Origin of the sequence: Vibrio sp. 10N.247.310.98 (assembly GCF_041467395.1) — a bacterium.
GTDB classification, from domain to species: domain Bacteria; phylum Pseudomonadota; class Gammaproteobacteria; order Enterobacterales; family Vibrionaceae; genus Vibrio; species Vibrio crassostreae_C.
Genome location: NZ_JBFSUL010000015.1, coordinates 1 through 57,671, shown reverse-complemented (window position 1 = coordinate 57,671; position 57,671 = coordinate 1). Strand labels below are relative to the sequence as shown.

Below are 57,671 nucleotides of genomic sequence, written 5' to 3'. Positions count from 1 at the left end.
GAATTCCAAGATACCGATCCGCTGCAATACAGTATTTTTAGCCGAATCTATCTCGATAATCCGCAGTGCGGCTTGTTTATGATCGGTGACCCGAAGCAGGCTATTTATGGCTTTCGTGGCGCAGATATCTTTACCTATATCAAGGCGAGAAACCAAGTTAGTGCTCACTACACCTTAGGCACTAACTGGCGTTCAAGTGCCGATATGGTCAGCGCAGTAAACCAAGTTTTTATGAACTCGGATAGCCCGTTTATCTACGATCAAGACATTCCATTCTTGCCCGTTGCTGCCAGTCCATCGGCCGACAAACGCCAATGGGTAATGAACGGAGAAACTCAGCACGCACTCACCTTTTGGCTGCAAGAGGCTGAAGATAAGCCGTTACCAAAGGGCGAATATCACAAGGCAATGGCAGAGGCGACGGCGAGTCAAATTCAAACCATTCTGACCGCTTCTCAAAACCAGCAAGCCTATTTTGATAACGGCAAAAAACAACATGCCGTGAATGCGGGTGATATTGCTGTCTTGGTTCGAACCGGCAGTGAAGGTCGCCTGATCAAAAATGCGCTGTCTGAACAAGGCATTGCGAGTGTGTATTTGTCGAACCGAGACAGTGTGTTTACCAGCTTAGTCGCACAAGATATTCAACGCTTGCTACAAGCTGTGCTGACACCTGAAAACGATCGAGCATTACGCGCCAGTTTAGCGTCGGAGTTGTTTGCTCTGGATGCCGCATCATTGGATGAACTCAACAACGATGAAGTGGTGTGGGAAAACGTCGTTAACGAGTTTAGAGAATATCGTAAGTTGTGGCTTCAGCGCGGCGTGTTGCCAATGCTTCGCAGCGTGATCAGTAAACGACATCTCGCGGAACGCTTACTGGAAGAAGAAAATGGTGAGCGCTCACTCACTGATTTAATGCACATTGGCGAATTGTTGCAACAAGCAAGACAAGAACTCGACAGTGACTATGGCTTGTTGCGTTGGCTGGCTGAAGCAATCTCAGATGCACAAAATGGTTTAGGTGGCAGTGACGACGACATTCAACGTCTTGAATCAGAAAGAAACTTGGTTCAAATCGTTACCATTCATAAATCGAAAGGCTTGGAATATGACTTAGTATTTTTGCCGTTCGTTGCAAGCTATCGTGAAGCGAGTGAAGGTAAGTTCTACGACCATGATTCAGACACCACAGTACTCGATATTACTGGCAGCGACAGTGCCTTAGCGCAAGCCGATAAAGAACGACTAGCGGAAGATTTGCGCCTGGTTTATGTAGCGCTGACTCGTGCGGTTTATGGCTGTTTTATTGGTATAGCGCCACTGCGTAAAGGGCGTTCAACCAAAGAACCGACAGGCGTGCATTTGAGTGCGATGGGCTACTTGGTTCAAAACGGACAAGAGCAGGGTATTGCCGAATTGCATCAAGCTCTAACGGCAATTGAAGGCAAAAATTCAAGTGTGCTGTTAGCCGAAACACCAACCGCTCATGAACAGGTGTTTGTACAAACAGAGCAAGTGAGTGACGACTTACATGCTAATGAACTCAAGGCTTCAATTGACCGAGCTTGGCGTATCACCAGTTACTCGGGGCTTGTCAAACAGGGCAGTCACGGTGCGAGTCATGACGCGACCATTGAGGTGTCTGGTTTTGATATTGACTCGGCTGATGAGCAGGATGAGTCTGAGTTGATTGAGCCTGAACGCTCTATCTTTACGTTCCCTCGTGGTGCTCGCCCAGGTACTTTCTTACACACCTTGTTTGAGGAGGTTGAATTTACCGAGCCAGCAACCAGTGAACATAACACGCAAGTAATCACTCACTTATTAGAATCAGAGCAATATGAATTAGAGTGGCTACCTGTGCTTCAGCAACTGGTCGATACAGTGCTGAACACCGCATTAGACGGCAAGAACTTAAAGCTAAGCGAGAAAGACTCGACGCAACGTTTAGTTGAGATGGAATTCTTACTGCCGATCGAAGTATTGGCTGCATCTGAACTGAATCAAACCATTCAATATCACGATCCATTGTCAGCCAAAGCGGGCGATCTAGGTTTCCAAACCGTGCAAGGTATGTTGAAAGGCTTCATCGATTTGGTGTTTGAGCACCAAGGTAAATACTATGTACTCGACTGGAAATCGAATCACTTAGGAGATGATGTTGCTGTCTACCATGGCGAGGCATTGAAATCGGCGATGGCCGACCATCGCTATGATTTGCAATATCAAATCTATGCATTGGCGTTGCACCGTTTCTTACGCAGCCGCGTTGCCAATTACAGCTACGAACAACATTTTGGTGGCGTGTACTACTTGTTCTTACGAGGAATGGACGGCCAATCTCAGCAAGGTATTTTCTCGGCGAAACCAACACTGGTTTTACTTGATGAAATGGATCAATTGATTGACGGTAAAGTGATAGACAGACGTTCGGCACAATTGAATGACGATGAAACTGGACAGATGGGGCTTTTATAATGACAACAACGACCACTAATACCGGCATAGATACTGCGAACACAGCAAAGCCAGTTTCACTTATTCCTGAGCAACTGATGGATGTACTCCAGTTTCTTGCGGATAAGGGTTCTATTCGTCAGTTGGATTATCAATTTGCCCGTTTTCTTGCTCAGCAAGCCACGAGCTACCCTCAAGAGATCGGCTTTCTCGCGGGGGTAGTGAGCCATGAATTAGGCAAAGGACACATTTGTACTCAGCTTATACAGCAGCATACGACAGGCCCTGAACTAGCGGCAGATCTTGCTCAGTTACTTGGGTTATACGGTGAAACTGCACTGCAATTGAACCAAAAACTGTTGGGTATTGATTGGGTGGCTGTGCTTCAATCATCAAACTTAGTGGGAACGACCAACGATTGTGTTAAGCCTCTAATGTTCGATGGGCAGCGTGTCTATTTACAGCGTTATTGGAACTACGAAGTTGTGTTGGCTGAGACCTTAAACCGTTTAAGTAAGCCGGTAGAGTTCAATACTGAGCAGAAAAAAGCGCTGACTGAAACGCTCAATCTGCTTTTTGCACGTAGCTATCATTTTCTGTTTAACGCCTTAGCCAAGGCTGAAGCAAGCCAACAAACGTCTCAGGTATTACGTCAACAATTGGTGTGTGACCATCTTGATATTGTGAATGAGCAGGCTTTAGATTGGGGATCAATCGACCAAGCGATTGTACAAGCTAAGCAGGTAACGGACTTAGATGTGTTGGACGACTTGGTGCCGTTATCGGCATGTTTGAACTGGCAAAAAGTGGCAGCCGCGGTGGCGCTGAGTCGTCGCTTTGCGGTGATTTCCGGTGGGCCGGGTACCGGTAAAACGACCACAGTAACCAAATTACTGTCGGCGATGATCGAGCAATCGCTCAGCCAAGGTAAAACGCCAACGATTAAGCTAGTGGCACCAACGGGTAAAGCGGCGGCGCGTTTAACCGAGTCGATTGGTAAAGCGATTGAGCAGCTGCCATTAGCGCCTGAAGTGAAGGCCAACATACCAACTGAATCGAGCACGTTACATCGATTACTCGGCGCGATTCCTAACCGTGCTGAGTTTAGACATAACCGACGCAATCCACTCCACCTTGATATCTTGGTAGTGGATGAAGCTTCAATGGTTGATCTGTCGATGATGTATAAGCTGGTGGATGCACTTCCTGAGCACGCAAGGCTCATCTTATTGGGTGATAAAGACCAACTCGCTTCAGTAGAGGCAGGTGCTGTGCTCGGTGATATCTGTTCATTCAACTCTGCAGGGTACAGCACAGCGCAAGGCAATTTGATTGCAGAGATGACAGGTTTTGATGCGATAGCTAAACCAAGACAAGACAAAGCTGGAGCGGTGAATCCGCCTGCGATTGCGGATAGCTTGTGTATGCTGCAGAAGAGTTATCGTTTCGATGCGCGCTCCGGTATCGGTCAGCTGGCAAAAGCAATCAATAATGGTTCTGCGAATCAAGTAGACCAAGTGTTTGCCAAAGATTTTGGCGATATCGAAAACCACCCTCTGTCGAGTGACAGCTATAACCTGATGCTGCGTACTTTGGTTAACGAGTATGGTGCGTACCTCAATAGAATGAATGTGCCGTTGGAAGAGTTAGAAACTCAAGAAGCGAGAGCGAAATCGGTACTCGATTTGTTCAGCCAATGCCGACTGTTGTGTTCCATTCGTGAAGGGGATTTTGGTGTTAAAGGCCTCAACCACAGAATTGAAAGAGCACTGGCCGCAAGGCGTTTGGTGAGCCCTCATAATGATGAGCTGTGGTATCACGGACGTCCTGTTATGGTGACGCGAAATGATCATGGCTTGGGTTTGTACAATGGTGATATTGGTATCTGTATGCTTGAGGCGGGTTCTAGTCAACCTGACTTAACCCCTCGTTTGAAGGTCTATTTTGAGTTGCCCGATGGCAGCGTAAAAGCTGTGCTACCAAGCCGAGTGCCCGATCATGAAACGGCTTATGCAATGACAATACACAAATCTCAGGGTAGTGAATTTGATCTGACCTTAATGATCTTGCCGCCAGATTTCAGCCCTATTTTAACGCGGGAGCTTATCTATACAGGTATTACACGTGCGAAGAAACGACTGATGATGTTCAGCGATACAAATGTGTTGAAGCGTGGGATTAAGGTGAAAACAGAGCGAGTGAGTGGTTTAGGCAGTCGCTTAACGAATTAGTCGTTATGGACGGCTAGAGAAGGTTTTGAACTTAGGGCTAGATAAACACAAAGCAACCATCCTTGGTTGCTTTGAGCGTTATTAGGAATCAGAGCCTAAAAACGCTCGAGTAAACGATATGTGGTTTATCTTGTACTTTGCTTGGCAATTCAAAATAAACTCTTTTAGATTCTCGCTAACAGGGAACACGCAGTGTACGTCTAGCCCTTCTAAGAATTGGTTATCAGCCATATCCCAAAAACTTTGCAGCGAGTTACAAACAATGGTTCTCATATCAATATTGCTCTTTTTGCTGTTTATATTAACGAGCAGAGCTAATGTTAGCGTGCTGGCCGTCAACGGGTATAGCAATCCGTGCAGTGACCACCTCAATGAGTTCGACATGACTATCGAGATGGCAATTCCAATAAAAACATTTGTTAAGATTATTAAAGCGTCTAAATTCTATACAATTATACGTGTGAGTGAAAGTGCATAGTTAATAAATCTCATATAGAAAACGATTACATTTGCAATTATTTTTCTGTCGAAGTGAGATTGTGCTCCAAAACTTTATTTATACGTTGAGCGCCAAGATCTTTGAGTTTCTCTGATAGTTGTATAACCCTTGTTTTTCCATCGGTAATTCATCAACCGCTATCTCGTAAAAACCCTGTTCACGGAACCAGTGAAGGCTGTGCGTAGTAAGGACAAAAATCTGGTCGATATCACGAGATTTTGATTGGTGACGCATGTAATCCAGTAATATTTGCCCGCGGTTGCCATCACGATAATCAGGATGAATAGCCACGCACGCCATCTCCGCCATATGATCTTCCGGATACGCATATAGTGCAGCGCAACCAATAATCAGTCCGTCTTTTTCGATAATCGTAAAGCGGTGAATCTCTTGTTCCAATTGTTCTCTTGAGCGACGAACGAGAATGCCTTGTTCTTCCAAAGGACGAATAAGGTCAAATATGCCACCAATATCGTCAATCTGAGCTTGTCTTACTTGCTCGGCACTAGCCATGACCACTTGGGTTCCAATACCGTCAAAAGAGAACAACTCTTGGATTAATGCGCCATCTACCTTGTAGCTGATTAGATGACAACGAGGCACACCAGCTCGACAAGCGGAGATCGCTCCTTTCAAGAAGCGCAGTGTTCCTGTGCTCATGTCTTCGGCAGGATTTTGAGATTCCGTTAATCGTTCCAGAATTTGCTTGGCATCTTTAGGGAAGAGTTCGGCGAGCACGTTACCGCGTTCATCTGTTACCCCTTGTTCGGAGCAGAAGCCAATCAGCTTGTCGGCCTTTAGACGAATAGCAACTTGGGTAGCGACCTCTTCAGAAAGTAGGTTAAAGCTTTCGCCTGTCACGGAGCTGGCAATAGGGCCAAGCAGTACAATTGAACCTTGGTCAAGCGTGCGATTGATCCCTTCGATATCGATTCGACGAATACGCCCGCTGTGGCAATAATCCGTACCGTCATCCACGCCAAGCGGTTGAGCCGTAATGAAGTTGCCACTCATAACATTGAGTTGAGTGCCTGCCATCGGCGTGTTGTTTAAGCTCATTGAGAGGCGTGCGGTGATGGCAAGTTGAAGCTGTCCAGCAGCCTGCATAGCGACGCCCAAAGAATATTCATCAGTGACCCTAATATTCTTGTGATAAGGCGTATGGCAATCTTGCTTGGCAAGCAATTGGTTGATCTGCGGTCTTGCCCCGTGAACGAGAACAATCTTTACTCCAAGGCTGTGGAGCAAGGCTATATCACTAATAATGTTACCAAAGTTCCTGTCGGCAACGGCTTCGCCTCCCAGCATAATGACCATGGTTTTGCCACGGTGAGCATTTACGTAAGGGGTTGATTGTCTGAAACCTTTTACTAGCGCTGTACTTCTTAATTTCACAGAACAAGTCCATTTTGTTTATTTATTCGATAATTTAGCATTTAAATTCAAATGTAAACAACACCTTTTTGGAATAAAGCGCAAACTATTCTTATCTAGGCTTCAATATATAAACTGTCTCAGTGTAGAATGCGCATAGCATCCTTATGAGTAGTCACCGAATGCAACAAGCTCCAGCAACAAAGAACAAAATCGATGAGATAACCAAAGGTCTCTACAGCGAAGCTGATCAGCGCAATCAATCTAAGTTGAAGCGTAAGATCATTGAACGTTGTTTAATGGTTCTAGCCTTAGTGGGTTCGTTTGCGGTGGTTTCTTTGTTCGGCGATGTGCTTTCCCGAGTGCAAAATGCGGCGACGCCCGACAATCTGATATACGGCACTTGGATAGAGCAAGATGTTGCACATTATGCGACCGATGAGTTTGTTCTGAATGCTAATGGTGTGTCAGTTCGTGGGTCTGTTGTTTCGACGAGCTTTGACTTTGATGGAAACTACTTTGAATACAAGGCGGGTGATAAAACCTATCGCTTCCGCATGACCAATTCTGACAATACAGAAATGGTGCTCGATTCTGACAGTCACTACAATCCCATCTTCCGCCTTAAGGGCCATATCGATAACTCCGTCCGATAGGTTATCTTCTTGTAAACTCTTACAATCTAAGATTGTGTTATCTGACTGTTTTTGTCATCCTCGATGCATAGAATTTTTAGGATGACTCTTGTGATTAAAAAATGGCTTCCCCTTGTCGCTGCCTCTTTGTTATTTGGCTGTGCTCAACCCACTGATCTTGCTCAGCAACACCTTGATGACGAATTTCCTCGCACCTTGAATAAGGTCGATCAGGTTGAATCCAATAAACCAAGAGACTACACCGCATTTGCAGAACAAGCTGAGATGGTGGTTTCTAAATCCCCTTCGATGGCTAAAATCTATGAGCCGCTTTATCAACAACTCAATGAGTGGGCGATGTTGAGTGGAGATCCAAGCGAGCTAGCGAATTTTGGCGTTCAAACCGCTCAACTAGGTGGTGGTGATAAACAAGGCAATGTTTTGTTCACGGGCTACTTTTCTCCTGTGATGGAGCTGCGCCACGAAGCGAATGAAGAATATCGTTACCCTGTTTACGGGCTTCCTGAGTGTGGTAAAGAGTGTCCAACACGCCAAGAGATTTACAACGGCGCACTAGAAGGTCAGGGCCTTGAGTTAGGTTACTCAGCAAACCGTATCGACCCATTTATGATGGAAGTACAGGGCAGTGGATTTGTACACTTCGGTGATGATGACACGCTGCAGTATTTCGCCTACGCGGGTAAGAACAATAAAGCTTATGTGAGCATTGGCCGTGTTCTGATTGAACGAGGCTTAGTTCCACGCGAAAAAATGTCGCTAAAAGCAATCAAAGAGTGGGTATTGGCAAACGATCCTGAAGTGGTCAAAGAGCTGCTTGAGCAAAACCCATCTTTCGTGTTTTTTGAAGCGAGAGACGACCTATCTGTGATGGGTAGCGCGGGCATTCCTCTATTACCTATGGCGGCGGTTGCGGGCGATCGCTCTATCTTGCCTATGGGGACGCCGATTCTTGCTGAGGTTCCACTACTGAATGCTGATGGTACTTGGAGCGGCGCTCATCAACTAAGACTGCTATTGGTTTTGGATACGGGCGGCGCGGTTAAGCAAAACCATTTGGACCTTTACCACGGCATGGGCCCTCGAGCGGGTACAGAAGCGGGCCATTACAAGCATTTTGGTCGTGTGTGGAAGCTCGGTTTAGATGGCAGCGCAACTGAAGCGCCTTGGGCTTTGCCTCCTGAAAAGGTTGAGTAAGCTACAATAAAATAGGGCATTGAAAGCGAATCGCTAATCCCCTAGACTTTTTATTCAAGAGTGCGTATAAAACGCACTCTTTTCTTTTTCTCAGAAATAAATTGGCGGCAACAATGCGTGAACTGACCACTCCAGCTTCAGAAAACTATGACCAACGATTTGGTGGCACCCGTCGCCTATATGGCAATAGTGAAGTCGACATACTTAGAGCAGCACACGTGTGTGTGATCGGTATTGGCGGTGTAGGTTCATGGGCGGTTGAAGCGCTTGCTCGTACTGGTTTAGGTGAGCTGACTTTGATCGATATGGATGATGTGTGTGTGACCAACATCAACCGTCAGATCCACGCAATGTCGGGTAACGTTGGTAAAAGCAAAATTGAAGTGATGGCAGAGCGCGTTAAGCTGATTAACCCTGAGTGTAAAGTTAACTTGGTTGACGACTTCATCGGCCCAGACAATCAGGCTGAATACCTATCGAAAGAGTTCGACTTTGTGTTAGATGCGATTGATAGCATGAAAGCTAAGGCTTCACTGTTGGCATATTGTCGTAGCAACAAAATTAAGGTGATCACCACTGGTGGTGCGGGTGGTCAAATCGATCCGACTCAAATCAAAGTGGCTGATCTGACGAAGACGATTCAAGATCCGCTCGCGAAGAAGCTAAAAGATACCCTTCGTCGTCATCATAATTTCCCTAAGAATCCAGCACGTAAGTTTGGTATCGATTGTGTGTTCTCAACTGAACAGCTGAAATACCCTCAAGCTGACGGCAGTGTCTGTGCTGCGAAAGCGACAGCAGAAGGTCCAAAACGTATGGATTGTGCGACGGGTTTTGGTGCGGCAACAGTTGTAACGGCGACGTTTGGTTTTGTAGCTGTTTCGCGTATCGTTGAAAAGCTGATTCAAAAGCACGCTAAGTAACGTCTTTTACTCAATTAACAATCGACTGGATATTAAAATGACCACATTCCCAAGCTCTCCATTCGGCACTGAAATTACCAGTGATGATATCGTCGCGAAGATGCAGACATTCAGCGGCTGGGAAGACCGTTATCGCCAAGTGATTCAATGGGGTAAGAAACTGCCAACGATGCCTGATGAACTGAAAAGTGAGCAGGTGATTGTCTCTGGCTGTGAAAGCCAAGTGTGGTTGGTTTCTCAAAATATCGACGGTGTTTGGCACTTTTATGCTGATTCTGATGCTCGTATTGTGCGCGGTCTGATTGCATTAGTGATGGCTGCGTATGATGGAAAAACATCAGAGCAGGTTCAAGCGTTCGATATTGATGGTTACTTTGAACAAATCGGTCTAATTACCCACCTTAGCCCATCTCGCGGTAATGGATTAAAAGCGATTGTTGCTCAAATCCAAGAGCTAAGTGCTTAATATCTCCTTGATACACAGAAGCAAAAAGGGTTGACGTTAAACGCCAACCCTAAGTAATTTCGCTACTCCCTAAAGCATATCAACGGCTTTTTCTATTGCCGCGATGAGTTTTTCAACATCCTCCATGGTGTTGTAAATACCAAATGAAATTCGAACCGTTCCTTTCACATTAAGTGCATCCATTAATGGGTGAGCACAATGATGTCCTGCACGTACTGCGATACCTTGCTGATCCAGTAGAGTCGCTATATCTTGATGGTGAACACCATCCATCACAAAAGTAATCACACTTGCGTTAGGTTGATACCCTAAAATCTGAATGTCATCCAGTTTACTGAGCGCAAGATAAGTCTCGTGTTGTAGTTGGTGGATATGATTTTCGACATCTTGTTGTACAAAACCACTTAACCATTCTATTGCGGTGCTTAATGCTATGGCCCCTGCCACATTTGGCGTGCCCGCTTCGAATTTGCCAGGCAGTTCTGAAAAAGTAGTGCCAGAGAAAGAGACGCGCTCGACCATTTTGCCACCGCCATGCCAAGGTGGCATCGCTTTGAGCAATTCAAGCTTGCCGTAAAGCACACCGATACCCGCAGGGGCATAGAGCTTGTGACCTGAGAAAACGTAGAAATCTGCACCTAAAGCAGCAACATCAACTGACTCATGAACGATGCCTTGCGCACCATCGACCACAACAATCGCATTCATCTTGTGTGCTTTTTCTATGACGGCTTCAATCGGCTGACGAGAACCCGTCACGTTGGTTATCTGAGCTAATGCAACAATCTTGGTTCGTTCATTTAAAAGCGTATCAAACGCGACTAGGTCAAATTCACAATCCGATGTCATCGGTACTTTAACGACTTTAGCCCCGGTTTGTTCTGCCACAATTTGCCAAGGCACGATGTTGGCGTGATGCTCCATTTCGCTGACTAAGATCTCATCGCCGGGCTTAAGGGTGCTTCTGGCGTAGGTTTGAGCGATAAGATTAAGCGCTTCGGTAGCACCGCGAGTCCAGATGATCTCTTTTGAAGACGAAGCACCAATAAACTGGGCGACCTTGTCTCTAGCGGCTTCAAATTGACTGGTAGCATGGGCAGTTAAGCTATGGCTACCACGGTGCACATTGGCATTCTGCTTCGAGTAATATTGGCTAATGGCATCAATAACCACCTGAGGCTTCTGTGTCGTCGCCGCGCTGTCTAAGTAAATCAACGGTTGTTGATTGATGGTTTGGGATAGCGCAGGAAACTGCTCTCGGATGTGATTGATATCAAACATCTGTTCTTACCTAAATCTTGAAAGTGGGTGCTAGCATTATGCTGAGCGGTCTTGTTATTTTATCGCGACTTGTTAAGCGTTGCTGACGAATATTCATGATCCCAGCGCTTTTCTTGCTCTTTGACTTGAGCAAACAGCTTTTGGTTAACAGGAACTTCTATCTGATGTTTAAGCGCTGTTTTTATTAGGTGTCCAGTGATGAAGTCGATCTCTGTCTTGCGTTGGTAAAACATATCCTGCTTCATGGATGAGTTGTTCTGCGCTGTGGCTTGGATGACCTGCTTGACACTTGCTTCTAATCCGTCGAATGAACAAGCGATCTCTTCGGCCTGCATAACTTGTGTGAGCTCTTCAACGATAGAACTTAAAATACCCTCAAACCTTTGGTCTGCAAGTTCACCATTCTTGATTTGTTCCAACCCAGTAAGTGGATTGATAGCACAATTGATGGCGAGTTTAGCCCAAAGCGCGGTTTCTATTTGTGGGTTCCAACTCACAGTGGGGAGAGCATCATCCAATACATCAACCAAAAACGTGCACTGTTGACCCGTTTGGTTAAAAGCACCCAACTGGGTTTGTCCTATTCCTGTATGAGATACACTATTACGATCAGGTTTGAATGCTGCTTGGGTCGTGGTTGCCAATACTATCGGGTGAGCATTAATTTGAGTGGCAATGTTGTCGACCGCGCCCATTCCGTTATGCATGAACATGAGAATGGTGTCAGAGTCGAGATATTGAAGTAACGGAGTGGTGGCTTCTTCTACTTGCCAAGCCTTGACTGTGAAGATAACCAAATCACTCGTTGATAGCTTGTCGATATTGTTATTGCTGAAGGAAAGTGAAGTTTGCTCATCAAGTGTTAGGTCAATTGAGGTTTCAGGGGAGCGACTCAACAAAGAGACATTATGACCAGCTTGAAGTAGTTTTATCGCCCATAAAGAGCCGATAGCTCCAGGTCCAACAATAGTGATGTTCACAGCAATACCGAGATAAGAAAGTGATGCTGCAAGGATAGCTAGGCATTAAATGAAAGCAATAAAAAATGGCACCCTAGGGTGCCATTTTGGAAACTTTTCTTAGAAGTTCGATTAGAACTTGTAAGTTACTGCAACGTAGTGACCTACGCCAGAAGAATCAGCTTGTGAAGAAGCGTCCCATGGTAGGTCTGCACCATCTTTAAAGCCGTATACATCGCTGTATAGTTTCAGGCCGTAACCAACTGCAAAACGATCTGAGTGCCAGTAGATACCGTTGAACATTGCGCCGCCGTTGCTTACTTGAGCGTACTCATCTTTCATACCGAATTGGTAATCAATGTAACCTTGGTAAGAGATGAATGAACCGTTCTCGAAGAAGTAGAATGGCTTGAACCAGTTAGTCGAGATTTGGAAACCGTTCCAATCTTTTTGGTTTGAGTCGTATGTACCGTAAAGGTTTAGACCCATTTTACCGAACCATGGAACCATTACGTCAGAACCTAGACCAACTTTCTGAGTGTTAACACCACCGTTGTTACCATCCCACTCGAAAATAGTTGAAAGGTATAGTTCTTCAACTGGACCGAAAGAAAGGTCTTTACCAGTTAGGCCGTCAAGAGACATACGAGGAGCAAACTTCATGAAGATTTTGCCATCTTTGTCTGCTTTGTCGCTGCTTGAGTCTGATGTTAGGTTAAATACATCAACATAGCCGTAAAGGTCGAAGATTCCAGAGCGACCACCAAATTCCATCTCTAGGTAATCATGAGTAGATTCGTAAGGACCTTTCTCGTTGATTGCACCCATGATGTTGAACTGCATCCACTTGTAATCGTTTTTGTGGATGTCGCCGTCAGAATAATCTGCTGCCATTACTGGAGCAGAAGTCGCTGCAAGTAGGCCAAGAGTTAAAAGTGATTTACGCATAATGGAACTCTCTATGTTTAAAATAAGTAACCCGCTAATCCGTGCGTGTTTGTGTGTCCGAATGCCGAGCATCATAGCGATTTTGTTCTCAAATAAAAGTGAGACAGAGTGAAAATTGCAATTATTATTGTGAGGTTTATCACACTAATGATCTAAATGATGGAACTTTAACGCGGCAATGCATCTTGATGCACCTCTAATTCTATTGATTTTGTGAAATTGGATTATTTTGTAGATAAATTGGTGAATAACCGCTCTAAGCAAACGATTCTACTAAATAGAGTGATATGCATATCAAAATCAACAGTATTCTTTTCTAAGCGTTTTCTCTTAAAAAATGACTCATTCAAACCACCTCTTAATCTCGTCTTTGATCTATTTTTGACCAACAGCGTAGTGGAGTTGGAATCAATTGATGGACAACTCATGTGATGACTGCCTAGGGGTTTGAACCTAGCTACTTTTTGAATCACGGAGAATTAAAGACAGTTCACTGCACTAGATTTTGAAATACTTTTTAAAGATTAGTTATTGGACTAATCATTTGTGTGACGAACTGGTCTAACTTTTTTGGAGAGAAGACCGATGAAATATTCACCTATACTCGCTGTAGCGATATCAGCCCTTTTCATTGTTGGGTGTGATGATGACGATGAACCAACAACTCAACTACAAGCTGTACATGCATCGCCAGATGCGCCTTTAGCTAACGTTTTAGTCAATAGCCAGGCTCGTTGGAGCGGTGTCGATTATGCTCAGGCATCCGGATACGCCTCAGTAGATCAAGGACAGACAACTCTTCAAGTCGATGTTCAACTCCCAGGTGACGCTGTTGCTACTGTTATTTCTCCAAGCCAATTCGATTTAAGCGGTGAATTAGATTACACCGTGATGGTTGTAGGCGACGCCGATGGATTCAACAATCCTGTAGAGGCTTTGGTTGTTACTCGCCCTGCTGCAGGAACGGCAACAAGTTCAAGCCTAGATGTGCAAGTAGTACACGCGGCAACAGGTGTTGGCGATGTAAATCTGTATGTCACTGGTCCTAGTGATCCATTGGGCGCTCCGCTTGGTACTCTCGGTTATAAGGACTTTACTGACGTACTCAATATCCCAGAAGGGCAATACCGAGTGAGATTAGAAACCGTGAGCGGTAGTGCTATTGCTTTTGACTCTGGAGAAATCACTCTTTCTGGCGGTAGCGAGCTAACTATTGCAGCGGTACCAAGAGCTGACTCAAACAGTGTATCTCCGGTGAAGTTGATGGTGATGGACGGTAGTGGATCATCGTTAATATACGACATGGCAGAAACTGCCGAAGTAAGAGTCGGGCATTTGGTCGATGGCGCACCAGCTGTAGATGTATTTGTTAATTCTGCTAAGTTTGCTCCTCTTGATGGTTTAATGTTTAAAGAAATTCGCGGTTTCTTAGATTTAGCAGCAGACAGTTATGATATTGATATATACGAAACGGGAACGACGTCTCCGTCATTTATTGATGTTGATGGATTAGCTGTATTTGCTGGCATGGATTACAGCATCTATGCGGTAGGGACAGTAAGTCCACTGAATTTGGAACCTTTGGTTGTTCCTGAAAACCGTCGTCCGGTTGCGACCAGTGCGGTGTTAAACATTACCCACGCCGCTGCTAACCCAATTGCGGCATCGGTGGATATCTACTTAACAGAAAACGCGGGGATCTCTGGTAGCACTCCGGCGCTAAGTGATGTGAAATTCAGAGATTATGCGAATGGCATTTATGTTGCGGCGGGGTCTTACTTTGTGACGATTACTGTAGCGGGTCAGCCGTCAGTTGTGGCTATCGACTCTGCGCCCGCAACCTTAGCTGATGGTGTGGTGTATCAAGTCGTGGCGATTGATGATTCGATGGGTACGGGTTTTAACCTAATTGTCAGTGAAACAACAGACTAGATCTGAAGACAGAACGTAGAAGAGGGTAGATCAATGCTACCCTCTTCTTATTTGTTTTCTTTGACTCTATTCTTGGTTAGTTTTGGCTTTCTCTAATAAATCCGTGAAAAAGTGGCGTAACGAGTAGAGCATGATCAAACTTGGAATCACCATAAGTGCGGTCAGTATAAAGAAGGTTGACCAATCATTGAGGTAATCGACCAATTCACCACTAAATGAAGCCAGTGTTGTTCGACCGAAGTTACCCAAGGATGCGAGTAATGCATATTGGGTTGCAGAGAAGGCCTGCCCGGTTAATAGTGTTAAGAAAGAGACAAAAGCTACTGTTGAAAAGGCGGTAGTGAAGTTATCGACAATAATCGTTGCCAAGAACAGTGTTTCACTTGGGCCTGCTTGAGCGATCCATGCAAACATTAGATTACTGGCTGCCATGGCAACACCGCCAATCATCAGTCCGCGTACAATGCCGAATTTTACATTGAAGACGCTGCCTACCAAAGTGAAGAATATGGTTGCGCCCCAACCAATTAACTTCGAATAGTGGCCGATCTGTTCGTTACTGAAACCTATCTCTTTATAGAAGGTGATCGACATGCGACCTAGGAAGGCTTCACCTATCTTAAATAGGAATACGAACAGCAGTAGGGTGATGGCAACTTGAACTCCGTTTCGTTTGAAGAAGTCATAAAACGGTTCTAACACGGTAACACTGAACCAAGCCACGACTTTCGAACCGACAACCTTATTGTGGCGTTGCTGAGCCTGTTCTTGCAGGGCTTCGCGTTGTGTATTTGGCTCTCCGACAAAAAGAGTAAACAGCATTAGTACGACAACGACGCCTGCCATTCCGTAATACACGCCATTCCAACCGATTGAGTCTGCGTTAATAAAGGCAAGGTAGCCTGGTAGAGAATACCCCGTCCACCAACCAATTACGGCCATTGCAGAAGCTTGCGGCAGTTTTGATGCTTCGGATTTTGGGAAGGTATCAATACGAAATGCATCAATCGCGATGTCTTGCGTGGCTGAGGCAATGGCAATAGCGAGCGCCAACATTGAAGTAAACGCCAAGTTCTCTGCGGGATTGACGCCTGCGATGAATAAGGTACCGATTAAAACAATGGATTGGCAGAAAAAGATCCAACTGCGTCGCTGGCCGAGTATTGCGTGAAGCACCGGCAGTTTTACTCGGTCTACCAATGGTGCCCATAGAAAGTTAATCGCATACACGGCAAACACACTGCCAAAGTAGCCGATGGCAGCACGCGTTAAACCTGCATCTTTTAGCCAACCAGACATATTGGATCCAATAAGAACCCATGGGAAGCCACTCGAACAGCCGAGCATAAACACCCAAAGTAGGCGTTTATCTAGGTAGCTGCGGAAAGTCTGCATCCAAGAAAGAGAGGGAGTGCCTGATGACATAGGGCGTCCTTGTGTAGAAAAACGCCCTTAAGAAATAAGGGCGTTAGATTGGATTACTTAAGAAGGGTCACTTTAGTGATGACGATTGGGTCAACTGGTATGTCTGACATGCGGCCCATTCGCTTGGTTGGAATCGTTGCCATCTTTTGAACAACATCAAAACCTTCAGTTACTTTGCCGAATACAGCGTAGCCTGGGTTGCTACCTTTTGCGTTCAAGAAGTCATTATCAGAGAAGTTAATGAAGAACTGACGAGTTGCAGAATCTGGCGCATTAGTACGAGCCATCGCGATTGTTGCTGTATCGTTCTTCAAGCCATTGCTGCCTTCATTCTTGATAGGAGCGTAAGTTGCTTGTTGATTCATCTCTTGATCGAAGCCGCCACCTTGAGCCATAAAGCCAGGAATAACACGGTGGAAGATAGTGCCTTCGTAGCTGCCGTCAGCAACGTATTTTAGGAAGTTCTCCGCACTAACCGGTGCTTGTTCTTGGTTAAGCTCAATAGTGAAGTCGCCTAATGTTGTTTCCACGTTTACTTTAGGACCAGCCCAAACGCTCACGCTCACTAGCATTAATGCGATAGAAGATAAAATACGACCCATTAGAAACGTTCCTTCATGTAAGTTTGTAGCTCTTGGTCGTTAGCGATCTCAGTAAGAACCAAGTTGATCACGTCATTAAGAACCATAGAGATGTCGTCGTTAGATGCACTCAATGCACCAGTGCGTGTTGCAGTGCCGTTGAATGTTTTAACTAGTTTGCCTTCAGGCGTTTCAGCGGTAACTTCAAGCGTTACTTTACCGTCCATTTTGTTTTCCATAATGGTGTGCTCTACGGTAACGAGTGCTTCTTGAATCTCTAAAACAATCGAGTTTTCACTGTTTACGCTCGCACGAAAACCTTGAGACTCTAACTGCTGTGCAACAGCATTTTCTAGAGAAATACGCATGTTTTGCTTAGCGTGAATTGGCTGAATGTTTGAACGGCCACTATCAACCAATGCAACATATTGAGCGGCACGAACATCTTTACTGGTTAGTGTGTATGTTTTGCCTTGTACAAGGTTGCTTGAGCTTAGTGAAGCTTCTGGCATTACATTGATCTGTTCTTGCTGAGGGGCTGAACATGCTGTCAAAGCCATAATAGAAGCAGCCAAAATCAGTTTTTTCATTCCTTTATCCTTTCTAAATTCACACCAGAAGCTCGGTATCTTAAATTCTTGTGAAGTCGTTTCTGCTTATTTATTAAAATTCGCAGGTTCTCTTGTTGCTTGTAATATCTCAAATTTTTGGTTTAGTTCAAGCGTTTCAACGTTAGCTTCACCAAATAGTCTTGCTAGTTTGACATCGTATCCGAGGTGTCGGTTGCCAATAACAATTAATTTGCCTCCATTGCTTAGAACATGCTTTGCATCACAGAACATTTGCCACGCAATGTGATCCGTAATCGCTTGTTGCTGATGGAATGGAGGATTACACATCACTAAGTAGGTGCTGTTTTTCTTGAAGCCATCTAAACAGTTGTTGGCGATGAACTGGAAGTTGCCTTCTTCACCAAGGTTATCCTTGACGTTTTGGCGCGCCGACTCCACCGCCATAAAGCTTTCATCCACACAGGTGATACGAGCTTGTGGGTTCAATTGCCCTGCTTTTACACTCAATACACCGTTGCCACAGCCTAGATCGATGATATGACGTAGCTCAGGATCTTGTGGGATGTGCTCTAGCATATAGCGAGCGCCTTGATCGAGTGCTTCCCCTGAGTAAACATTTGGTAAATTTTTCAGACGGATATCTTCACCGTCCACATCCCATTCAACAAAAGGCTCTACTGTTTGAATAGGCTGGCAGTTTGGAGACGAGAATACTAAGCGGTGTTTTTTCTTCGCTAGTGATGTTTTGGTTTCGCCTAGGTACTTTTCGAACAGGTTAAGCGTAGAAGTGTGAATCTCTTTTACCTTGTTGACGCCAATCACTTGGCAGCCTACAGGCAATGCTTGGCGTAGCTGGCTCAGTTGCCAGATTAGGTGACGATTTGTTTTTGGCAGCTGCATGATCACAAGGTCGATACCGTGTGGGATATCATCCATCGTGTTCAAGAAGTTCACTCGATTACTTTGATTGCGCTGCAAGTTTTTCAGGGCGCCACGGTGAGAGATAAATGAGTCGCTCATCATAGTGACATCATGATCTTTCGAGAACCAAGTCGATAGGGCACCGAAGCTGTCGTTCATGATCAGGATGTGTTTACCAGGTTCAAGGTTCATCTCTTCAACATGGCTAATAATGTATTCGTCGCCCGCATCCCAAGCTTGAAGGGTTTCATTTGAACGTTTCGGGAAACGATGTAAGGTCAAAGTTCTGTCGTGAAGGGTAAGTTCGGTTTTCATTGCTTGAGATACTTATGTAAGAAATAACAAAGATATTGTCTCAAATGCAGGCTGAACAAGATAGAAAAAACTCAACCAAACCTATGCCATTCGCTATGAAATACTCAGACACTCGACCTGTTAGGGTTTATACTCAGCCCACGGATAATGCCAATACGTTATTAAGGAATCACAATGATCCAAGAAGTTATCGAAACAAAATTGCACAATGAGTTTTCACCAAGTCATTTAAACGTGGTCAATGAGAGCTATATGCACAATGTTCCGGCTGGTTCTGAGAGTCATTTCAAAGTGATTGTTGTCAGCGATGTGTTTGAAGGTTTGCGTCTTATTGCTCGTCATCGAGCGGTAAATAAGGCACTTTCAGAAGAGTTAGCCAATAATATCCACGCACTGTCTATTCACACTTATACAAAAGATGAATGGATGAAGCAGCTAGATAGCGTGCCAGACAGTCCAATGTGTATGGGTGGCGGAAAGTAAGAAGGCCTATATACAGAGAAAAGCGCCATGGCGCTTTTTTTGTCGTCAAACGTATGTATTTTTCGTTCTTATATCACCCAAACTGATGTCAAATTGAACGAGCTCAAATACCTACAATGAGTAATGTTTTTATTAACAGTGTTTCAACATAACTAGTAAAATATTAGTTTGTGACAGAGTATTAATCTCTTGTTTAAAACACGTTTCAAAAGCCATTTTATCTGTGCGGCTCGTCAAATTTATACATATTTGAGAGTCCATATGCTTCAAATCTCACCAAATAAAGGCCGTATTCAAGTTATTGGTCATGGCATCAAGTTGTCAAAAAATGCTAGAATACGGCACCTGATAAATCTCACATAATATTTGTGATGAGTTTATTAATGTAATGTTGCGATTTTGGTATCTCAAATTTACCAAAACCGGACACTGTAATGTCGTGTCTAAGGGCGATTTTAAAACGTCCCGAATTTACGCAATTAAAAGAATCTTTTTCCCGATAAAGTAGTGCAAGTGCGTATGATTACAATAAAGAAGGGTTTGGATCTTCCTATCGCAGGAACTCCATCCCAGGTGATTAATGATGGTAAGTCCATCACTAAAGTCGCCTTGCTTGGCGAAGAGTACGTTGGTATGCGTCCTACGATGCATGCTCGCGTTGGTGATGAAGTGAAGAAAGGCCAAGTTCTTTTTGCAGATAAAAAGAACCCAGGTGTTGTATTTACTTCTCCAGCAAGCGGTAAAGTTATTGAAGTGAACCGTGGTGCTAAGCGTGTTCTTCAATCAGTAGTGATTGAAGTAGCAGGCAATGAGCAAATCACGTTCAATAGCTATGAAGCTAACCAACTAGTAGGCCTTGACCGTGAAACGGTTAAAGCTCAATTAGTTGAGTCTGGCGCATGGACCGCTTTGCGAACTCGTCCGTTCAGCAAGGTTCCAGCAGTTGATTCTGAAACTCAGGCTATTTTTGTTACTGCTATGGATACTAATCCGCTAGCAGCTGAGCCAGAATTAATCATTAACGAGCAGTCTGATGCTTTCGTTGCTGGTTTAGATCTTCTTTCAACTCTGACTAACGGTAAAGTGTACGTTTGTAAAAAAGGTACTAGCTTACCTCGTTCAGCTCAGTCTAACGTTGAAGAACATGTTTTTGATGGCCCACACCCTGCAGGTCTTGCAGGCACGCATATGCATTACCTGTATCCGGTAAATGCACAAAATGTAGCGTGGAGCATTAACTACCAAGACGTGATCGCATTCGGTAAGCTTTTCCTTACTGGTGAGATTTACTCTGAGCGCGTTGTTTCTCTGGCTGGTCCAGTAGTTAACAACCCTCGTCTAGTTCGTACTCAAATTGGTGCTAGCCTTGAAGAGTTGACGGACAGCGAGTTGATGCCAGGTGAAGTTCGCCTGATCTCAGGTTCAGTGCTATCTGGTGTTCACGCTTCAGGTCCACATGCTTACCTTGGCCGTTACCATCAACAAGTTTCGGTTCTTCGTGAAGGTCGTGATAAAGAGCTATTCGGCTGGGCTATGCCTGGTAAGAACAAGTTCTCTGTTACTCGTTCATTCCTTGGTCACGTGTTTAAAGGTCAGTTGTTCAACATGACAACGACAACGAACGGTAGTGATCGCTCTATGGTTCCAATTGGTAACTACGAGAAAGTAATGCCATTAGATATGGAGCCTACTTTGCTGCTTCGCGATCTATGCGCTGGCGACGTTGATAGTGCACAAGCACTTGGTGCGCTAGAGCTAGATGAAGAAGATTTAGCACTGTGTACCTTTGTATGTCCTGGTAAGTACGAGTACGGTCAGTTACTTCGTGAATGCCTAGATACAATTGTGAAGGAAGGGTAATTTTCATGGGCCTTAAAAAGTTTATTGAAGACATCGAGCATCATTTTGAACCAGGTGGTAAACACGAAACGTGGTTTGCGCTTTACGAAGCAGCAGCAACACTTTTCTACACACCAGGTACTGTTACAAAGAAAAGCTCGCATGTCCGTGATAGCGTTGATTTAAAACGTATCATGATCATGGTTTGGCTTGCGGTATTCCCAGCAATGTTCTGGGGTATGTACAACGCAGGTGGTCAGGCTATCGCAGCACTAAACCACATGTATTCAGGTGCAGAACTAGTTTCTATCATTGATGGTAACTGGCATTACTGGCTAACCGAAATGCTTGGCGCCTCCTTAGGGGCCGATGCAGGTTGGGGCAGTAAGATGCTCTTGGGTGCGACTTACTTCTTACCTATCTACGCAACGGTATTTATCGTTGGTGGTTTCTGGGAAGTACTGTTCTGTATGGTGCGTAAGCACGAAGTCAACGAAGGTTTCTTTGTTACTTCTATTTTATTTGCGCTTATCGTTCCGCCAACGCTTCCTCTATGGCAAGCAGCACTAGGTATTACCTTTGGTGTTGTTGTTGCGAAAGAGATCTTCGGTGGTACGGGTCGTAACTTCTTGAACCCTGCTCTTGCTGGTCGTGCGTTCCTGTTCTTTGCATACCCTGCACAGATTTCAGGTGACGTAGTTTGGACTGCTGCAGATGGCTTCTCTGGTGCAACTGCTCTTAGCCAATGGGCTCAAGGCGGCGGTAGTGCACTAATGAACGTAACATCAGGTGAAGCAATCACTTGGATGGACGCATTCATTGGTAACATTCCAGGTTCTATCGGTGAAGTTTCAACGCTTGCACTTATGATTGGTGCAGCAATGATTGTTTACATGGGCATTGCTTCATGGCGCATCATTGCGGGTGTAATGATCGGTATGATTGCTGTGTCTACGCTGTTTAACGTGATCGGTTCTGATACTAACGCAATGTTCAGCATGCCTTGGCACTGGCACCTAGTTCTAGGTGGCTTCGCATTCGGTATGTTCTTCATGGCGACTGACCCAGTATCAGCTTCATTTACCAACAAAGGTAAGTGGTGGTACGGCATCCTAATCGGCGCAATGTGTGTAATGATTCGTGTAGTTAACCCTGCATACCCAGAAGGCATGATGCTTGCGATTCTATTCGCAAACCTATTTGCTCCTCTGTTTGACCACGTTGTAATCGAGAAGAACATTAAGCGGAGACTAGCGCGCTATGGCAAGTAATAACGATAGCATTAAAAAGACGCTGTTTGTTGTTATCGCATTGAGCCTAGTGTGCTCAATCATCGTTTCAACAGCTGCAGTTGTTCTTAAACCTAAGCAACAAGCTAACGCGGTTCTAGATCAGCAAACTAAGATCCTTGAAGTTGCGGGCATTGAACTTGCGGGTAATATCCCTGAACTGTACGCAGAGAACATTGAACCTCGTCTAGTTGATTTCGCTACTGGCGATTTCGTTGACGGCGATGCTGCTGCATACGACCAACGTAAAGCGGCAAAAGATCCAGCTCAGTCAATCAAGCTTTCAGCTGAAGATGACATCGCTAAGATCCTTCGTCGTGCTAACACGGGTACTGTATACCTTGTGAAAGATGGCGCTGAAACTTCTAAAGTTATCATCCCTGTTCACGGTAACGGTCTATGGTCAATGATGTACGCATTCGTTGCGGTAGAAACTGATGGCAACACAGTTTCTGGTATCACTTACTACGAGCAAGGTGAAACTCCTGGACTTGGTGGTGAAGTTGAGAACCCATCTTGGCGCGCTCAATTCGTTGGTAAGAAATTATTCGACGAAAACCACAAACCTGCTATTCAGGTTGTTAAAGGTGGCGCTCCTCAAGGTTCTGAGCACGGTGTAGATGGCCTTTCTGGTGCAACACTGACTAGCGTTGGTGTTCAACATACATTTGACTTCTGGTTAGGTGATATGGGCTTTGGTCCGTTCCTAGCAAAAGTTCGTGACGGAGGTCTGAACTAATGTCTAGTGCAAAAGAAATTAAAAAGAGCATCTTAGCGCCGGTGTTGGACAACAACCCAATCGCGCTACAGGTTCTTGGTGTGTGTTCTGCTCTTGCGGTAACCACTAAGCTAGAAACAGCATTTGTTATGACTATCGCGGTAATGTTCGTTACTGCTCTGTCTAACTTCTTCGTTTCTTTGATCCGTAACCACATTCCTAACAGTGTGCGTATCATCGTTCAGATGGCAATTATCGCATCACTAGTAATCGTGGTAGACCAAGTGCTTAAAGCATACCTATACGATATCTCTAAGCAGCTATCTGTATTCGTAGGCCTAATCATTACTAACTGTATTGTAATGGGTCGTGCTGAAGCATTCGCAATGAAGTCTGCGCCAATCCCATCTCTAATCGATGGTCTTGGTAACGGTCTTGGTTACGGTTTCGTTCTTATCACTGTTGGTTTCTTCCGTGAGCTTCTAGGCTCTGGCAAACTATTTGGTATGGAAGTACTACCTCTAGTGAGCAACGGTGGTTGGTATCAGCCAAACGGCTTGATGCTTCTAGCACCTTCTGCATTCTTCCTAATTGGTTTCTTGATTTGGGCAATTCGTGTGTTCAAACCAGAACAAGTAGAAGCGAAGGGGTAAGGTAGTCATGGAACATTATATTAGTCTGCTAGTTAAATCGATTTTCATCGAAAACATGGCGCTTTCTTTCTTCCTAGGTATGTGTACATTCCTAGCGGTATCTAAGAAAGTTAAAACTTCTTTTGGTCTTGGTGTTGCGGTAGTTGTAGTACTTACAATCGCTGTTCCTGTAAACAACCTTGTTTACACACACATCCTGAAAGAAAACGCGCTTGTTGAAGGTGTCGATTTAAGTTTCCTTAACTTCATCGCATTCATCGGTGTTATCGCGGCACTTGTACAAATCCTAGAGATGGTTCTAGACCGTTTCTTCCCACCTTTGTACAACGCACTAGGTATCTTCCTTCCACTGATCACAGTTAACTGTGCAATCTTTGGTGGTGTATCTTTCATGGTAACTCGTGACTACAACTTTGCTGAATCTGTTGTTTACGGCTTCGGTTCTGGTGTGGGTTGGATGTTAGCTATCGTTGCTCTTGCGGGTATCCGTGAGAAGATGAAGTACTCTGACGTACCTCCAGGTCTACGTGGCCTTGGTATCACGTTCATTACTGTTGGTCTGATGGCGTTAGGCTTTATGTCTTTCTCTGGTGTTCAACTGTAGGGTAAGCACCCAGTAATAAGGAATAACAAATGCAAAGCATTATTCTTGGCGTAGCGATGTTTACCATTATTGTATTGGCTCTAGTACTAGTGATTCTTTTCGCTAAGTCTAAGCTGGTACCATCAGGTGACATCACTATTTCAGTAAACGGCGACCCTGAAAAGGCGATCGTTACTCAACCTGGTAGCAAGCTACTTGGCGCCCTAGCTGGCGCTGGTATTTTCGTATCTTCTGCTTGTGGTGGCGGTGGCTCTTGTGGTCAGTGTCGTGTAAAAGTTAAGTCTGGTGGTGGCGACATCCTTCCAACTGAACTTGATCACATCACAAAAGGTGAAGCTCGCGAAGGCGAACGTCTTGCATGTCAAGTTGCTATGAAAACTGACATGGAGATTGAACTAGACGAAGATATCTTTGGTGTTAAAAAGTGGGAATGTACTGTTATCTCGAATAACAATGAAGCTACTTTCATCAAAGAACTTGCGCTAGCAATCCCTGAAGGTGAAGAAGTACCGTTCCGCGCGGGTGGTTACATTCAGATTGAAGCTGAACCACATCACGTGAAATACGCAGATTACGATATTCCTGAGGAATACCGTGGTGACTGGGATAAGTTCAACCTATTCCGTTACGAGTCTATCGTTAAAGAACATTCAATCCGTGCTTACTCAATGGCTTCATACCCAGAAGAGAAAGGTATCATCAAGTTGAACGTTCGTATCGCGACTCCGCCGCCAAACAACCCTGATGTTGCTCCTGGTGTGATGTCTTCATACATCTGGTCTCTTAAAGAAGGCGACAAGTGTACTATTTCTGGTCCATTTGGTGAGTTCTTTGCTAAAGACACAGACAATGAAATGGTATTCATCGGTGGTGGTGCAGGTATGGCGCCTATGCGTTCTCATATCTTCGACCAACTTAAGCGTCTTAAGTCTACTCGTAAGATGTCTTACTGGTATGGCGCACGTTCTAAGCGTGAGATGTTCTACATTGAAGATTTCGATGGCCTAGCGGCTGCAAACGAAAACTTCGTGTGGCACTGTGCACTGTCTGATCCTCAACCAGAGGACAACTGGGACGGTTACACTGGTTTCATCCACAATGTACTGTACGAAAACTACCTGAAGGATCACGAAGCTCCTGAAGATTGTGAGTACTACATGTGTGGTCCACCGATGATGAACGCTGCTGTTATCGGCATGCTGAAAGATCTTGGTGTAGAAGATGAAAACATCCTACTAGATGACTTCGGTGGTTAATCCACTTAAGTGATTGATATTATGGCTGACTCCTACGAGTCAGCCATTTGTTTTTCTAAGACAGCTTTTGACAACATACTGGCTTATATAAGAAAGAGTAAGGCATTCAAAATACCTATTTTTTACTCTTATTTTTCCTTATATGAATCCTCAACATTAGACAGGAGTAAGCAAGTGAGAATTTGGCTTGTTGCATTAACTTCTTTGATTTTTCTTGCGGGCTGTGAGCAGTCAAGAGAGCAAGTGCATTTGAGTGGCCCAACGATGGGCACGAGTTACAATATTAAATACATCAATGGTGATGAATTTCCTGAGTCTAATGAAGTTCATACAGAGATCGATCGTCTACTTGAAGAAGTAAACGACCAGATGTCGACTTACCGTGAAGATTCCGAATTAAGCCGTTTCAACCAGCATAAAGGTGCGGATGCGTTCGAAGTATCTGAGCAAACAGCGACGGTTGTGAAAGAAGCGATTCGTTTGAACGGTCTTACTGAAGGAGCTCTGGATGTAACGGTTGGTCCGTTAGTTAACTTATGGGGTTTTGGTCCTGAAGCTCGTCCTGAAGTTGTGCCATCAGATGAAGAGCTGGCGGCTCGCAAGGCTAAGATTGGTATCCATCATCTTAGTGTTGAAGGCAACATGTTGAAGAAAGACCTACCTAACCTGTATGTCGATCTATCCACGATTGCAAAAGGTTGGGGTGTTGACGTCGTCGCTGACTACCTTGATTCTATCGGTATTCACAACTACATGGTTGAAGTCGGTGGCGAAATTCGTCTGAAAGGTTTAAACCGTGAGAACGTGGGCTGGCGTATCGCGATTGAGAAACCAAGCGTTGATGAGCGTAATATCCAAGAGATCATCGAGCCGGGTGATATGGCTATCGCAACCTCTGGTGATTACCGTAACTATTTTGAACGTGATGGTGTTCGTTACTCACACATCATCAACCCTGAAACAGGAAAGCCTCTTCACCATAAAGTGGTTTCTGTGACTGTTTTAAACCCGTCTTCAATGACTGCAGACGGCTTATCTACGGGCCTTATGGTCTTAGGTGAGGAAAAAGGAATGGAAGTCGCAAACCAACATAACATCCCAGTGTTCATGGTGGTAAAAACAGCAGATGGCTTTAAAGAAATTGCTTCTGAAGCATTTAAGCCATACTTAGGTAAATAAGGTAAGCGAGATAATTATGAATACATTTCTGATTACATTTGGTGTTTTTCTTGCAGTAATCGCAGCGATGTCAATTGGCTACATTATCCAAAAGAAAGTTGTGAAAGGTAGCTGTGGCGGTTTGGGTGCTGTTGGTATTGATAAAGTATGTAACTGCCCTGAACCTTGTGACGCGCGTAAGAAGCGTGAAGCACGTGAAGCTTACCGTGAAGAGAAGCTGGCTGAGCGTCAACAAAAAGAAGCGGCTTGGAGTAAAGACCGTATCGCTTAATTGGTGACAGTCATAGGGGATAGAGTTATCTATGCCCTCAAATTGAAAAGCTCAAGATTATCGTCTTGAGCTTTTTTAGTTTTGAGGTCTAGCAATTAATCTTGGTATACCAAAAATGGAAACAGAGGCGAATGACTATTGTTCGATTTGCATGCTGTTACGCGCAAACACTAGTTGGTTTCTACCTTGCTCTTTTGCCGTATAAAGAAGCTCATCAGCGGCTTTGATCTGCTCATCTAGCTTCGCGTCTAAATCGGTTACGCCGATACTGATACTGACCTTGATTCTTTGAGAGTCATGCTCAACAACATGGCTTTCAATGGCTTCTCTCATGGACTCTAAGTTGTCAACAAAGCTCTCAAACGAACCACACGACTGAATACAAAATTCTTCGCCACCGAAGCGTACAGCAACATCATCTTTAAAATGGTCTTTGATGATCTTGCCGACTTCCACGAGGACTGCATCACCACCATCGTGACCGTAGGTGTCGTTCACTTTCTTGAAGAAGTCGATATCCATCATGGCTATACTGCGCTGCTCACAACCTTTACATGTTTGATTGAACAGGTAACGACGGTTCCATAAGCCAGTAAGAGCATCCTCGTTGGCATGTCGAAATAGCTCGTTGGCCGCTTCTTTCATATCAAGCAGTTGATGGATACGGCAAAAAAATTCTTCTTGGTTAAAAGGCTTGTAAAGGAAGTCGTTAGCCCCCGCTTTAAGGAATCGAGCTGTCATGGTGCGATCATCGCTGCCTGATAACCCTAGAATAGCCAACTGGTTTCTGTCGTGATCGCGTCGTATCTCACGGATCATCGCTATACCGTCTTTCTTCGGCATATCATGGTCTGTAACAACGAACGTAATATCGGGATCGTTATGAAGGAGCTTTAATGCTTGTTCGCCATCTTCGGCTTGGATAGTTTGGATATATTGGTGTTCTAGAAGTTGAGCTATGTAACGGCGAACGACCGCTGAATCATCGACAACCAATGCTTTGTGATGGCGATTATTCGAAATTCTTTGAACCAGGGGAAGTAGGTAGCTTACTGATGACATACTGTCTTTAAGTATGTAATCGATAACGCCTTTGGCTAGGACTTGCTCTCGCAGTTGATTGTCGAACATCCCGGTCAGGACAATGATTTTCTGTTGATAGCCTAAGACGAGATCAATGATCTCGCCGTCTTGGCCGTCAGGTAAACAGTAGTCGAGGACTGCACACAAGAAATCCGTTTCTTGCTCTAAGATCGCTTTGGCTTCTTCTACAGATTCCGCCAACGCAACTTCATAGCCATCGTTCTTAAATTGTTGGTAAAGATAGTTTCTGAATGCGCGACTATCCTCTACCACTAGTATTTTTTCACTCAAAAGCTATCCCTACTTATAGACTAAATACTCGTTAACAATAGTATCAGAAGAGCTCATGGCTATTGAAGAGAAACCTCTTTAGCTGGACTCGAGATCGTTTTAAATCTGATAATAATTGGATTATACTGTTTATAGATACAGTTGTAAGGTCGAGTGATTCCTAGATGTGTAGTGCGGGTGAAGAGAAAGTAAGAAAAATAATTCATGTTGATATGGATTGTTTTTACGCTGCTGTAGAAATGCGTGATAACCCTGCTTACCGAAATCGCCCGTTAGCTGTTGGTGGGCATGAAAAGCAACGTGGTGTTTTGAGTACCTGTAATTACGAAGCCCGCAAGTTTGGTGTTCGCTCTGCAATGCCGACCGGAAAAGCCCTGCAGCTTTGTCCTAATCTATTGGTTGTGCCGGGAAGAATGTCGGTCTATGTCGAGATATCTAAAAAGATCCGTGAAATCTTCTCTCGATACACATCAATCATTGAACCACTTTCCTTGGATGAAGCTTTCCTTGATGTCACCGATTCTAAGCGGTGTCACGGTTCAGCAACACTTATTGCCGAGTCTATTCGCCGTGATATTTGGAACGAACTGAACCTGACAGCTTCTGCAGGAATTGCACCGATTAAATTCTTGGCGAAAGTGGCCTCAGATCTGAATAAGCCCAATGGTCAGTTTGTTATCCCTCCACAAGACGTGCAATCAGTGATCGATGAGCTACCACTTGAAAAGATTCCCGGTGTCGGCAAAGTGAGCATAGAAAAGCTGCACCAAGCGGGTTTCTTTACTTGTAAGGATATCAAAGAGTCTGACTATCGAGACCTGCTACTCAAGTTTGGCCGTCAAGGTGCATCACTCTGGAAGCGCAGTCATGGCATTGATGATCGAGAAGTTATCATCGAGCGCGAGCGAAAATCGGTAGGTGTAGAGCGCACCTTTACCCAAAACATTTCAAGCTACGCAGAATGTTGGCAGGTAATCGAAGATAAGCTATTTCCTGAACTCGAGACTCGCTTAGAAAAGGCTAGCCCAAGCAAAGCGATCATCAAGCAGGGCATTAAGCTCAAGTTCGCCGACTTTCAACAAACCACGATTGAACACATCCATGCCTCTCTCGATCGTGAACACTTCAAAGAGCTGCTTAGTGAAATACTGAAAAGACAACAGGGGCGAGAAATACGCCTGCTTGGTTTAAGCGTAATGCTGCAACCTAAAGACCAAATGCGTCAGTTGAGCTTCTTTTAAAGATAATGAGTGAGATGAATACCGACTACGCTTCATAGCCTAGTCGGTTTTTTATAAGTAAGAATTACCTAGGAAGTTGTTTTACTCGCGCTAAGGTATCACTGAACGGTTGCTGCTCTAGCTTGCCGTAACCGACCATTTTACTGGCTTTGAGTTTGGTTGAAAGCGGGGTGGCGATTCCACATAAGAAGCGAGTAATTGCCTCGTCGGTAATCAGTTGTTGGCTAGCCGAAATAAACTCATGTATCCATGTCATCACCGTCTCATCATCGATAGGTTCAACATCAACGGTTGGTAAGATTGCCACTTCTCCTCGACATACAGAGCAGTGACCGCAGTTTGTTGGTGCTTTATCATCGGCAAAATAACTCGCAAGGCGTGAGCTTAGGCAAGTATCCGCCTCAAAGAAATTCAGCATTTGGTTAAGGCGGTTTATCTCGCTGTTTTCTTTTGCTTTAAACAACTCAGTTAGACGCTCTGACAGTTGCATCATATCTTCAGAAGTATTGTGGATCGCGTAGACATCGGTGATCTGCTTGCTTTCTAGTTCAATCCAACCTTGTTCATTGAAGTAGTCGATAGCCGCAATCACACGCTGACGATCGGCTTGGAAGTGTGTCCAAAGCGCATCGAAGTCGACTTGGCACCACACTCTTGCTTGAGGAGAGCATTGGAAAATCGCTTCGACAAATTGACGGCGTTCACTTTGAAATTGCTCTGTGATCTGCTGTTTCGGACGAATGAACTTAAATTTGTAGTCTGCGAAGTAGCTGTACTTGGGCTCAATCACACCTTCAATTTCGAGATACACCAGTAGTGTTTTTAGCGGTAACTGACGAATGTTGGATTCACGTGATAGTTGATTAAGCATGATCTCCCATTGATTCGAGCCAGAAGCGCCAATGTTTTGATTTTCGTAGATCTCTTTTAATACCGCTTGGATCGATATGTTGTCTGGCGTATCACCAAAAACGAAGTTCTCGAGTGTGCTTAAACCGTGTTTGTTAGCCAGTAAAATACATTCAGACGCTTGCCCATCTCGACCAGCTCTGCCGATCTCTTGTGAGTAGTTTTCGATCGATTTTGGTAAGTCAAAGTGAATCACTCGGCGAATGTTGGACTTATCCACGCCCATACCAAACGCGATAGTTGCGACGATACAGCTCACGTCATCATTCATGAATTGGTGTTGAATAGCATCTCTATTTTCAGGCTTAAGACCCGCATGGTAAGCCACTGCATTAACGCCAGCATTGCGAAGCTGCTGAGCCACCATCTCTGCCGTTTGTTGAAGGGTGACATAAACAATAGTCGGAGCGAGAGAAGCTTGGTTAACCACATTGCACAAGGTTTCTAGCTTACTGGTTTGTTCACAAGGTTGAATCGACAGATCGAGATTTTGACGATAGAAACCCGTAACCACAACGCGCTCCTCATCAATTTCAAACTTTGACTTCATATCTTGGATAACCGCTGTAGTCGCAGTGGCTGTCAGTAGTAGAACCTGAGGAATATTGAGCTGTTTTTGGTATTGAGGAAGCTTCAGGTAGTCGGGTCTGAAGTTGTGTCCCCATTCTGAAATACAGTGCGCTTCATCGACCACAAGCAGTGAGATCGACACTTGGGAGATAAACTGACGAAAGCGTTCGTTCTTCAAGCGCTCGACGGAGATCATGAGGATCTTGGTGTCACCGTTACGCACTGACTGCATAACCTGTTGTGTGGTTTGTCGGTCTTGGCTTGATTCGATTGCCGCTGCGCTAATGCCTTTACTGTGCAGGAAAGCGAGTTGGTCTTTCATCAAGGCTAACAGTGGCGATATCACCAAGGTTAAGTGCGGTAACTCTAATGCTGGTAATTGATAGCACAGCGATTTACCTGAGCCTGTCGGGAATATCGCGGCAGTCGAGTGACCAGATAGAACGTTATCAATGACTTGCTTTTGCCCATTGCGCAGTGAGTCGAATCCGAATACTTGTTTTAGCTTCTGCTCAATCATTTATGTTCTACCTGAGTTATTAAGTGTCGTATTGATGCTAAAGCGGGCGCCTATTCATGATAGCGTCGCTTGATGAATCAAATGTCTTGCACCTGATTGTACCTAATTCTATTCTGTAGCTCCTATAGAAAAGCACCCCAATAGTATGAATAAGTCTGAGCTTCGCCAAATAATCATAGAGCAACTTGAATCCCGATTACGTATCGCACAATCTGCGACTCAGCGTGCGATTGATGCTGCGACCGATGAAGAGACTGTGCCTGAACATAAGTACGATACATTGGCATTAGAAGCTTCGTATCTCGCCCATGGTCAAGCGGTGAGGGTACAAGAGTGTGAAGACGATATTCAGTGTTATCGTAACTTAGTGTTGCGTGATAGTGAGAAGGTTACGGTGAGCAGTTACGTTGTGGTCATTGACGAGCATGATCAATATAAACATTTCTTTATGGGGCCGAGAGTCGGCGGACTTTCTGTCACGTGGAATGAGAATGAGATTGCCATCGTGACGGCAAATGCACCTTTTGGCCAGGCTCTAATGGGTAAAGAAGTTGGTGATGAGATTGAGTTTAAGGTCGCAGATAAACAGTTTTGCTACGAAGTTATCTCTATCGACTAACTAACTGACTAATAGATATAAAACGTTTCTCTGACAAAGGAGCATATACCAAGGGTATAGTAATCTGTCAGATTGATGAGAGGATGTTATGAAAAGCAATGTATTTATGAAAAACAGTGTATTAATTGCATCGTTAACAGCGGCGATCTCTGTTGTGAGCTTGCCAACGTTTGCTGCTCAGTGTCGAGTTGATTTGAAGAATGAACTACGAATTGATGACCAAAAAGTCGAAATCCATCAAGTGAATGGTGATACGGCCGTTTTTGATGATAACAACGACCTCTATATTCATGGTGAGAAGGTTGAGCTTGATGCCGACCAACAAGCGGCGATTGAGAAATATCGCGAAAACATGAGTGAGTACTTACCTCGAGCGAAACAAATGGCCAACGATAGCTTAGCGTTAGCCAATGACGTGATTGATGATATCGCGGCTAGCCTGGATTCACCTGAGTCATTTGATAATGTAAAAGAATCAATGAAAACCTACTTTGCAGAACTGGAAGCGCGTTATTACAAAGATGGCGAATTAGTGTTGCCTGCAGAAAGCTTTGATTCGATGGCCAATGGCTGGTCTGAAGATTTCGAGAAGGCGAAAGAAATCTTTAACCAAGAATTTATCTCTAGCGCTTTTAATGCGATGTCAGAAAAAATGAAACAAGACGGTGGCCTAAACCTGACTGAACTGGCTGACAGTATGGCTGAATTAAAGCTGAAAGTTGAAGAGCGAATGAAAGAACACTCTCAACAAGTACAAGAAGAAGCGAATGAGTTCTGTGATTCACTTGATGAGATGGCAGAACAAGAGCAAGAACTGCATGAAATCATTCCGAACTTAAAAGATTACCAAGTCTTCACAATTTAATTCGAGTCTAGTGATGAATAGTAAGAGCACCGGTCTGTGCTCTTTTTGTTTGTATAAATGGAACCACACGGCGAGTATTTATCTCAATTCAATCCATTTCCTTCTTAAGCCTACTGCTTCGCTTTGTTGCTTATAATTGAACGATAAGACTGGTTTTTTGTTAATTTTGTTGTTCTAAATAGCGCATTGATTGTAAAAATCAGAGAATTGTTCATTTATTGGTTGTGCCTATCATTGCTTTTTATTACTGTACTTCTCAACTAGTTCACTGATTTTTAATGCGGGCGATATGGACCAACAATCTTCCTCTTCAAGAGAGCACTTTAGCTCTCGTTTAGGTTTTATTTTAGCAGCGGCTGGTGCAGCGGTTGGCTTGGGTAATATTTGGGGTTTCCCGACTCAAGTTGCTAGCAACGGTGGTGGCGCTTTCCTTTTAGTCTATTTGATCATGATCTTCGTGGTTGCTTTCCCTATGTTGGTGGTTGAGATGGCTATAGGCCGTCACGGCCAAGCAAACCCAGTTGATAGCATGCGATCTTTGACGACAAACCCTTTGGGTAAGAAAGTCGGTGAGTTTGTCGGTTGGGTTGGACTGAGTGTACCAAGCGCAGTGTTGGCGTTTTACAGTATTGTTGGTGGCTGGTTGATCTGTTTCCTAATTGGTGCGGTCGCGGATCTTATCGGCCTAGAAGCGATTGCTGATTGGTTTAAGGGCTTCAGTGTTGAGCGCAACGTATTTGGTACCGTCGCGTTCTATGTACTGACTATCTTGATTGTGCAGGGCGGTGTTAAGCAAGGCATCGAGAAATGGTCGACTCGTTTGATGCCTGCGCTGTTTGTTTTATTTGGCTTATTGTTTGTTTACATCATGACGCAATCTGGCGCGATGGAAGGCCTAAAACATTACCTTATTCCAGACTTTGAGAAAGTGTGGGATAGAAAACTGATTCTGGCGGCAATGGGACAGGGGTTCTTCTCGCTCACCATTGGTGGTTGTTCAATGTTGGTTTATGGCTCTTACTTAAGCAAGAAAGAGAATTTACCAAAAATGGCAATGAACGTTACTTTAGTTGATACAGCTGTTGCTTTTATTGCGGGTTTAGTTGTGATGCCAGCAATGTTTGTTGCGATGCAAAAAGGTGTTCAAATCTACGCTGAAGATGGCTCATTATTAAGCTCTGATACGCTAGTATTCACGGTTCTGCCTTTGATGTTTGACAGTTTAGGCGTACTTGGTCAGATCTTCGCGATTGTCTTCTTTTTGTTGCTAACGATTGCCGCGCTGACTTCATCGATTTCGATGCTGGAAGGGCCTGTAGCGCTAGTGAGTGAGCGTTTCAATACCAGACGAACACCAACGAGTTGGGTGATTGGTGGTGTTATTGCACTGTTCAGTGTGGTGATTGTTTACAACTTTGCCGCGATGTTTGGAATGGTTGCGATGATAGCGACTCAGTACCTTCAACCGGTTGCTGCACTGATGTTTTGCCTATTTGGTGGTTGGGTATGGAGCCGAGCTTCAAAAGTGAAAGAGCTTGAGCAAGGTTGCCCTGACTTCCAATTGGGTTGGTTTGGTAAGGTTTGGCCAATGTATGTGAAGTTCGTGTGCCCAATCTTAGTGGCGACGGTTATCTGGGCTTCATTTGGTTAACGCAGAGCTCATCTGAACCTAAACACTCAGAACTTGAAATGTTAAGCACAAAGCCACTCATAGGGAGTGGCTTTGTTGTTTCGATATGAAGGTATAGCTGAATTTGCAAGATAGAAAAAAGGCGCTGAACATAATAGTCAGCGCCTTTGTATTTTTAGTTAAGTAATCGTGACTACTTAATTTCCATACCTTGTGCTTGTAAGTCTGCATGGTAAGAAGAACGTACAAACGGGCCACAAGCTGCGTGAGTGAAGCCTAGTTCTAGAGCAATTTCTTTCAGCTCATCGAACTCAGAAGGCGGCACGTAGCGTTCTACTGGTAAGTGGTGACGGCTTGGTGCTAGGTATTGACCTAGTGTCAGCATAGTCACACCATGTTCGCGAAGGTCTTTCAGTACTTGAACGATCTCTTCTTTTGTCTCGCCAAGACCCATCATCACACCTGATTTTGTTGGGATATCAGGGTGCTGCTCTTTGAATTTCTTCAGTAGATCAAGAGACCACTTGTAGTTCGCACCTGGACGCGCTTTACGGTATAGACGTGGCGCTGTCTCTAGGTTGTGGTTGAAAACATCTGGCGGGTTGTCTTTCATTAGGTCAAGCGCAACGTCCATACGACCGCGGAAGTCTGGAACCAGTGTTTCGATACGAATATTTGGGTTGAGTTCGCGAATCTCACGGTTACAGTCAGCAAAGTGCTGAGCACCGCCGTCACGCAAGTCATCACGGTCAACTGAAGTGATTACAACGTACTTCAGTTTCATGTCTTGAATTGTTTTAGCCAGTTTCTTCGGCTCTTCAGCTTCAGGAGCAACAGGACGACCATGGGCAACATCACAGAACGGGCAGCGACGAGTACAGATAGCGCCAAGAATCATAAACGTTGCCGTACCGTGGTTGAAACACTCGGCTAGGTTAGGGCAAGACGCTTCTTCACAAACTGAGTGCAGGTTGTTTTTACGCATTGCTGATTTGATTTCTTGAATACGATGGCTGTCTGAAGGAAGTTTAATCTTCATCCATTCAGGCTTACGTAGAACTTCTTTCTGTTCAGCAGGCATATTCTTTACGGGAATTAATGCCATTTTGTCAGCGTCACGATATTTAACGCCTTTTTCCATTTGGATTGGTTTGCTCATGATTTTATGCTTCTGCTGTAATGTTACTGGTGGCTTGAATGTCTACTTGGTCATAGCCGAGTAGCTCTACGAGCTCTTGTATTAACTGTTGCTCAACGTTTTCTAGTTCACTTGGTCCGCCGAGTTGGCTTACCTGCGCCATTTCCATACCTTGGTAACCACATGGGTTAATACGTAGGAATGGAGACAGGTCCATATCGACGTTGAGTGCTAACCCGTGGAACGAGCAGCCACGTCGAATACGTAATCCAAGTGAACAGATTTTCTTGCCATCGACATAAACACCAGGAGCGTCAGGTCGGGCAGCTGAATCTATATTGTAAGCTTTCAGAGTATTGATTACGAGGTTCTCGATATGAGTAACCAAATCACGTACTCCGAATTTCTTGCGGCGGATGTTAATCAGAAAGTAAGCCACTAATTGGCCTGGGCCGTGATAAGTCACTTGGCCACCGCGATCGCTTTGTATTACAGGGATATCACCAGCATTTAATACATGCTCAGCTTTGCCTGCTTGTCCTTGAGTGAAGACAGGGTTGTGTTCAACCAACCAAACTTGGTCTACGTCTTCTTCCGTGCGTTCGTCTGTGAACTTATGCATGGCTTTCCATACAGGTTCGTAATCCTGACGGCCTAATTTTTTTACGATTAGCTTATTTTGCAAAGCTGCACTCCCTCAAGGATTAATAAAGTGAACGCATTATAAACGCGAAACATGATTCTAACTACAGACGGACTGCAAGGTTTTTCAACTTTCTTTGTATTTATTGAAAATTAAGTTGAATGAATTTGAGCTAGATAGGGTGCTTTAAACAAAAACAGCGGCAATAAGCCGCTGTTTTTCATGTGTAATCGGAGATTACAGAACCATACGAACGATTTCGATCTCGCCCAGTTCTTTATAAAGAGTTTCTACTTGTTCAATTGAAGTCGCAGTAATATTGATAGAAACAGAGTGGTAGTTGCCTTTCGCACTCGGTTTTAGCGTTGGGCTGTAGTCACCAGGAGCATGACGCTGGATCACTTCTAGTACTAGCTCAGTCAGTTCTGGCTTAGCGTGGCCCATTACTTTGTAAGTGAATGAACAAGGGAACTCTAAGAGGTCTTTTAGTTTTGCATCAGAATTGATGTTCATGATTAGCTCCAAAAGGCTAGACTCTCGCAAATTGGCGAAATGTCGATAAAAAGCGTGTTCGGTCAACAGACACGAGTAATAAGGCGGAATATTACGTGTAAATATCACCGAACTCAAGATCAACAAAAGCCGCACATGGCGGCTTTTGGTTCGCTAATGAGTAAATCATGAACTTACTCATTAGGTTAGCTATACAACAAGCTTGGGTTTTACCTAGAACAAACCTTTTGCTTGTTTAGAATAAACCCTTGAACAGAAGAACTAGGTAGTCCCATAGACGGCTGAATAGGCTGCCTTGGTCTACATCTTCAAGTGCTAGTAGTGGGTATTCAGCAACGTCTTCACCGTCTACTTGGTAGAATAGTTTACCAACTACATCGCCTTTGCTGATTGGCGCTTCTAGCTCTTTCTCAAGAACGAAGCTTGCCTTCAGGTTCTTAGCTTGACCACGAGGTAGCGTTACGAAAGTATCTTCGTCGACACCCAGTGCAACTGTGTCCTTGCTACCCATCCAGATCTTCTCTTCTACGAAGGTTTCACCGGCTGTGTGTGGTGCCACTGTTTCAAAGAAGCGGAAGCCGTAGCTAAGCAGTTTTTTGCTTTCTGTTTTACGAGCATTCGCATTCTTGGTGCCCATAACTACAGCCACTAGGCGCATTTTGCCTTCTGTCGCTGAGCTTACTAGGCTGTAACCTGCATTGCTTGTGTGGCCCGTTTTGATGCCATCAACGTTCATGCTCTTATCCCATAACAGACCGTTACGGTTGTATTGGGTGATGCCGTTGTATGTGAATTTCTTCTCTGAGTAGATACGGTACTCGTCTGGTACGTCGCGAATCAGCGCCTGACCAAGTAGCGCCATATCGTAAGGCGTTGAGTATAGGTTCGGGTTGTCTAGACCGTGCACGTTAGCAAAGTGCGTGTCTTTCATGCCGATAGAGCTTGCCCAAGCGTTCATTAGGTCAACGAATGCATCTTCAGAGCCAGCGATGTGTTCAGCCATAGCAACACATGCGTCGTTACCTGATTGAATGATGATACCGCGGTTTAATTCTTCAACTTTAACCGTAGTGCCCACTTCAACGAACATCTTAGATGAATCTGGGAAGTTTTTAGCCCAAGCATTTTCACTGATTACAACATCGTCGTTTAGGTTGATGTTGCCACGGTCGAGCTCTTGGCCGATCACGTAGCTCGTCATCATCTTGGTTAAACTTGCTGGAGAAAGCTGAGTATTCATCTCTTTCTCTGCTAGTACTTTGCCTGAATGGTAATCCATCAGAACAAAACCTTTAGCGGCGATTTGAGGTGCATCAGGAACAACAATAGGAGCGGCGAATGACGATGTAGCTATCGTTGCAGAAAGAGCAACAGAAGTAGCAAAAATCGATTTAACAAGTTTATTAGATTTAATCATTTTGAATGCAATTATTTGGTGAACTATTCATATATTAACAGAATCACTCTGTCACACCAGAGCGCTGATTACCAGAAGTAACTGTTAGATTAATTAGCGAGTTAGGGTGTGTTTTTTTATATAAGCTGACGGGTGACCCATCAGCTTAACTTGTTCTAATTTCTCTTGAGTCAGAGCATAGTCATGAAATGGCCCAATCATCAGACGGTAGTTGTCATCATTTGGCTGCAAGAACGTTGCTACTTCTAGCTTTTCGGCTAGATCTTTTGCTAACTTCTCTGTTCTATCTTCATGCGGAGATGTCGCGACTTGAATAATAAATTGCGGTAAAGCAGCCTTTTTATTTGCGTCGGTTGGCATAGCTACAGTAATGACTTCAATCTCAACATTTGCCGTGCCGGTTCTTAACACATCGAGCTTGTAAGCTGCCGCATAACTAAGGTCAATGATTCGGCCTTCATGGAATGGGCCGCGGTCATTGATACGAACAATCGTCGTTTTGTTATTGTCGGTATTCGTCACTTTTACATAGCTTGGAATTGGCAATGTTTTGTGCGCCGCAGACATCGAATACATGTCGTAGATCTCGCCATTAGACGTTAAGTGACCATGAAACTTCTTACCGTACCAAGAGGCTTTGCCTTTCTCAGTAAAACCTTCGGTTTTCTTTACGATCTTGTAGTCTTCGCCACGCAAAGTGTAATCCGTATTACCACCTAAACTATAAGGTTCATACTGAGGGTGAGCATCCTCGAGATGCTCTACTGAGATCGGTGCGTCTGGTGCAATATCTGAATCAATATCGTAGCGCCCTGTTGGCTGCTTTGAAGAACAACCATTGATTAAAATCGCTAGCCCCAAGATAGAGACTATTTTTTTGATTGGCAGCTCTTCAACCAAGGATGCTTTGTTTTGAAACGTTGTAATAGACATCGATTAGGTCGCCTTTGAGAATGCTTTTCTGTGTGTATGTATCGACATTAAAATACCAAAACCAGCCATGAGGGTAACCATTGAAGTACCGCCATAACTGACTAGAGGAAGAGGAACACCAACCACAGGTAGAATGCCACTTACCATGCCAATGTTTACAAAAATATAAACGAAGAAGCTCAGTACAATACTGCCGCCCATCATTCGACCGAATGCGGTTTGAGCTTGGCTCGCAAGCACTAAGCCACGTCCAATAATGAACAAGTAGATAGCAAGCAAGAACAATATACCAATCATGCCCCACTCTTCGGCAATGACCGCAAAAATGAAGTCGGTATGACGCTCTGGAATAAACTCTAGTTGAGATTGAGTGCCTTGCAGCCAACCTTTTCCTGAAATACCACCAGAGCCTATCGCAATCTTACTTTGAATGATGTGGTAACCCGCACCTAATGGATCTGATTCAGGATCAAAGAGGGTTCTAACACGCACTTTTTGATATTCACGCATCAAGAAGAACCATAGGATTGGGATAAATGCCCCTAATGCGATTGCCGCGCTAGCAATGATTTTCCAACTGATACCAGCCAGGAATATCACGAAGATACCAGATGCGGCGATAAGGATAGATGTACCTAGGTCAGGCTGCTTTGCGATTAGAATCGTCGGTACAAACACCATCACTAGCGAGATCGCTAATGTTTGGAATGTTGGTGGAAGTGAGCGCTTACCGATAAATCGTGCCAGCATCAAAGGCACCGCGAGCTTTAATAGCTCTGACGGTTGGAATCGAACAAAGCCGAAGTTTAACCAACGCTGGGCGCCTTTAGAGGCTTCACCAAAGAACAACACGCCCAATAGCAAGATGACACCACCTACAAATAGCAGTGGTGCCAAGGTTTCATAAGTACGAGGTGAGATTTGCGCTAGGAAGATCATCACACCTAAAGACAGAGCCATGCGCATCGCCTGGCGGTCCATCATCGCAAGGCTTTGTCCGCTTGCGCTGTACATGATCAGCAGGGCAAAGCCCATTAAAACCAGAATGCCAAGCAAAAGCGGCAGGTCGATATGCAGCCTTTCGAATAGGGCTCTATTTCGTCCAGTTGAAGGATCAAGTTTCATTATTTAATTGGCTCACTTTGATAATCTTCTGCAAGGATAATATGGTCTAAAATCCTTCTTACTACTGGGCCGCCGTTAGAAGAACCGCCACCTGCGTTCTCTAGAACGATAGTCACGACGGCTTCAGGATCTTCAAAAGGCGCGTAACCCGTAAAGAGGGCGTGATCGCGTAAGTGCTCTGCGATTTCATCCGCGTTGTACTCTTCATCTTCTTTTAAGCCGAATACCTGTGCGGTACCCGATTTACCAGCGGTTTGGTAAGACATCTTCTGGAATGAACGTCTTGCCGTACCTTTCTTACCGTGGTTAGCCAGCCTCATACCTTCCTGAGCGATATCCCAATACTTCTTCTTAACCCCGGTTAGCGGTGGGTAAGTTTCAATGTCCGACATGATTTGTTCATCGAATGGACGACCGTTATCAATGGTTGAACGAAGTAGGTGAGGTGCGGTTACTTCACCTTCATTGACCAAAACTGATGTGGCTTTTGCAATCTGCATGGGTGTTGCAGTCCAGTAGCCTTGGCCAATACCAACTGGGATGGTGTCACCTTGGTACCAAGGCACACGGTGTCTTGCCATCTTCCAATCACGAGTTGGCATATTGGCTTTGCTTTCTTCATAAATATCGATGCCAGTATAATCACCAAAGCCGAACATCATCATCCATTTGGATATGCGATCAATGCCGAGATCATAAGCAATTTGGTAAAAGAAGGTATCCACCGACTCTTCAATCGCTTTTTCTATATCCACGACACCGTGTCCCCAACGCAACCAGTCACGGAATGGTCTCGTTTTTGAGTTTGGTATCTTCCAATAGCCTGGGTCATTGCGCGTAGTGTTTGGTGTAATAACACCTTCTTGCAGAGCAGCAACAGCAATGAAGGGTTTGATCGTCGATGCTGGTGGGTAAATCCCTAGCGTGGCACGGTTAACCAAAGGGCGGTTTTTGTCTTGAAGTAGCGCGTTATAGCCTTTAGACGAGATACCATGCACGAATGCGTTTGGGTCGTAGCTTGGGCTCGATACCATGGCTAACACGCCATTGTCTTTCGGATCGAGAACGATAGCTGAACCACGGCGGCCATCAAGTAACTTATGTACGTATAGCTGTAGCTTGATATCTAAGTTAAGTACGATATCTTTGCCTGGAACCGAAGGGACAAATTTGAGGGTACGAATCACTCGTCCACGACTGTTAACTTCGACTTCTTGGTAGCCAGCTGTACCGTGCAACATATCTTCGTAATAACGCTCAATACCCAACTTACCGATATCACGTGTAGCTTGGTAATTGGCGTCTTTTTCTTCTCGCATCAAGCGCTGCATATCACGGTCATTGATGCGCGATACATAGCCTATTACGTGAGTGAGCACATCACCGTAAGGGTAGAAACGCTTCAAAGTTCCCGTAACTTCAACACCTGGGAATTTGTGTTGGTTTACAGAGAAGACGGCAACTTGTTCTTCAGACAGTTGATTAAGAATAGGTACTGATTTAAAGCGTCGTGAATTACGACGATCACGATTAAAGCGCTCGATACGCTCTGGCGGGATCTCAATTAATGCTTGCAGACGAGCAAGCGTGTCATCCATATCTTTAATTTTTTCGGGTATGATTTCTAGATTGAAAACAGGACGGTTTTCGGCAAGAAGTATACCGTTGCGATCGTAAATCAAACCACGGTTAGGGGCGATCGGAACGACCTTGATACGGTTGTCGTTAGAACGAGTTTTATAGTCTTGGTATTGATTGACCTGAATGTTGTACAGGTTAACAACCAACATCGACATCATGACTATGATCCCCGCAAACGCAACAAAAGCACGGCTAGTAAATAGTCGTGCTTCTGCTTTGTAATCGCGGATTTGGCTACGTTTACGTAACATTAACGCTTATTCTCGATGATAAGGGTGGTTAGCAGTGATGCTCCAAGCTCGATACAAGCTTTCAGCCATGATAACGCGTACTAATGGGTGAGGGAGAGTAAGCGCAGACAGAGACCAACTTTGGTCTGCGGCCGCTTTACATGCAGGTGCTAATCCTTCAGGCCCGCCAATTAGGATAGATACGTCACGTCCATCCAGCTTCCAACTTTCTAATTGCTCAGCAAGTTGAGGTGTATCCCACTTTCTACCTGGGATATCGAGCGTGACAATACGGTTGCCTTTTGGAACTGCAGCCAGCATCGCTTCACCTTCTTTTTGAAGAATGCGTGCAATATCTGCATTTTTACCGCGCTTTCCTGCAGTAATTTCAATGAGCTCTAATGGCATATCGTGAGGGAAGCGGCGTTTGTATTCTTGAAACCCTTCTTCAACCCACTTTGGCATTTTTGTGCCAACTGCGATTAACTGGATCTTCAAAGCTTAGCCCCAAAGTTTTTCTAGTTGGTACAGCTCACGATGCTCTTCTTGCATAACGTGAAGCATGCTTGTGCCCATATCTAGAACAACCCATTCACCTTCTTGCTGGCCGTCCATACCTAGAGGTTGCATACCCGCTTTACGCACTTCATCAGCAACATGCTGTGCAATAGAGGCAACATGGCGTTTAGAGGTGCCAGTACAAACAATCATGTAATCAGTAACGCTTGATTTGCCTTCTACATCGATAGTTACAATCGATTCTGCTTTCATGTCGTCGGCTTTGTCTGCAAGAAAATCTTTTAGTTCTTCACGTAACACTGGGTGTTCCTTTAATCTGAATTTAGCTTTGTTTAGGGCTTGTTGACCCTAGAATATAACACGCTTTTATGCGTGGAATGGTATTGAAGCTGAAGGGATACAAAACTCTACGCTTAACTGATGAATTAGTGGCCAAGGCGACTGCTCATATTGAGTTTTTGTCATCAATTCAGCTTGAGTGAGCAACGCGAACAAAGAGTGTAATTGAGAAATCGAAACTCTTGTTAGCGCGGCGTTATAAAGAGGCTTTTTAGATTGCCAGATACGGTGTTTTTCGAAGACCTGACCAATCGGCATCTGTTTCATTTGTTGCTGCATTTGTAATAGCAGAGCAAGCTCTCGTTGTATGCTACGTAATAAAATGACGGGTTCGACACCTTCAGCTTCTAGCTGACGCAGGATTCGTTGTGCTCGGTTACCTTTGCCTGCCAATAACGCATCACTCCAATGGAATGGAGTAAAATGGTTGTGTCGACTCAGCGATTCTTCTAAGCGTACTAACGTGAGTTTTCCATCTGGGTATTGGAGAGCCAGTTTTTCTAGGCTTTGGGTGAGAGCAAATAGATTACCCTCATGCCATTGCGCCAGCATTTGAATCGCTTCAGGGTCTGGCGTTAAACCGATTTGACGGCAACGCGCTTGGACAAACTGAGGTAACCGACTGACATCTGGCGTTAGGCAACTGACCCAGTGACCCTGATTCGAAAGAGCCTTAAACCACTTAGCGCTTTCTTGAGCTTTGGTGAGCTTAGTGCCCACCAAGATTAACAAGATATCACTGTGGATATGCTCGGAGATTGCGAGTAGCTCTTTCGCTATTGCGGCATTGACGCCTGACTCTGGCAGCTCAAGCTCGATGACCTGACGGCTAGAGAATAGGCTCAGTGCTTGAGTGCAGTCGTAGACTTGATTCCAGTCGAGACTGCTATCAATCGCAAAGCGGTGACGTTCTTCAAAGCCTTGCTGTTTTGCAGCCTTTTGAATCGCTTCTCGGCTCTCTTGCAACAGTAGCGGTTCGTTACCAAAAATTAGGTAAACATTACTCAACTGTTTAATAAGTTGCTCTGATAAGCGGTCAGCAAAAATACGCATCAAATAAACCTATTACTCAGCCGAATCGCTAAGTGTTGGTTGTTCTTCTGAAGCTGGTACGATCTCAACGTCGTCAATTTCAACATTCTTGATGTTGTATTGCTTTTCAAGCTCTTTCACTTGAACGTGTTCTAGTGCATCTAGATCCATGCTATCAGCTGCAATGTTCGCTTTTAGTCGAGCCATCTGACGAAGGATTTGGCTTGTTGCCAACTTACGCATCTCATCTTCGATCATGTCTCGCTCAACCGACTTCGCAAGTGCAGTTAGCGGGTTATCTAGATAACTACGGGTAACGCTGGTTGAGAATGTCTTTGAGCCTAGATCCGGGACAGTAACTCGATATCTTGCTCGGAATGTCAGTTCTTTCTCTGCTGCACGAGTGTTTTGGTATAGAGACAGAGTTCGCTCACCTACGCTCTCACTAATAATATGCAGGTTAGGTGTATTCTCAGCCGGTGGCACAATTTCTACATCATTCATACGCAGTTGACCTTTCATCATACGTGTAAACGTACTGTATTGGTCGTAACTGGTTACGGAGATCTTGTTGAGTTCTTCTGGTACGGAGTAATCACCACGTAGGTGGAAACCACACGCACTTAATAGGCTGACGGTTAAAACAACAACAGTAACTTTCAATGAAGATAGTGAAATCAGGCGCATTATTTGATGGCTCTCATGAAGGTAGAATACTTATTTAAAGGCTTTAGTTCGTTTGAGTGGTTAGGCTCAAGTCTAAAGCGCTTAAATAAGTAGACAGGGCAATTAGCTACCCTGTCTACAGACTGCTTTTGATGAATTAAGTTCGTTAATTCTTTAGCAATTGCATTGTGCTAACGAAATTAGTTAGCAACGATGTTTAGAAGCTTACCTGGTACGAAGATAACTTTACGGATAGTTAAGCCATCTAGGAACTTCTTAGCGTTCTCATCGTTTAGACCAAGCTCACGAACTTGCTCTTCTGTTGCATCAGCAGCAACGGTTAGTTTCGCACGTAGCTTACCGTTGATCATAACAACGATAGTTTTCTCGTCTTCAACTAGCGCTTTCTCATCGAAAGTTGGCCATGTTGCTGAGTCTACGTTTGATTCACCAAGTGCAATCCACATTTCGTAAGAGATGTGTGGAGTCATTGGGTAAAGCATGCGTACTACCGCTTTTAGCGCTTCGTCAAGGATTGCACGGTCTTGTGCAGATTCTTGAGGTGCTTTCGCCAGCTTGTTCATCAGTTCCATGATTGCAGCGATTGCCGTGTTGAACGTTTGGCGACGGCCAATATCGTCCGTTACTTTCGCGATAGTTTTATGGATATCACGACGAAGTGCTTTTTGGTCGCCAGATAGCGCAGAAGCATCAACAGATTCAGCAGCACCCTTAGAAGAGTGAGCGTGAACCAATTTCCAAACACGTTTAAGGAAGCGGTTAGCCCCTTCAACGCCAGACTCTTGCCACTCAAGCGTCATGTCTGCAGGTGATGCAAACATCATGAATAGACGTACTGTATCAGCGCCGTACTTGTCTACCATCTCTTGTGGGTCGATACCGTTGTTCTTAGACTTAGACATTTTGATCATGCCTGAGTGTTCAACTTCACGACCTTGATCGTCGACTGCTTTTTCGATGCGACCTTTACCGTCACGTTCAACCGTTACGTCAGTCGGTGCAATCCACTCTTTGGTGCCTTTTTCGTTTTCGTGATAGAACGCGTCAGCCAGAACCATGCCTTGACATAGTAGTTGCTTGAACGGTTCATCAGACGTCACGTAGCCAGCATCACGTAGAAGCTTATGGAAGAAACGAGAGTAAAGCAGGTGCATACAAGCGTGCTCGATACCACCAACGTATTGGTCAACTGGTAGCCAGTAGTTTGCTTTCTCTGGATCTAGAATGTCGTCTGCTTGCGGTGAACAGTAACGTGCGTAGTACCAAGAAGACTCCATAAACGTATCGAACGTGTCAGTCTCACGTAGAGCGGGTTCGCCGTTGAATGTTGTTTCAGCCCAAGACTTGTCAGCCTTGATTGGGCTCGTTACGCCATCCATTACTACATCTTCAGGAAGAATGACTGGCAGTTGGTCTGCTGGTACTGGGTGAACTTCACCGTCTTCAGTGGTTACCATTGGGATTGGAGCGCCCCAGTAACGTTGACGAGATACACCCCAGTCACGTAGACGGAAGTTTACTGTCTTCTTACCTTTGCCTTCAGCTTCAAGCTTCGAAGCAATTGCATCGAATGCTTCTTGGAAAGCAAGACCATCGAATTCACCAGAATCGAACAATACACCTTTCTCTGTGTAAGCCGCTTCAGAAACGTCTAGCTCAGAACCGTCTTCAGGCTTGATTACTGGGATGATGTCGATGCCGTACTTAGTTGCGAATTCGTAGTCACGTTGATCGTGAGCAGGAACCGCCATTACCGCACCTGTGCCATAATCCATAAGAACGAAGTTTGCTACATATACAGGAACAACACGACCGTTAAGAGGGTGGATAGCCGTTAGACCAGTATCCATGCCTTTCTTTTCCATCGTTGCTAGTTCAGCTTCAGCAACTTTAGTGTTGCGACACTCTTCAACGAATGCTGCAAGCTCAGGGTTGTTTTGAGATGCTTTCTCTGCAAGTGGGTGACCTGCAGCGATACCAACGTAAGAAACACCCATTAGTGTGTCTGGACGAGTTGTGTACACTTCCAGTGGCGCTTCTTCACCGTTAACAGCGAAAGATAGCTCAACACCTTCAGAGCGGCCGATCCAGTTGCGCTGCATGGTCTTAACCATTTCAGGCCAACCTTCAAGGTTGTCTAAATCGTCTAGTAGCTCTTGAGCGTACTCAGTGATCTTAATGAACCACTGTGGGATTTTCTTTTGTTCTACTGGAGTATCACAACGCCAGCAGCAGCCATCTTCTACTTGCTCGTTTGCAAGTACAGTTTGGTCGTTCGGACACCAGTTCACTGAAGATGTCTTCTTGTAAACCAGGCCTTTTTCGTAAAGCTTAGTGAAGAACTCTTGTTCCCAACGGTAGTACTCTGGAGTACACGTTGCGAATTCACGGTTCCAGTCGTAACCAAAGCCTAGAAGCTTAAGCTGGTTCTTCATGTACTCAATGTTTTCGTAAGTCCATGGTGCAGGTGCTGTATTGTTTTTAACAGCGGCGTTTTCTGCAGGTAGGCCGAATGCATCCCAACCAATTGGCTGCATTACGTTTTTGCCTTGTAGACGTTGGAAACGAGATACCACATCACCGATGGTGTAGTTACGCACGTGACCCATGTGCAGTCGGCCACTTGGGTAAGGGAACATAGAAAGACAGTAGAATTTTTCTTTGTTTGGGTCTTCACTTACAACGAAAGTTTCGCTGTTATCCCAGTGTTGTTGAACCTTTTGTTCAATCTCTTGCGGGTTATATTGTTCTTGCATCGATGGTATCCGGTTATCTTGGAATTTGTGAGTTCGGTTAGAACAGAATCTTACAGATCGTCATAGAATACCTAAAGGAGCTGAGTACAACAATAGTTATACCCTTCATACTTGCAGTTGCCGCTTAGTAGATTGTGTAATTTTCACTGAATTTCGCAGGGCAACTATACTTAAGAGTATGAATTGATTTGTTTGTAAGCGGGAGTGCATTGCAGCGCATCCGTTTGCTCACTAAAAGGTTGGTTATCTTAAGGAGGTTGTTATGCCGAAGAAAAAAGCGCTCTATGAAGAAGTCGTCGAAGAGGTGATTGAAACGCTGAAGCATAGCCCTGAAGAGCTCAACAACAAAATCGAAACGTCGGGCAAGTTTGCGAAAGCAGCTAATGATATGACTAAAGATGAGCTTTCATTGATCTCTGCCTACGTGAAGTCGGACTTAAAAGAGTTTTCCGAAAGCTATGAAGAGAGTAAAAGCGGTCCATTCTATTTGATGATTGCGGACTCTATTTGGCAAGGGCTGTTGGATATTACTGATCGTACTAAGGTGGAATGGGTTGAACTGTTCCAAGACTTAGAACACCAAGGCTTGTATCAAGCGGGTGAAGTCATTGGCTTGGGAACCTTAGTATGTGACGAGTGTGGTCACCAAACCGAATATAACCACCCAACCAATATCATTCCATGCATTAAATGTGGTTCTAAAGGGTTTAGTCGTAAAGCCCTTAAACCGTAAGCTTCTGAACCATAGCGTATCAACGCAAAACCACAGCAATGAAAAAGGGTTGACCCGATCAGTCAACCCTCAAATCACTTTTCGTCGAATCTAGCTTTTTGGCTTTCTAATTACCCAACCAATCACCAAGCTGAGCATCGCCCAGATATACAGTGGCCAAGTACCTACTGTGTGATAAGGCGTTTGACCATCTGTTGAAATGAGTTCAGCTTTTAACACTGCCGTTTCAAACTGAGGCACTTGCTTGATTATATTGCCTTTGTAATCAGTAACTGCCGTCACACCGTTGTTGGTCGAGCGAATAACCGGCTTACCAAGCTCCAGAGCACGCATCTGTGCAATTTCCATATGTTGCAGAGGGCCAATCGAACGACCAAACCACGCATCGTTAGAGAGCGTTAAAATAAAGTCAGTCTCGTCGGTTACGTTCTGTCTAACTTGATCATTAAAGATGATCTCATAACACAGTGCCGGCGCTAAGTGACGACCATTTGCCACTATGTTTGGTTGAACAAAGTCGCCACGGCTAAATGATGACATTGGCAAGTTAAAGAAAGGTGCTAATGGACGCAAGATATCTTCAAACGGCACAAACTCACCAAATGGTAACAGGTGGTGTTTATGGTAGCGTTCGTCTGGATCGTAGCTGTACTCACCGTATGGATTCACACCGAGAGAAAGAACACTGTTGTAGTATTTCTTATCTTCAGACTGATTCAGCACACCGGTAATGATCGAACTGTTGTTCATCTTCGCTGCGCTATCCAAGTTACGTAGGAAAGATGGGATCTCAACTTCGAATGCTGGAATAGCCGCTTCAGGCCAGATGATGATATCCGCTCCCCAGTTTTCTCTGCTTAGGTCGGTGTACTTCATCATGGTTGGCCAGCGATGACTCGGTAGCCATTTACTGTCTTGATCGACGTTGCCTTGTATCAAGACGACTGACGTGGTTTTTTCAGGGTTCGGCGTGACCCAGTCGATGTTGCGAATACCAAAGCCTGCACTAAATACGACGGCGGGAATGAGAGCGATGCTCCAAGCCCGGTTAACAATCGCATAAGTGAATGCAGAGGCTGAAACAATGATCGCTAAAGTTACTAGCTCTACGCCGCCAATCGGTGCAAATGAACCCAATGGCGAATCGATTTGGCTGTAGCCTAACCAAAGCCAAGGGAAGCCCGTCATTACCCAGCCACGCAGCCAATCACAGACTAGCCAGAATGCAGGAGCTGCAAGGAAAAAGCGGCTTAGGTTATTGGCAGGGAAGAATTTATTCAAACCCCAGGTAAATAGCCCTGAATAAACGGCTAGGTAGCCAACAAGCAATGCCATCAAAAATAGGTTGGCTGCCAGTGGCATGCCGCCAAAACCATCAATGCTGACGTATACCCAGCTGATACCTGTGGTGAATTGACCTAAACCCCATGCGTAGCCAATCCAAAGCGCACTTTTAGGAGAGCGGTTGTGGATCAGTAACAGCAACAAAGCTGGGCTGAGAATAGCAAGAGGCCATATAGAGTATGGAGCGAATGAAAGGGTGGTTATAGCGCCAACAAAAACGGCCGCAAGCGGCCGTAATAGGCGATGAATAAAGGTATTAGTCATCTAATTTCTGTCATCTCTTTAGAGAGAAGTTGTTATTCTTCGATAGTCGGAAGAGGCTGTTCGTCAGGAATGGTTACCTGTAGCTGAATCACACGACGGTTATCTGCTGATGTTATTTTGAAATGGTAGTTTTCGATTTCTACAATTTCGCCACGAACCGGCAGGTGGCCGAGTGCTGTCATAACCATGCCGCCTACCGTATCCACTTCGTCGTCACTAAAGGCAGTGTTAAACGTATCGTTGAACTCTTCAATAGTGGTTAAAGCTTTTACAGAGAAGGTATGCTTACTCAGCTTACGAATATCTAGCTCTTCTTCATCGTCGAACTCGTCTTCAATTTCACCAACGATTTCTTCGAGGATATCTTCAATGGTTACCAGGCCAGAAACTCCACCAAACTCATCGACAACGATAGACATGTGGTAACGCTCTTCTTGGAACTCCTTAAGCAGGCGATCAACTCGCTTACTTTCAGGAACAACCACGACAGGGCGAATCACTTGTTCGATATCAAATGGAGCACTTTCTGAACCCAAATACTTAAGTAGGTCCTTCGCTAATAGAATGCCTTCAACATGGTCTTTATCTTCACTGATCACTGGGTAGCGAGAGTGTTGAGCATCAGTAATGAGCGCAATCAATGTATCTAGATCATCTGTGCGTTCAACTGTAACCATTTGAGAGCGAGGCAGCATGATATCGCGTACTCGCATCTCTGAAATTTCCATAACACCCTCGAGCATGTCGCGTGTGTCGTGGTCAATTAGGTCATTAATTTCTGAGTCGCGGATTACATCTACGAGCTCTTGGCGATCTTTTACTTCACCTTGAAATAGTTGGCCTAGGCGTTCAAAGAAGGACTTTCTACTCGGACCTTCAGATTTTTTACTTCCCTCAGAAGTGGGGGGGTTACCTTCGTTCATGATTTCTCAAAAAATAACGCTATCAGAAGTGTGATAGCACACGTTAAAACTCAGATTCCTGCGAAAATCACAGGTTCGATGAGTTATTGTTTCTCTGCAACCTACTTTACTAGAATCAATTTACTTTTCTAGAATGTAAGGGTCTTCAAACCCCATAGATTGCATGATTTCTGTCTCGAGTGACTCCATCTCTTCAGCTTCATCATCTTCGATATGATCATAACCTAGCAGATGCAGACTGCCATGTACAACCATATGAGCCCAGTGTGCTAGCAGAGGCTTACTTTGCTCTTCTGCTTCTTTTTCGACAACTTGGCGGCAGATAATGAGGTCGCCCAGTAGATCTAACTCGATCCCTGGAGGAGCCTCGAATGGAAAAGACAACACGTTAGTTGGCTTATCTTTGCCACGATATTCATGATTGAGCTGGTGGCTTTCTTGTGTATCAACGATACGAACCGTCAACTCAGCGTTCTCTTGAAACTGAGGAATTGTCTTGTCCAACCAAAGCTGAATATCTTGCTCAGTTGGAAGACCTTGCTCATTTTCGACCGCTAATTGCAGGTCTAGTTCAATAGACATCTATTTATCACCTTGTTCTGCAATTACAGAGCTATTTTGTGTTGCTAATTGTGTCGTAACTACCTGCTGAGCCTCAAGAAGTTTGGCTTCACGCTCTTCACGTTTACGCTTTTCAAACTCTTTGCGCTCTTTCTGGTCTTTTGCTTCCCACTTCTCGTATGCGTTGACGATACGAGCAACTACAGGGTGACGAACGACGTCTTCAGACATGAAGAAGTTAAAGCTAATGTCGTCGACTTCATTGAGCACTTCAGTCGCATGGCGTAAGCCTGATTTTGCACCACGAGGTAAATCGATTTGCGTAATATCACCTGTGATCACAGCGCGTGAGTTAAAACCGATACGGGTTAAGAACATCTTCATCTGTTCTACCGTGGTGTTTTGGCTCTCATCAAGAATGATAAACGCATCATTCAATGTACGACCACGCATGTAAGCCAGTGGCGCAACTTCAATTACGTTACGTTCAATCAGCTTCTCAACTCGCTCAAAGCCAAGCATCTCAAACAGCGCATCGTAAAGTGGACGTAAATATGGGTCTACTTTTTGGCTTAAATCACCCGGTAGGAAACCAAGCTTCTCACCGGCTTCAACAGCAGGGCGCGTCAATAGAATGCGACGAATCTCTTGGCGTTCAAGTGCATCAACTGCTGCAGCAACGGCTAAGTAGGTTTTACCTGTACCTGCTGGCCCAATACCAAAGGTGATGTCATGAGTCACCATGTTCATTAGGTACTGTGCTTGGTTTGGCGTTCGAGGTTTGATGACGCCTTTTTTAGTCTTAATGGTCACTTCTTTGCCGTAGTCAATTTCAGACTCGACGTGTTGCTCCAAAATGCCTGACTCGGTGATCGCCAGATGTATTTGCTCTGGTTCGATATCGATTATGTTGCCTTTAACTGGAGCCGTTTCAACATAGAGGTGTTTGATGATGTCTAAAGCTGCGGCTGTAGTGTGAGGCTTACCGACAATGGTGAAAAAGTTGCTACGGTAATTAATCTCAACGCCCAGACGACGCTCAAGATGCTTGATGTTGTCGTCAAATGGTCCGCATAAACTTGCCAAGCGCTTGTTGTCTGCTGGTTCTAGATTTATCTCTAAGGTAACGATTTTATTGCTCAAATTAGCCTCTCATTTTGTGCCACTCACTCTTAAATAAAACAAAGAGCAAAAAGCCCGATTTAGACCGGGCTTCTGATGGTGATATCCCTATTTCTAAGATGGTCACTTAGTTAGGTAATTTCAAGCTTTGTGTTTGCGCTTTGTGCTCAAACAGTTGTATTGCCTATGGCGTAAATGTCGCTACACCTAGCTCGTCTTCACGTTTTGTTTTTTCCATCATTTCTGCTGGAGTCATAACAACGCGTAGACCCATGTCTTTTTCTGTGCGAACTAGCTCACCACGTAGTGAGTTGGTGTAAACCTCAGTGATCTTCACATCTACGAATTGACCGATTAGGTCTGCAGAACCTTCGAAGTTCACAACACGGCTGTTTTCTGTACGGCCGCGAAGTTCCATTAGGTTCTTTCTTGATGGGCCTTCAACAAGGATACGTTGCTCTGTGCCTAACATTAGACGAGAGAAACGCATAGCTTGTGTGTTTACCGTTTGCTGCAGTTCGTACAGACGATCTTTCTTCTCTTGTGCTGGTACATCACATGGGTAATCTGCCGCTGGCGTACCTGGACGTGGAGAGAAAACAAAGCTGAAGCTCATATCGAAATCAACGTCTTTAATTAGCTTCATTGTATCTTCGAAGTCTTGCTTAGACTCACCAGGGAAACCAACAATAAAGTCAGAGCTGATTTGAATGTCAGGGCGAGCTTTACGCAGTTTACGGATAATAGATTTGTACTCGATAGCCGTATGTGGGCGCTTCATCATCGTAAGAATACGGTCACTACCACTTTGTACTGGTAGGTGAAGGAAGCTCACTAGCTCTGGTGTGTCTTTGTAAACTTCAATGATGTCGTCACCAAACTCAAGCGGGTGGCTTGTTGTGAAACGAATACGGTCGATACCGTCGATAGAAGCAACAAGACGAAGCAGTTCTGCGAATGAACAGATATCGCCTTCGTGTGTTGGACCGCGGTATGCGTTTACGTTTTGACCTAGCAGGTTAACTTCACGTACGCCTTGCTCTGCAAGTTGAGCAACTTCGAAAAGTACATCATCCATTGGACGGCTAACTTCTTCGCCACGTGTGTATGGTACAACGCAGTAAGTACAGTATTTAGAACAACCTTCCATGATAGAAACGAACGCCGTCGCGCCTTCAGCTTTTGGCTCTGGCAGGTTATCGAACTTTTCGATCTCTGGGAAAGAGATATCCATTACTGGCTTTTCGTTAGATAGTGATGATTTAATCATCTCTGGCAAACGGTGTAATGTTTGTGGGCCAAAGATAACGTCTACGTAAGGTGCACGTTGACGAATGTGATCACCTTCTTGAGTCGCTACACAGCCACCCACACCGATCACCACACCTTCTTTTTTATCTTTAAGCGTTTTCCAACGACCAAGCTGGTGGAATACTTTTTCTTGCGCTTTTTCGCGGATAGAACAAGTATTCAATAGTAGTACGTCTGCTTCCTCAGGTACTTCAGTTAGCTCATAGCCATTTGCAGCGTTAAGCAGGTCGGCCATTTTTGATGAATCATATTCATTCATCTGACAGCCCCAAGTTTTAATTAGCAGTTTCTTACTCATTATATGTTCGCTCGATCGTTAGTTTAATTTAAGGGAGCAAATCGCCCATTATTCATCCGCTAGCCCCGTTTGTCATAATTCGGTATTCAATTTTATGACAGGCTCTAGCGGCAAGCGGCGTATTGTACTGGTTTCAAAACCGACTGACTAGTAGTCTGAACAAATCTCTTATGTAGTGGTTTTTATTATCGTTAACGCCATATGCCATAAGGGATAACCCTTTTTTCGAATAAGGTTTTTGGTTACAAGTTAGTTATGAAAAAGTACAATCAAAAACAGTCAAAGAATCAAACTGATAAGTACGAAATATGAACAGTTACGATATTGTAGTAGTCGGTGGCGGCATGGTTGGCGCAGCAACAGCAATCGGTTTTGCAAAGCAAGGTCTGAGTGTTGCGGTGATCGAAGGTTTTGCCCCACAAGCATTTGATGAGTCGCAAGCGATGGATATTCGAGTGTCAGCGATTTCTCAGGCGTCAGTCGATTTACTTGACGATCTTGGTGCATGGCAGAACATAGCAGCAATGCGAGTTTGCTCTTACAAGCGCTTAGAGACTTGGGAACACCCAGAATGTCGTACTCGATTTGATGCTGCCTCACTAGACCTTCCTCGTTTGGGCTATATCGTTGAGAACAGACTCATTCAATTAGGTTTATGGTCTCAATTTGATGCCTACGACAATCTCGAACTGTTATGCCCAGAAAAGCTCGATGTGATTGAGTTTGGTGAAATCAATATCGTAAAGCTTCAATCAGGGGCTGAGTTGTCTGCGAAGTGGGTGGTTGGTGCTGATGGTGCGAATTCAGCCGTTCGCCAACAAGCTGGAATTGGCATCACGGCTTGGGATTATCGACAACACTGTATGCTTATCAATGTAGAAACAGAACAACCTCAGCAAGATATTACTTGGCAGCAATTTCTACCAAGTGGCCCTCGTTCATTTTTGCCTTTGTGTTCTCTAACCTCTGACGGTCAAGAAGTCGGGCTGGGCTCGTTAGTTTGGTATGATTCTCCACTGCGTATTAAGCAACTGTCAGCAATGGCCCCTGAAAAACTACGTAACGAAGTACTTACTCACTTTCCTAAAGAGTTAGGTGATATCAAAGTCTTGAATTCGGGTTCTTTTCCTCTGACACGACGTCATGCTCAATCATACTCGAAGAATAACTGTATTTTGGTCGGAGACTCTGCGCATACCATCAACCCTTTGGCTGGGCAGGGTGTTAACTTAGGCTTCAAAGATGTATCAGTACTGCTGGATGTCACCAAAGAAAAGGGTGAATTGAACCAGTCTGTAGCAAGACGCTATGAAGTGATAAGAAGAGGCGACAATCTAATGATGCAAAGTGGCATGGATTTCTTCTACAAGACATTCAGCAACGACATTGGCCCACTGAAATTTGTACGTAATGCTGCTCTAAAACTAGCTGAAAATTCAGGCCCGATTAAAGCTCAAGTATTGAAATACGCTTTGGGTCTCTAATTGAGCGTTTAAGACTGCTTATGAAAAGAAGGAGAGCGAATGCTCTCCTTTTTTGTATCAGATGACTACTATCGCTGTTGCGTCACACAAACCGGTGCATCGATCTCTAAAGAGTACCCTGTATAAACCAAAGACCCATCTTCATTATCTCGCTTGAATGAGGTGATGTTGTTGGAGTGCTGGTTGGCGGCGATAAGCCATTTCCCATCGTTCGTTATATGGAAGTCTCTTGGGAATTTGCCTTCAGTGTCGTAGCTATCAATGAAAGTCAGCCTTTGAGTCTCAGAGTCGATTTTGAAGCTACTGATTCTTGATTGGTGTCGACATGACACATAAAGGAATTGCTCATCAGGCGATAGCTTAATCGCAGCTGCGGCTTCTCCCTTCTCCATATTAGGCAATGCATCAATCTCTTCCACTACATTCCAAATGCCTAAAACCTTTTCCAAAGTCAGCAACGTTTCAGAGAGTTCACAGACCACATAGGCTCTGTCTTCAGCTTTGTTAAAGATTAAATGGCGAGGTCCATTGCCGGCGGGCACCTTAATAGACTGCATTGGCTCATCAAGGAACTCTTCTTGCTCTTCATCAAAGCAATAGAAGTTGATGCGATCGGTGCCGAGATCGACAGTCACAAACTGTGGTGAGTTTTGTAAGAACAGGCATTGATGGGCGTGTGGGCTAGTTTGTCTCTCTTTGTTTGGCCCGGAACCAACCATCTGGATTGTTTTGAGTCGTTTATCGATGCTGCCGTTGATACTTAAGCTAAAAATATCGAATGTGCCTGATGAGTATTGCGACGTGATAGCAAACTTATTGTGTGGATCTATCGCGACGTGACAAGGGTGATCTCCCGAGATGAGGCTTGTATTGTGTGTTAGCTGTGAATCAACATTAGGTATATGAATGAGCTGGGGCTGTTTTTGCTGGTCCACTTCCGATGCAGTATAGATCCCAGTCTTTGTTACAGTAATAAAAGAGGGGTTAGTACATTTGATGATCAGCTCTAGAGGTAATAGTTTTCCTGTTTCTAGATCTAACTGAGTTTGATAAACACCTTGGCTTTTACTTGGTGTATCTGTGTAGCAACCGATCGTTAAGGGGAGGGGTTTCATAGGCTAGTCATACTCAATTAGAAAATGGAGCTGACATTGTCTTATAAAATCGTATTAAAAGTGAGGTTATAGAAGAGAATACTTGGTGACTTGGCTAGCAGATTTGCATATTCCAGATAAAACAAAACCCAGCTAAAAAGCTGGGTTCTATTTAATGATGGTGCGGTCGGAGAGACTTGAACTCTCACACCTCTCGGCGCCAGAACCTAAATCTGGTGCGTCTACCAATTCCGCCACGACCGCAGCAAATCTTTATAGTCATATCGAATATTGGTGCTTCAATAAGACGTTGTATAAGTGGTGGCTACTGCGGGATTTGAACCTGCGACCCCATCATTATGAGTGATGTGCTCTAACCAACTGAGCTAAGTAGCCATAATAAATCTAATAGATTCACTATTTGTTCTCTAATGAAAGAGAAATAATGGTGCGGTCGGAGAGACTTGAACTCTCACACCTCTCGGCGCCAGAACCTAAATCTGGTGCGTCTACCAATTCCGCCACGACCGCAGCAAAGCTTTTACTCTAGCGAAGAGTATAGTTAAGAAGACTTATGGTTTGTCTAAGTAACGTTGTAATGGCTGGGCTACCTGGATTCGAACCAGGGAATGCTGGCATCAAAAGCCAGTGCCTTACCGCTTGGCGATAGCCCAACAATGAATGGTCATCTAATGAAAGAAACACATTCTAAATAATGGTGCGGTCGGAGAGACTTGAACTCTCACACCTCTCGGCGCCAGAACCTAAATCTGGTGCGTCTACCAATTCCGCCACGACCGCAGCAAA

The 57,671-nt window shown here is 44.6% G+C and carries 51 protein-coding genes and 5 tRNA genes (1 of these 56 running past the window's edge); 22 read left to right on the top strand and 34 right to left on the bottom strand.

Going from position 1 to position 57,671, the window contains the following annotated elements; translation table 11 throughout:
- Positions 1 to 2,481 carry the 3' portion of an exodeoxyribonuclease V subunit beta gene (recB, locus tag AB6E78_RS08445; protein WP_372133011.1) on the top strand. Its footprint begins 1,194 nt before the window's first position, so 2,481 of the gene's 3,675 nt are visible here — the last part of the coding sequence; its start codon lies beyond the left edge, outside the window; the stop codon is at positions 2,479 to 2,481.
- Positions 2,481 to 4,691, top strand: coding sequence for an exodeoxyribonuclease V subunit alpha (gene recD, locus AB6E78_RS08440; protein ID WP_372111445.1), 2,211 nt, complete (start codon positions 2,481 to 2,483; stop codon positions 4,689 to 4,691). Before recB ends, recD begins: the two co-directional genes overlap by 1 nt.
- 81 nt (positions 4,692 to 4,772) lie before the next feature.
- Here the strand turns inward: recD and AB6E78_RS08435 are convergent, their stop codons facing one another.
- Both AB6E78_RS08435 and argA read right to left on the bottom strand, forming a co-directional pair.
- A complete protein-coding gene (locus tag AB6E78_RS08435) occupies positions 4,773 to 4,964 on the bottom strand; it encodes a hypothetical protein (RefSeq protein ID WP_046224581.1) in 192 nt (63 codons plus the stop codon).
- A 283-nt stretch (positions 4,965 to 5,247) separates the two neighbouring features.
- Positions 5,248 to 6,585 (bottom strand): amino-acid N-acetyltransferase, encoded by a 1,338-nt coding sequence (gene argA / locus AB6E78_RS08430; RefSeq protein WP_102394083.1) that lies wholly within the window; start codon positions 6,583 to 6,585, stop codon positions 5,248 to 5,250.
- Between the two features lie 161 nt (positions 6,586 to 6,746).
- Here argA and AB6E78_RS08425 point away from each other — a divergent pair, with 161 nt between their 5' ends.
- The 4 genes from AB6E78_RS08425 to csdE all read left to right on the top strand — a co-directional run bounded on the left by AB6E78_RS08425 (position 6,747) and on the right by csdE (position 9,803).
- Positions 6,747 to 7,220, top strand: a complete 474-nt coding sequence (locus AB6E78_RS08425; RefSeq protein WP_017064193.1) for a DUF2850 domain-containing protein — start codon at positions 6,747 to 6,749, stop codon at positions 7,218 to 7,220.
- A gap of 81 nt (positions 7,221 to 7,301) precedes the next feature.
- Positions 7,302 to 8,414, top strand: a complete 1,113-nt coding sequence (mltA, locus tag AB6E78_RS08420) for a murein transglycosylase A (protein ID WP_017064192.1) — start codon at positions 7,302 to 7,304, stop codon at positions 8,412 to 8,414.
- Positions 8,415 to 8,527: 113 nt separating this feature from the next.
- The gene (gene tcdA, locus AB6E78_RS08415; protein WP_017065783.1) at positions 8,528 to 9,337 is read left to right on the top strand and encodes a tRNA cyclic N6-threonylcarbamoyladenosine(37) synthase TcdA; all 810 of its coding nucleotides are present in this window, start codon (positions 8,528 to 8,530) and stop codon (positions 9,335 to 9,337) included.
- A gap of 37 nt (positions 9,338 to 9,374) precedes the next feature.
- Complete coding sequence (gene csdE, locus AB6E78_RS08410) at positions 9,375 to 9,803, top strand: cysteine desulfurase sulfur acceptor subunit CsdE (RefSeq protein ID WP_372126772.1); 429 nt, start codon at positions 9,375 to 9,377, stop codon at positions 9,801 to 9,803.
- A gap of 69 nt (positions 9,804 to 9,872) precedes the next feature.
- On the opposite strand, the gene csdA is transcribed toward csdE, so the two are convergent.
- From csdA to AB6E78_RS08395, 3 genes are all read right to left on the bottom strand, one after another.
- Positions 9,873 to 11,084, bottom strand: coding sequence for a cysteine desulfurase CsdA (gene csdA / locus AB6E78_RS08405; protein WP_372126774.1), 1,212 nt, complete (start codon positions 11,082 to 11,084; stop codon positions 9,873 to 9,875).
- 59 nt (positions 11,085 to 11,143) lie between these two features.
- Positions 11,144 to 12,064, bottom strand: a complete 921-nt coding sequence (gene panE, locus AB6E78_RS08400) for a 2-dehydropantoate 2-reductase (RefSeq protein WP_372133007.1) — start codon at positions 12,062 to 12,064, stop codon at positions 11,144 to 11,146.
- Between the two features lie 111 nt (positions 12,065 to 12,175).
- A complete protein-coding gene (locus AB6E78_RS08395) occupies positions 12,176 to 12,991 on the bottom strand; it encodes an outer membrane protein OmpK (protein ID WP_372133004.1) in 816 nt (271 codons plus the stop codon).
- A 585-nt stretch (positions 12,992 to 13,576) separates the two neighbouring features.
- On the opposite strand from AB6E78_RS08395, the gene AB6E78_RS08390 reads away from it, so the two are divergent.
- Positions 13,577 to 14,923: a DUF4397 domain-containing protein gene (locus AB6E78_RS08390; RefSeq protein ID WP_372133001.1), complete on the top strand. Its 1,347-nt coding sequence runs from the start codon at positions 13,577 to 13,579 to the stop codon at positions 14,921 to 14,923.
- Between the two features lie 66 nt (positions 14,924 to 14,989).
- On the opposite strand, the gene AB6E78_RS08385 is transcribed toward AB6E78_RS08390, so the two are convergent.
- The 4 genes from AB6E78_RS08385 to AB6E78_RS08370 form a co-directional block, all read right to left on the bottom strand.
- Positions 14,990 to 16,348, bottom strand: coding sequence for an AmpG family muropeptide MFS transporter (locus AB6E78_RS08385; RefSeq protein WP_017059905.1), 1,359 nt, complete (start codon positions 16,346 to 16,348; stop codon positions 14,990 to 14,992).
- 53 nt (positions 16,349 to 16,401) lie between these two features.
- Positions 16,402 to 16,950, bottom strand: a complete 549-nt coding sequence (locus tag AB6E78_RS08380; RefSeq protein ID WP_017059906.1) for a peptidylprolyl isomerase — start codon at positions 16,948 to 16,950, stop codon at positions 16,402 to 16,404.
- A complete protein-coding gene (locus AB6E78_RS08375; protein ID WP_017059907.1) occupies positions 16,950 to 17,519 on the bottom strand; it encodes a YajG family lipoprotein in 570 nt (189 codons plus the stop codon). The genes AB6E78_RS08380 and AB6E78_RS08375 overlap by 1 nt, the downstream gene beginning before the upstream one ends.
- Positions 17,520 to 17,585: 66 nt before the next feature.
- Complete coding sequence (locus AB6E78_RS08370) at positions 17,586 to 18,737, bottom strand: methyltransferase (protein ID WP_136974112.1); 1,152 nt, start codon at positions 18,735 to 18,737, stop codon at positions 17,586 to 17,588.
- A gap of 174 nt (positions 18,738 to 18,911) precedes the next feature.
- Between AB6E78_RS08370 and bolA the strand changes: the two genes are divergently transcribed.
- The 9 genes from bolA to nqrM all read left to right on the top strand — a co-directional run bounded on the left by bolA (position 18,912) and on the right by nqrM (position 27,029).
- A complete protein-coding gene (bolA, locus tag AB6E78_RS08365) occupies positions 18,912 to 19,220 on the top strand; it encodes a transcriptional regulator BolA (RefSeq protein ID WP_017059909.1) in 309 nt (102 codons plus the stop codon).
- A 519-nt stretch (positions 19,221 to 19,739) separates the two neighbouring features.
- A complete protein-coding gene (locus tag AB6E78_RS08360; RefSeq protein ID WP_017080319.1) occupies positions 19,740 to 21,080 on the top strand; it encodes a Na(+)-translocating NADH-quinone reductase subunit A in 1,341 nt (446 codons plus the stop codon).
- Between the two features lie 5 nt (positions 21,081 to 21,085).
- Positions 21,086 to 22,330, top strand: coding sequence for an NADH:ubiquinone reductase (Na(+)-transporting) subunit B (locus tag AB6E78_RS08355; RefSeq protein WP_017110204.1), 1,245 nt, complete (start codon positions 21,086 to 21,088; stop codon positions 22,328 to 22,330).
- Positions 22,320 to 23,087 carry a Na(+)-translocating NADH-quinone reductase subunit C gene (locus AB6E78_RS08350; RefSeq protein ID WP_017059911.1) on the top strand — a complete coding sequence of 256 codons (768 nt, stop codon included), beginning with the start codon at positions 22,320 to 22,322 and terminating at the stop codon, positions 23,085 to 23,087. The genes AB6E78_RS08355 and AB6E78_RS08350 overlap by 11 nt, the downstream gene beginning before the upstream one ends.
- Entirely contained in the window at positions 23,087 to 23,719 is a 633-nt protein-coding gene (locus tag AB6E78_RS08345; protein WP_008223083.1) for an NADH:ubiquinone reductase (Na(+)-transporting) subunit D, read from the top strand. Before AB6E78_RS08350 ends, AB6E78_RS08345 begins: the two co-directional genes overlap by 1 nt.
- A gap of 7 nt (positions 23,720 to 23,726) precedes the next feature.
- A complete protein-coding gene (gene nqrE / locus AB6E78_RS08340; RefSeq protein WP_009848375.1) occupies positions 23,727 to 24,323 on the top strand; it encodes an NADH:ubiquinone reductase (Na(+)-transporting) subunit E in 597 nt (198 codons plus the stop codon).
- A 29-nt stretch (positions 24,324 to 24,352) separates the two neighbouring features.
- Complete coding sequence (nqrF, locus tag AB6E78_RS08335) at positions 24,353 to 25,579, top strand: NADH:ubiquinone reductase (Na(+)-transporting) subunit F (RefSeq protein ID WP_008223085.1); 1,227 nt, start codon at positions 24,353 to 24,355, stop codon at positions 25,577 to 25,579.
- A 174-nt stretch (positions 25,580 to 25,753) separates the two neighbouring features.
- Positions 25,754 to 26,758 carry an FAD:protein FMN transferase gene (locus tag AB6E78_RS08330; protein WP_017059913.1) on the top strand — a complete coding sequence of 335 codons (1,005 nt, stop codon included), beginning with the start codon at positions 25,754 to 25,756 and terminating at the stop codon, positions 26,756 to 26,758.
- A gap of 16 nt (positions 26,759 to 26,774) precedes the next feature.
- The gene (gene nqrM / locus AB6E78_RS08325) at positions 26,775 to 27,029 is read left to right on the top strand and encodes a (Na+)-NQR maturation NqrM (protein WP_009848378.1); all 255 of its coding nucleotides are present in this window, start codon (positions 26,775 to 26,777) and stop codon (positions 27,027 to 27,029) included.
- A 135-nt stretch (positions 27,030 to 27,164) separates the two neighbouring features.
- On the opposite strand, the gene AB6E78_RS08320 is transcribed toward nqrM, so the two are convergent.
- Complete coding sequence (locus AB6E78_RS08320) at positions 27,165 to 28,403, bottom strand: response regulator (RefSeq protein ID WP_102333772.1); 1,239 nt, start codon at positions 28,401 to 28,403, stop codon at positions 27,165 to 27,167.
- Between the two features lie 164 nt (positions 28,404 to 28,567).
- Between AB6E78_RS08320 and dinB the strand changes: the two genes are divergently transcribed.
- Positions 28,568 to 29,644 carry a DNA polymerase IV gene (dinB, locus tag AB6E78_RS08315; protein WP_372101237.1) on the top strand — a complete coding sequence of 359 codons (1,077 nt, stop codon included), beginning with the start codon at positions 28,568 to 28,570 and terminating at the stop codon, positions 29,642 to 29,644.
- A gap of 64 nt (positions 29,645 to 29,708) precedes the next feature.
- Here the strand turns inward: dinB and AB6E78_RS08310 are convergent, their stop codons facing one another.
- Positions 29,709 to 31,643 carry an ATP-dependent DNA helicase RecQ gene (locus AB6E78_RS08310; protein ID WP_017059916.1) on the bottom strand — a complete coding sequence of 645 codons (1,935 nt, stop codon included), beginning with the start codon at positions 31,641 to 31,643 and terminating at the stop codon, positions 29,709 to 29,711.
- 145 nt (positions 31,644 to 31,788) lie between these two features.
- On the opposite strand from AB6E78_RS08310, the gene AB6E78_RS08305 reads away from it, so the two are divergent.
- From AB6E78_RS08305 to AB6E78_RS08295, 3 genes are all read left to right on the top strand, one after another.
- Positions 31,789 to 32,262, top strand: a complete 474-nt coding sequence (locus AB6E78_RS08305) for a GreA/GreB family elongation factor (RefSeq protein WP_017059917.1) — start codon at positions 31,789 to 31,791, stop codon at positions 32,260 to 32,262.
- Between the two features lie 88 nt (positions 32,263 to 32,350).
- Positions 32,351 to 33,127, top strand: coding sequence for a YggN family protein (locus tag AB6E78_RS08300; RefSeq protein ID WP_372132996.1), 777 nt, complete (start codon positions 32,351 to 32,353; stop codon positions 33,125 to 33,127).
- Positions 33,128 to 33,416: 289 nt separating this feature from the next.
- Positions 33,417 to 34,778, top strand: a complete 1,362-nt coding sequence (locus AB6E78_RS08295) for a sodium-dependent transporter (RefSeq protein ID WP_372132993.1) — start codon at positions 33,417 to 33,419, stop codon at positions 34,776 to 34,778.
- 172 nt (positions 34,779 to 34,950) lie between these two features.
- Here the strand turns inward: AB6E78_RS08295 and lipA are convergent, their stop codons facing one another.
- The 12 genes from lipA to leuS form a co-directional block, all read right to left on the bottom strand.
- Entirely contained in the window at positions 34,951 to 35,916 is a 966-nt protein-coding gene (gene lipA / locus AB6E78_RS08290) for a lipoyl synthase (protein WP_017064177.1), read from the bottom strand.
- A gap of 4 nt (positions 35,917 to 35,920) precedes the next feature.
- The gene (lipB, locus tag AB6E78_RS08285) at positions 35,921 to 36,580 is read right to left on the bottom strand and encodes a lipoyl(octanoyl) transferase LipB (protein WP_004737632.1); all 660 of its coding nucleotides are present in this window, start codon (positions 36,578 to 36,580) and stop codon (positions 35,921 to 35,923) included.
- A 195-nt stretch (positions 36,581 to 36,775) separates the two neighbouring features.
- Entirely contained in the window at positions 36,776 to 37,054 is a 279-nt protein-coding gene (ybeD, locus tag AB6E78_RS08280) for a DUF493 family protein YbeD (RefSeq protein WP_026084358.1), read from the bottom strand.
- A gap of 232 nt (positions 37,055 to 37,286) precedes the next feature.
- Complete coding sequence (locus AB6E78_RS08275; protein ID WP_017068508.1) at positions 37,287 to 38,468, bottom strand: serine hydrolase; 1,182 nt, start codon at positions 38,466 to 38,468, stop codon at positions 37,287 to 37,289.
- Positions 38,469 to 38,561: 93 nt separating this feature from the next.
- On the bottom strand, positions 38,562 to 39,401 hold the full coding sequence (locus AB6E78_RS08270; protein WP_017071279.1) for a septal ring lytic transglycosylase RlpA family protein: 840 nt from the start codon (positions 39,399 to 39,401) through the stop codon (positions 38,562 to 38,564).
- A 3-nt stretch (positions 39,402 to 39,404) separates the two neighbouring features.
- Positions 39,405 to 40,526 carry a rod shape-determining protein RodA gene (gene rodA, locus AB6E78_RS08265; protein WP_017062334.1) on the bottom strand — a complete coding sequence of 374 codons (1,122 nt, stop codon included), beginning with the start codon at positions 40,524 to 40,526 and terminating at the stop codon, positions 39,405 to 39,407.
- Positions 40,526 to 42,418, bottom strand: a complete 1,893-nt coding sequence (gene mrdA, locus AB6E78_RS08260) for a penicillin-binding protein 2 (protein WP_017068507.1) — start codon at positions 42,416 to 42,418, stop codon at positions 40,526 to 40,528. Before mrdA ends, rodA begins: the two co-directional genes overlap by 1 nt.
- Positions 42,419 to 42,424: 6 nt before the next feature.
- Positions 42,425 to 42,895, bottom strand: coding sequence for a 23S rRNA (pseudouridine(1915)-N(3))-methyltransferase RlmH (gene rlmH, locus AB6E78_RS08255; RefSeq protein ID WP_017068506.1), 471 nt, complete (start codon positions 42,893 to 42,895; stop codon positions 42,425 to 42,427).
- Between the two features lie 3 nt (positions 42,896 to 42,898).
- Positions 42,899 to 43,216 (bottom strand): ribosome silencing factor, encoded by a 318-nt coding sequence (rsfS, locus tag AB6E78_RS08250; RefSeq protein ID WP_004735247.1) that lies wholly within the window; start codon positions 43,214 to 43,216, stop codon positions 42,899 to 42,901.
- Positions 43,217 to 43,282: 66 nt separating this feature from the next.
- A complete protein-coding gene (gene holA / locus AB6E78_RS08245) occupies positions 43,283 to 44,308 on the bottom strand; it encodes a DNA polymerase III subunit delta (protein ID WP_017068505.1) in 1,026 nt (341 codons plus the stop codon).
- A 12-nt stretch (positions 44,309 to 44,320) separates the two neighbouring features.
- The gene (lptE, locus tag AB6E78_RS08240; protein ID WP_371721388.1) at positions 44,321 to 44,974 is read right to left on the bottom strand and encodes an LPS assembly lipoprotein LptE; all 654 of its coding nucleotides are present in this window, start codon (positions 44,972 to 44,974) and stop codon (positions 44,321 to 44,323) included.
- A 179-nt stretch (positions 44,975 to 45,153) separates the two neighbouring features.
- On the bottom strand, positions 45,154 to 47,730 hold the full coding sequence (gene leuS / locus AB6E78_RS08235) for a leucine--tRNA ligase (RefSeq protein WP_372132988.1): 2,577 nt from the start codon (positions 47,728 to 47,730) through the stop codon (positions 45,154 to 45,156).
- A 262-nt stretch (positions 47,731 to 47,992) separates the two neighbouring features.
- Here leuS and AB6E78_RS08230 point away from each other — a divergent pair, with 262 nt between their 5' ends.
- Complete coding sequence (locus tag AB6E78_RS08230) at positions 47,993 to 48,463, top strand: zinc ribbon-containing protein (RefSeq protein WP_017062329.1); 471 nt, start codon at positions 47,993 to 47,995, stop codon at positions 48,461 to 48,463.
- A 90-nt stretch (positions 48,464 to 48,553) separates the two neighbouring features.
- Here the strand turns inward: AB6E78_RS08230 and lnt are convergent, their stop codons facing one another.
- The 5 genes from lnt to miaB form a co-directional block, all read right to left on the bottom strand.
- Positions 48,554 to 50,071 carry an apolipoprotein N-acyltransferase gene (gene lnt / locus AB6E78_RS08225; protein ID WP_017064170.1) on the bottom strand — a complete coding sequence of 506 codons (1,518 nt, stop codon included), beginning with the start codon at positions 50,069 to 50,071 and terminating at the stop codon, positions 48,554 to 48,556.
- A gap of 32 nt (positions 50,072 to 50,103) precedes the next feature.
- Positions 50,104 to 50,994 (bottom strand): CNNM family magnesium/cobalt transport protein CorC, encoded by an 891-nt coding sequence (corC, locus tag AB6E78_RS08220; RefSeq protein ID WP_012603382.1) that lies wholly within the window; start codon positions 50,992 to 50,994, stop codon positions 50,104 to 50,106.
- Positions 50,995 to 51,114: 120 nt separating this feature from the next.
- On the bottom strand, positions 51,115 to 51,576 hold the full coding sequence (gene ybeY / locus AB6E78_RS08215) for an rRNA maturation RNase YbeY (RefSeq protein WP_012603383.1): 462 nt from the start codon (positions 51,574 to 51,576) through the stop codon (positions 51,115 to 51,117).
- A complete protein-coding gene (locus AB6E78_RS08210; RefSeq protein WP_017062327.1) occupies positions 51,577 to 52,698 on the bottom strand; it encodes a PhoH family protein in 1,122 nt (373 codons plus the stop codon). It lies immediately after the preceding gene.
- Positions 52,699 to 52,861: 163 nt separating this feature from the next.
- On the bottom strand, positions 52,862 to 54,286 hold the full coding sequence (gene miaB / locus AB6E78_RS08205) for a tRNA (N6-isopentenyl adenosine(37)-C2)-methylthiotransferase MiaB (protein ID WP_017062326.1): 1,425 nt from the start codon (positions 54,284 to 54,286) through the stop codon (positions 52,862 to 52,864).
- Between the two features lie 308 nt (positions 54,287 to 54,594).
- On the opposite strand from miaB, the gene AB6E78_RS08200 reads away from it, so the two are divergent.
- Positions 54,595 to 55,770, top strand: a complete 1,176-nt coding sequence (locus AB6E78_RS08200; protein ID WP_372103845.1) for a 2-octaprenyl-3-methyl-6-methoxy-1,4-benzoquinol hydroxylase — start codon at positions 54,595 to 54,597, stop codon at positions 55,768 to 55,770.
- Between the two features lie 68 nt (positions 55,771 to 55,838).
- Here the strand turns inward: AB6E78_RS08200 and AB6E78_RS08195 are convergent, their stop codons facing one another.
- The 6 genes from AB6E78_RS08195 to AB6E78_RS08170 all read right to left on the bottom strand — a co-directional run bounded on the left by AB6E78_RS08195 (position 55,839) and on the right by AB6E78_RS08170 (position 57,665).
- A complete protein-coding gene (locus tag AB6E78_RS08195) occupies positions 55,839 to 56,885 on the bottom strand; it encodes a lactonase family protein (RefSeq protein WP_017071286.1) in 1,047 nt (348 codons plus the stop codon).
- Between the two features lie 158 nt (positions 56,886 to 57,043).
- A tRNA-Leu gene (locus AB6E78_RS08190) sits at positions 57,044 to 57,128 on the bottom strand.
- Between the two features lie 55 nt (positions 57,129 to 57,183).
- Positions 57,184 to 57,260 (bottom strand) — tRNA-Met (locus tag AB6E78_RS08185).
- Between the two features lie 50 nt (positions 57,261 to 57,310).
- Positions 57,311 to 57,395: transfer RNA gene (locus AB6E78_RS08180), tRNA-Leu, on the bottom strand.
- 68 nt (positions 57,396 to 57,463) lie between these two features.
- Positions 57,464 to 57,538 (bottom strand) — tRNA-Gln (locus AB6E78_RS08175).
- Between the two features lie 42 nt (positions 57,539 to 57,580).
- Positions 57,581 to 57,665 (bottom strand) — tRNA-Leu (locus AB6E78_RS08170).
- Positions 57,666 to 57,671 lie beyond the last annotated feature (6 nt).

Coding starts and splice junctions, on each gene's coding strand:
- AB6E78_RS08435 (WP_046224581.1), bottom strand. CDS start 4,964: ATGAGAACCATTGTTTGTAACTCGCTGCAAAGTTTTTGGGATATGGCT.
- nqrE (WP_009848375.1), top strand. CDS start 23,727: ATGGAACATTATATTAGTCTGCTAGTTAAATCGATTTTCATCGAAAAC.
- AB6E78_RS08425 (WP_017064193.1), top strand. CDS start 6,747: ATGCAACAAGCTCCAGCAACAAAGAACAAAATCGATGAGATAACCAAA.
- lnt (WP_017064170.1), bottom strand. CDS start 50,071: ATGACTAATACCTTTATTCATCGCCTATTACGGCCGCTTGCGGCCGTT.
- corC (WP_012603382.1), bottom strand. CDS start 50,994: ATGAACGAAGGTAACCCCCCCACTTCTGAGGGAAGTAAAAAATCTGAA.
- ybeY (WP_012603383.1), bottom strand. CDS start 51,576: ATGTCTATTGAACTAGACCTGCAATTAGCGGTCGAAAATGAGCAAGGT.
- AB6E78_RS08360 (WP_017080319.1), top strand. CDS start 19,740: ATGATTACAATAAAGAAGGGTTTGGATCTTCCTATCGCAGGAACTCCA.
- AB6E78_RS08355 (WP_017110204.1), top strand. CDS start 21,086: ATGGGCCTTAAAAAGTTTATTGAAGACATCGAGCATCATTTTGAACCA.
- AB6E78_RS08295 (WP_372132993.1), top strand. CDS start 33,417: ATGGACCAACAATCTTCCTCTTCAAGAGAGCACTTTAGCTCTCGTTTA.
- AB6E78_RS08270 (WP_017071279.1), bottom strand. CDS start 39,401: ATGTCTATTACAACGTTTCAAAACAAAGCATCCTTGGTTGAAGAGCTG.
- recD (WP_372111445.1), top strand. CDS start 2,481: ATGACAACAACGACCACTAATACCGGCATAGATACTGCGAACACAGCA.
- nqrM (WP_009848378.1), top strand. CDS start 26,775: ATGAATACATTTCTGATTACATTTGGTGTTTTTCTTGCAGTAATCGCA.
- lipA (WP_017064177.1), bottom strand. CDS start 35,916: ATGAGCAAACCAATCCAAATGGAAAAAGGCGTTAAATATCGTGACGCT.
- AB6E78_RS08195 (WP_017071286.1), bottom strand. CDS start 56,885: ATGAAACCCCTCCCCTTAACGATCGGTTGCTACACAGATACACCAAGT.
- AB6E78_RS08305 (WP_017059917.1), top strand. CDS start 31,789: ATGAATAAGTCTGAGCTTCGCCAAATAATCATAGAGCAACTTGAATCC.
- miaB (WP_017062326.1), bottom strand. CDS start 54,286: ATGAGTAAGAAACTGCTAATTAAAACTTGGGGCTGTCAGATGAATGAA.
- csdE (WP_372126772.1), top strand. CDS start 9,375: ATGACCACATTCCCAAGCTCTCCATTCGGCACTGAAATTACCAGTGAT.
- AB6E78_RS08385 (WP_017059905.1), bottom strand. CDS start 16,348: ATGTCATCAGGCACTCCCTCTCTTTCTTGGATGCAGACTTTCCGCAGC.
- AB6E78_RS08350 (WP_017059911.1), top strand. CDS start 22,320: ATGGCAAGTAATAACGATAGCATTAAAAAGACGCTGTTTGTTGTTATC.
- AB6E78_RS08300 (WP_372132996.1), top strand. CDS start 32,351: ATGAAAAGCAATGTATTTATGAAAAACAGTGTATTAATTGCATCGTTA.
- leuS (WP_372132988.1), bottom strand. CDS start 47,730: ATGCAAGAACAATATAACCCGCAAGAGATTGAACAAAAGGTTCAACAA.
- mrdA (WP_017068507.1), bottom strand. CDS start 42,418: ATGTTACGTAAACGTAGCCAAATCCGCGATTACAAAGCAGAAGCACGA.
- AB6E78_RS08230 (WP_017062329.1), top strand. CDS start 47,993: ATGCCGAAGAAAAAAGCGCTCTATGAAGAAGTCGTCGAAGAGGTGATT.
- AB6E78_RS08390 (WP_372133001.1), top strand. CDS start 13,577: ATGAAATATTCACCTATACTCGCTGTAGCGATATCAGCCCTTTTCATT.
- holA (WP_017068505.1), bottom strand. CDS start 44,308: ATGCGTATTTTTGCTGACCGCTTATCAGAGCAACTTATTAAACAGTTG.
- AB6E78_RS08395 (WP_372133004.1), bottom strand. CDS start 12,991: ATGCGTAAATCACTTTTAACTCTTGGCCTACTTGCAGCGACTTCTGCT.
- AB6E78_RS08310 (WP_017059916.1), bottom strand. CDS start 31,643: ATGATTGAGCAGAAGCTAAAACAAGTATTCGGATTCGACTCACTGCGC.
- AB6E78_RS08200 (WP_372103845.1), top strand. CDS start 54,595: ATGAACAGTTACGATATTGTAGTAGTCGGTGGCGGCATGGTTGGCGCA.
- csdA (WP_372126774.1), bottom strand. CDS start 11,084: ATGTTTGATATCAATCACATCCGAGAGCAGTTTCCTGCGCTATCCCAA.
- lptE (WP_371721388.1), bottom strand. CDS start 44,974: ATGCGCCTGATTTCACTATCTTCATTGAAAGTTACTGTTGTTGTTTTA.
- rodA (WP_017062334.1), bottom strand. CDS start 40,526: ATGAAACTTGATCCTTCAACTGGACGAAATAGAGCCCTATTCGAAAGG.
- AB6E78_RS08370 (WP_136974112.1), bottom strand. CDS start 18,737: ATGAAAACCGAACTTACCCTTCACGACAGAACTTTGACCTTACATCGT.
- AB6E78_RS08380 (WP_017059906.1), bottom strand. CDS start 16,950: ATGGGTCGTATTTTATCTTCTATCGCATTAATGCTAGTGAGCGTGAGC.
- AB6E78_RS08345 (WP_008223083.1), top strand. CDS start 23,087: ATGTCTAGTGCAAAAGAAATTAAAAAGAGCATCTTAGCGCCGGTGTTG.
- AB6E78_RS08275 (WP_017068508.1), bottom strand. CDS start 38,468: ATGATTAAATCTAATAAACTTGTTAAATCGATTTTTGCTACTTCTGTT.
- dinB (WP_372101237.1), top strand. CDS start 28,568: ATGTGTAGTGCGGGTGAAGAGAAAGTAAGAAAAATAATTCATGTTGAT.
- AB6E78_RS08375 (WP_017059907.1), bottom strand. CDS start 17,519: ATGAAAAAACTGATTTTGGCTGCTTCTATTATGGCTTTGACAGCATGT.
- tcdA (WP_017065783.1), top strand. CDS start 8,528: ATGCGTGAACTGACCACTCCAGCTTCAGAAAACTATGACCAACGATTT.
- bolA (WP_017059909.1), top strand. CDS start 18,912: ATGATCCAAGAAGTTATCGAAACAAAATTGCACAATGAGTTTTCACCA.
- mltA (WP_017064192.1), top strand. CDS start 7,302: ATGACTCTTGTGATTAAAAAATGGCTTCCCCTTGTCGCTGCCTCTTTG.
- nqrF (WP_008223085.1), top strand. CDS start 24,353: ATGCAAAGCATTATTCTTGGCGTAGCGATGTTTACCATTATTGTATTG.